Origin of the sequence: Bradyrhizobium sp. BLXBL-01 (assembly GCF_051853025.1) — a bacterium.
Lineage (GTDB): Bacteria > Pseudomonadota > Alphaproteobacteria > Rhizobiales > Xanthobacteraceae > Bradyrhizobium.
This window is the reverse complement of record NZ_CP182471.1, coordinates 6,385,647-6,441,198: the sequence shown is the minus strand read 5'-3', so window position 1 is coordinate 6,441,198 and position 55,552 is coordinate 6,385,647. Positions and strand designations below refer to the sequence as shown.

The window sequence follows — 55,552 nt, the reverse complement described above, 5'->3', positions numbered from 1 at the left end:
TGATCATCTCGATGCAGGACAAGGCCAAGCTGGACAACAAGACCGGCCGTTCGCGCGATTCGCAGGTGAAGTTCGGGCTCGACTGGCTGATGGACGTCGCCGGATGGAAAGACACGGGTTCGGCCAACGCCAATCTCAGCAGCAACACCCAGATCAAGGGCAACGGCCAGATCGACCGCACCGAAGACATCAAGCTGTCGATCGCGGCCATCGTCACCGACGTGCTGCCGAACGGCAACATGATGATCAGCGGTTCGCAGGAATTTCGCGTCAACACGGAGATGCGCGTGCTCAACGTCGGCGGCATCGTGCGTCCGCGCGATATCTCGCGGGCCAATACGATCTCCTACGACAAGATCGCCGAGGCGCGCGTGTCCTATGGCGGGCGTGGAAACCTATCAGACGTGCAGCAGCCTGGATGGGGACACCGGATCTATGATGCCGTGGCACCGTTCTGAGACCGGCACCGCGTCGCGATGGCAGGGGACGCCATGCGCCTGATCGCCGCCATCGTCGTGCTGACCCTGATCGCGATCGGCGCAGGCGCGGTTGCCGGCCTGCATCTGATCGCAACCGCCGAGCGCGTTGCCGACGCGAAGAAGAGCGCCACACCGCCGCCGATCGCCTCGAGCTACGCCGGCAGCGCGCGGCTCAGGAAATTGTCCCCGATCGTGACCAATCTCGCCGCGCCGGCCAACAATTGGGCACGCATCGAAGCCTCGATGGTGACCGACAGCATGAGCGACGAGGATGCCGGCATTCTGGCCGCCCATATCAGCGAGGACATCGTGACCTATCTTCGGTCGGCGACCGTTACCCAGTTCGAGGGATCGCGCGGGCTCCAGCATCTGCGCGACGACCTGACCGAGCGCGCCAATATCCGCTCGTCGGGCAAGGTCCGCGAATTGATCATCGAGACGCTGGTGATCCAGTGAGGGTGAAAGTCCTGCTGCTTGCGTTGGTTCTGGTCGTGCTGCCCGAAGCGGCGCTGGCCCAGATTCCGGACCTGAATTCCCTGCTGCCGCCCGGAAACGGCTCGACCAGCGGCCGGATCATCCAGCTGATGGCGCTGATCACGGTGCTGTCGGTGGCGCCGGGGCTGCTCATCATGGTGACGAGCTTCACGCGATTTGCGGTGGCGTTGTCGTTCCTGCGCGCCGGTCTCGGCCTCCAGACCACACCTGCCAACCTGGTGCTGATCAGTCTCGCGCTGTTCATGACCTTCTACGTGATGGCGCCGACCTTCGACCGGGCCTGGGAGAGCGGCGTCCAGCCGCTGATGAAGAACGAGATATCGGAGGAGGAGGCCTATCTGAAGATCACGGATCCGTTCCGCGAGTTCATGCTGGCCCATGTCCGCGACAAGGATCTCCAGACCTTCGAAGCGCTCGCCGCCGAAAGCTTCCGCAGGAAGTTCGACGACAAGCGGATCGATCTGCGCGTCATCATTCCGGCCTTCATGATCTCCGAGCTCCGCCGCTCGTTCGAGATCGGATTCCTCATCATCCTGCCGTTCCTGGTGATCGACATGATCGTGGCGACGCTGACCATGTCGATGGGCATGATGATGATGCCGCCGACGATCCTCGCGCTGCCGTTCAAGATGCTGTTCTTCGTGCTGATCGACGGCTGGAATCTGCTGGCCTCCGGACTGGTCCGCTCGTTCTCGTGAGCGCCGCGATCGCCGGCCGGCCCTTTATGGTTAAGCGAAACGCACTGGTTATGGTTAGCGGGGCGTAATGTTAACCATATGATTTCACTGCGGAATTCAAGCCCATCTTAATCCGGAAGCAAGATTCGGCGTGCTAGCAATGCGGCACGGCGGGTTGGACCCATACAGATCGGTCCAAAGGCATGATGCCGCCCTTCCGTACCGGTGAAAGCCCGGTATGTCCCCTCGTGAAAATGTAAACGCGTACATAAAGGGACATTCGCAATGTCAAGCCTGCTTACGAACTCGACCGCCATGACCGCACTCCAGACGCTGCGGTCTGTGGGTTCGCAACTCTCCACCACGCAGAACCGGATCTCCACCGGTCAGCGCGTGGCCACCGCTTCGGACAACGCCGCCTATTGGTCGATCGCCACCTCGATGCGCGCCGACAATGCCGCGCTCTCCGCCGTCTCCGACTCGCTCGGTCTGTCGGCTGCGACCGTCGACACCGAATATACCGCTCTGACCACGGTCATCGGTGACAAGGACTCCGGTCTGACCAAGCTCCAGTCGCTGCTAGTGCAAGCCAAGACCGCGGGTATCGACCGCACCAAGATCCAGGCGGACGTCACCCAGATCCAGCAGCAGATGAAGAGCACGGCCAATGCCGCGACCTTCAACGGCATCAACTGGCTGAGCACGACGACCGGCACCACGCCGACGAGCTTCAGCCTGGTGTCGTCGTATTCTCGCGTCGGCGGCACGCCCACCATCGGCTCGATCACCGTGACGACCGCCAACTACACGCTCTACTCGACCACCCAGACCGGCATTCTGGACACCGTGGCCGGCAGCGCCTCGGTCGACACGATCAACATCTCCGCGCTGACGGACTCGGCAGCCGACCAGACCACGCTCGATGGCTACATCGCGCAGGTCACGACCGCCATCAACTCGGTGGCCGCGTCCGCCGCCAATCTCGGTGCCGTCAAGAACCGTATTTCGACCAACACGGAGTTCGTGAAGTCGCTGATGGACTCGGTTGACCGCGGTGTCGGCCAGCTCGTCGACGCGGACATGAATGCGGAATCCACCCGCCTTGCCGCGCTTCAGGTTCAGCAGCAGCTCGGCGTTCAGGCGCTTTCGATCGCCAACAACAGCAGCCAGAGCATCCTGTCGCTGTTCCGCTAAGGCTTGGATCATCGGGGGAGGGCCGCGCTTCTCGCGAAGCGCGGCCCCTTTCGTTTGGCGTCACGCTGCGCACGCCGTCATTTCGGCTGCCAGTTGCAGGCAGAGCACAGAGCCACAAGCCCCGCACAAGCTTCGCTCGTTAACCTCCCCGCTACGACAGATTGGGCCTTGAACCCGCGTTTGCGGCACGCCCAAAGGCATGACGCCGCTCTGTCGTACCGGTGCAAGCCCGGTATGTCCCCTAAGCTCGTTTCAATCTTCAAAGGGACATCAAAATGGGTTCTAGCCTTCTCACCAACTCCTCCGCCATGACCGCGCTCCAGACCCTGCGGTCTGTCAGCGCGCAACTCGCCACCACGCAGAACCGGATCTCCACCGGTCAGCGCGTGTCCACTGCTTCGGACAACGCCGCCTACTGGTCGATCGCGACCTCGATGCGCTCCGACAACGCCGCACTGTCCGCGGTCTCCGACTCGCTCGGTCTGTCGGCTGCGACCGTCGACACCGAATACACCGCTCTGACCTCGGTGATCGGCGACAAGGAATCCGGCCTGACCAAGCTGCAGGCGCTGCTGGTCGAAGCCAAGACCGCGGGTATCGACCGCACCAAGATCCAGGCGGACATCACCCAGATCCAGCAGGACATGAAGCTCAAGGCCAATTCGGCCACCTTCAACGGCATCAACTGGCTGAGCACCACGACGGGTACCACCCCGACGAGCTTCAACCTCGTCTCGTCCTACTCGCGTGTCGGCGGAACCCCGACGATCGGTTCGATCACCATCACGACCGCCAACTACACGCTCTACTCCACCACGCAGACCGGCATTCTCGACACCGTGGCCGCCAGCGCCTCGGTCGACACGATCAACATCTCCGCGCTGACCGACTCGGCGGCCGACCAGACCACGCTCGATGGCTACATCTCGAAGGTCACCGCTGCGATCAACTCGGTGGCCTCGGCCGCTGCCGATCTCGGTGCGGTCAAGAACCGCATCTCGACCAATACGGAATTCGTCAAGACGCTGATGGACTCCGTGGATCGCGGTGTCGGCCAGCTCGTCGACGCCGACATGAACGCGGAATCGACCCGGCTCCAGGCGCTGCAGACCCAGCAGCAGCTCGGCGTTCAGGCGCTCTCGATCGCCAACCAGAACAGCCAGAGCATCCTGTCGCTGTTCCGCGGCTAAGCGGCGCTTTCGAAAACGACCGTGCTCCCTCAGGGAGCACGGTCCCCGCCGTGATGGTGGGCGCCCCGACACGCGATGTGCCGGCAATCGACCTCCCGACGTCATACTTCTGGCGCCACGCTGCAGCCGGTCGGGCTGCCGTGCGCCCGATCGCTCGCTCGTGGCTGCCAAACCGATTGCATCGTCCAGCCTTGTAAAATTGCAACGCCGCGCCAGCGAACCCGCACATTCGCGCCTCGCGCAACCTTCAGACAAGGTTGGCAGCTGAGTGTCCTCACCATTCGCATTGGTACGAGGTCATATGCTCAGTCGTGCGCAGGTACAGCAACTGCTCAACAATCTGCTGGAGCTTGGGCCGCGACGCCTGATGGCCTTGGGACTGATCGGCTTTGCGGTTCTCGTCACCGTCGTCGGCGGCGCCTATTATCTCAGCCGCCCCGAGTTCGAGACGCTCTACACCGGCCTCACCCGCGAAGACGTGACGCGCATCGGCGCGGCGCTGCGCGAGCAGAACATCACCTTCGACGTCAATTCCGCCGGTGATGCGGTCTCGGTGCGTCCGAGCCAGACCATGCAGGCGCGGATGCTGCTCGCCGAGAAGGGGCTGCCGACCAGCGCCAATTCCGGTTACGAGCTGTTCGACAAGATCGGCTCGCTCGGGCTGACCTCGTTCATGCAGGAGGTCACCAAGCTGCGCGCGCTCGAGGGCGAGATCGCCCGCACCGTCCAGCTGATGAAGGGCGTGAAGGCGGCGCGCGTGCATATCGTGCTGCCGGTGCGCGGATCGTTCCGCGCGACGCAGCAGCCGCCTTCGGCCTCGGTCGTGCTGCGCACCGACGGCGCGATCGAGGCACGCACGGCGCAGTCGATCCGGCATCTCGTCGCCGCCGCCATTCCCGGCATGAGCCGCGACAAGGTGACGGTGCTCGACGCCGACGGCTCGATGCTGCTCGCTGAAGAGGACGAGGCCAGCGCCGCGCCGACCAAGATGGCGAGCCTGCAGAAGACGGTCAGCGGCATGGTGCAGGAGAACATCCGCAAGGCGCTGACGCCGTATCTCGGCCTCGACAATTTCGAGGTGAGCGTCGCTCCGCAGCTGTCCACCGACAAGCGGCAGATCAACGAGACGGTCTACGATCCCGAGAGCCGCGCCGAGCGCTCGGTGCGGGCCGTGCGCGAGAAGGAATCTTCCCAGAACGCCGACCGTTCGTCGCCGACCACGGTGCAGCAGAACCTCCCCGACCAGCAGGTGAATGCGGGCGGCGGCAAGAACTCCAGCGAGGACAAGACCCGCCGCGAGGACGTCACCAATTTCGAGGTCTCGTCCAAGACCACGACGACGGTCAGCGACGGCTATTCGGTCAAGAAGCTGTTCATCGCCGTGCTGGTGAACCGCGCGCGGCTGGTCGCCGATCTCGGCGACAAGAGCAACCAGGCCATCATCGACAGCAAGCTCGCCGAGATCAGCCAGCTCGCGGCGACGGCGGGCGGATTGGACAAGGCGCGCGGCGACCAGATCCAGGTGACGGCCGTCGACTTCATCGAAGGATCGCGCGAGCTGGCGCCGGTGCCGCCGATCAGCTTCGTCGAGATGATCAACAAGCAGCTCGGCAGCGTCATCAACGCGATCACGATCCTGGCCGTGGCCTCGATGCTGGTCTGGTTCGGGCTGCGGCCGGCGGTCAACGGCATTCTGACCCATCGCGCGCAGCAGGAGCAGGTCGAGGCGACCGAGGCCGCCCAGCTCGAAGCTTCGGCGGCCCTTGCGCTGGCCGACAGCGAGGAGGCCGAGCTCAACCTCGTCGAAGACCTCGAAGGCAAGATGCAGCGAACGCCGCAGAAGCGGCTGGAGCAGATCGTCCGGCTCGATCAGATGCAGGCGGCGGCGATCCTTAAAGACTGGATGCGACGCGAGGAGGCGGCATGAACGCGGCAATCGGAAAACTCCTGACGCAGTTCGACGCGAATGGCCGGGTCAAGTCGCCGCCGCCTCCGCCGCCGAAAATCCAGGACGTGCTGACCAGGCCGAAGGAGGCGAGGCGCGATCCGCAGCCTCAAGCGCAACCGCAGGCCCAGACGCAGCTTCAGGCGCCGTCTCCGGTGCCTGCGACGGAAGCGCCGCCGGTCAATCTGCTGGACGATGCCTATCGACGCGGCCATGCCGCGGGCGTCGCGGAAGCCGACGCCAAGCTGGCCGAGGAGCGCGTCCGCAGTGCGATCCGGCTCGGCGAGGAGCGGGCCAAATGGTCCGACCAGCAGGCGGTCGCGATCGTCAGCGGCTTCGAGGCGGCGTGCCGCGAGATCGAAACCAACATCGCAAGCTCGGTGGCGCGGATCCTGCTGCCGTTCCTCACCGATGCGGTGCGCGACAAGGCGATCGGATCGCTGGTCGAGCAGATCGCGGCGCTGACCGGCAACTCGTCGGTGCCGGCCTTCAAGGTCACCGGTCCGAGCGAGCTGCTGGATCTCGTGAAGACGCAGCTCGAGGCATCCAGGCGAACGGGCATCGCATACGAGGCCGCCGAGACGCTCGAGGTTCGCGTCGTGGCCGACCAGACCGTGATCGAGACGCAGATCACGGCCTGGAGCGAACGCCTCAAGGAAGCGCGCCGGTAGTCCGTCATGGAGGAGGTCAAGCATGAGATCGTGATCGTCCGCCGCCGCAGCGCCTTCGCCGAGGAGGCGCATCACGGCGGCGTCTGGAAGATCGCCTATGCGGACTTCATGACCGCGATGATGGCGTTCTTCCTGGTCATGTGGCTGCTCAACGCGCTCAACCAGGACCAGAAGCAGGTGGTCGCGAGTTATTTCAACCCGATCCAGCTCGCGGAAAATGCCCCCGCGCCGAAGGGCCTGAAGAATCTCTCCAAGAAGGAGCCGACCTCGTTCGAAGGTCAGGACGGCAAGCGCCAGCCGGCTGGCACGAACGAAGAACGTCGTGGTGACTCTCCGACCGCCGAGAAGCCGGCCTCCTTCGAGGAGAAGGTCCTGTTCCGCGATCCCTATGCAACGCTCGCCGAGATCGCCAATAGCGCGAACCAGTCTAGTGGCCAGCGGCGCGCCGGCGCTCTGACCTCCGCCGAAGAGGACGGCCTCAAGGGGGGCGATGCCTATCGCGATCCCTTCGATCCCGGCTATTGGAAGCTGGCGCCGCAGGCGTCCAAGGACGCCGATCGCTTCATCGAGAACGAGCCGAAGCCGAATGCCTCCGCGCGGGACGGCGCAGCCGGCGCGAATCCGGGCGAGCCGCAGGCGCGCCGGACCAGGACGGATGATGCCGGCGGCAGCGTGGCTCCGAACCCGGAGAGCCCGTCCGCAAGCCTGTCGCCTCTGCTACCGCCGGGCTCCGCACCGACGCAGTCGGCACGCGAGGGCAGCGTCCAAGCCGGCGTTCAGGCCAACGGCGCCCCGCAGGCGCGTCTTAACGATACGGCGAAGGAGTCGGAAACGCGCGAGGTGGCGCAAACGCAGCAGCCGACCATCAAGCAGCTTCAGTCCGCGATCGCAGAGGCGCTGTCGGACATCAAGGCAGGGGCGGGACCGGCGGCCGAGGTGCGTCAAGTCGAGGAGGGGCTCCTGATCAGCCTGACCGACGATGCGAGCTTCGGAATGTTCGCGGTCGGCTCGGCGGAGCCGCGTCCCGAGCTGATCCGCGCGATCGACAAGATCGGGCCGCTGCTGATGAAGCGCCCGGGCATGATCATCGTCCGCGGCCATACCGACAATCGGCCGTATCGGTCGGAGACCTACGACAATTGGCGACTGTCGACCGCGCGTGCGCAGATGGCCTACTACATGCTGGTTCGCTCCGGCGTCGATGTGCGGCGGATCGAGCATATCGAAGGTTACGCCGATCGGCGGCCGAAGCTTCCGAACGACCCGGCGGCCGCCCAGAACCGCCGGATCGAGATCCTGATCCGGGAGAAGCGCCCTTGATCAGGCTGCTGCGCCGCGCCGCTTGGCTGCTGCTGCCCTTCATGGCGGCAAATGCGCTTGCCCAGCCTGCGCCCCAGGGCGGGGAACCCTATGAGCTCGTCCGCGCGCTGCAAGCGGTGCAGGACGGCATCGCCAACGGCGACACTGCTGCACATGGCAGCCATATCGCGCTGATCCGGCAGATCGGCGAGAAGTTTCTCGCGGCCGATCCCGCCGTGTGGAGCAATCCACAGAACGGCCAGGCGGTCGTCATCTACCTGCTCAGCGGCGGTGCGCCGCAAATCGTCCGCAAGCTGCCGCGGGACAAGATGAACGTCGACGAGCGGCTGTTCAATGGTGCGCTCGCCTATGTCGAGGGTCGTCAGGAGGAAGCGCGGGAGCTGCTCAAGGAGATCAAGCCGCGGACCATTCCCTCAGGACTGGGCGGACAGGTCGCGCTGGTTCAGGGCGCGCTGTTCGCGCGCGCCGAGGCCTCGCTCGCGATCGAGCGTCTGGACGATGCGCGCCTGCTGTTGCCGGGCACGCTGGTCGAGGAGGCGGCGCTGCGGCGCGAGATCCTGCTGGTGGGGCAGGCGGAGGATTTCGAGAAGTTCGAGTTCCTGACGCTGGCCTATATCCGCCATTACCGCAATTCGATCTATGCCGGCGATTTCTGGCAGCGCTTCTCCGCGGGGCTGACGCAGTCGAGCCTGGCACTCGACGATCGCCGCTTTGCGCGGATCTCAGCCCTGCTGGAGCAGATCGATCGCGCCAGCCGCCTCAAGCTCTATCTCGTGATCGCGCGCGCCGCGATGGTGCGCGGACGGCTGGCCGTGGCCCGACTTGCGGGCGAGCGGGCATTGACGCTCAGCGCGGACGCATCAGCGGAACGCGAGCGCGCCCATTTCTTCCGCGGCGCCTCGCGGGTGCTCACCGACGAATATGACGGCGGTCTCGCCGAACTCAAGGCGCTCGACCGGTCGAAGCTGCCCGAGCGCGACGTCCCCCTTCTCAATGCCGCCGTGCAGCTCGCGCTCGACGTCCGCAAGCCGTTCGCGGGCGGATCCGCCGCAGCAGCGGACAAGCCTCCGGCAACGCCGGCGCGGCTCGATCTGGCGTCATCGACCGCGACGCTCGCACGCGCGCAGAAGCAGCTCGGCGAACTCGAACTCCTGACCAAGGACCGCCGTCCATGACCAAGCTCAATGGAACCTCCGGACAGCTCTTCTCCGGTCTCGCCGAGAGTCTCAACGTGCGCGGATCGCGCTCGGCAAAGGGCGCCGGAACCAAACCGCAGGCGAATTCGTCGTTCAACGATCTGCTCCACACCGTCTCGAACCTCGCCAAGCAGGCACTGAGCGAAGATGGCAGCGAGACGGCCGCGAAGACCGGAACGTTGCGCACGCGCCTGATCCACCCGACCGAGCAGGAGAAGCCGAAGGAGGCGACGCCGCGCGAACGTGTGGCGACAACTCCACATCCAAAGTCCATGGACGAGGCCTCCGACAACAAGTCCGAAAAGTCGACGGAGAAACCACGTCCGGTCGACGATGTCGCCGGGACGGATCGCCAGGACCAATCCGGCATCGCTGTCATGGTCGGCCAGGAGATCGCTGCCGCGCCTGCCGCGAAGCCGCAGATGCAATTGCCGTCCGCGGACAAGGACGCGCCCGCGCGCGACGAGCGGCCCCCCTCGCTGAAGCACGAGGCGCCAAGCGCCGTGAAGGCGGCGACCGCCGATACCGTCCCATCCGGTGCTGCCCAAGCCGGTGCACGCTCGCAGGCCGCGACGTCGCAAGCGATGGCCGAGTCGCAGCCGACACCGACGCAAGGTGCGGAGTCTTCGAGCGCAATGCCGGCATCACCTGGCTTCGAGGCTGTTACCGCCGATGTCGAGCGCGCTGCCAAGGCCTCAGTGCGCGCGGCGCTGCCCGAGACGACCAAGGTCACCGTGGTCCAGCAGGAAACCCATCTGCCGCCAGCGCAGTTCAACGCCCCGCAGCAGGTCGCCAACGCAGTCGTGGCCGAGCTGAAGGAACCGTCGGCCGCGGCGGCGTCCGCGGCGCCCGATCTCGCGGCAGCCCAGACCAACGCACCGGATCAGCCGCTCAGGATCCTGACCGTCAATCTCGAACCGCCCGCGCTCGGCAACGTCACGGTGCGCCTCCGCCTCGTCGGCACCGAAGTGTCCGTCCAGCTCGCGGCCGAGCGCAAGGACACGAGCCAGATGCTCGACCAGCAGCGCGACCAGATCCGCGATCTCATGCAGTCGGCGGGCTATGTCGCCGACGTCGCGCCGGTCCAGCACGGCTCGCTGGATGGATTTCAGAGCGGCTCGGGCCAGTCGCAGCCGCAGCTCTCGGGCCAGCAACAATCCTCGCCGCAGTCGCAAGACGCGTTCGGCGGTGGAGGCACGTCGTCGGGGCAGTCCGACGGCGGCGCGAAGCAGGCTCGCCAGGAGCGCCCGTTCAGCCAGGAGACGCGTCATGATCAGGATGTGGCGGCGTATCATCGTCGCGGCCCTGTTTATCTCTAGTGCGAGCGCGGCCCAGGCGGCCGCCGAAACTGCGCGCCCCTGCGAGCGCGAGATGGCGCGCGCGGCGCAGCAGCACGGGATTCCGCTCGGCATTCTCTATGCGGTCGGGCTCACCGAGACCGGACGGCGCGGCGCGCTCCATCCCTATGCTCTCGGTGCCGACGGCCAGACCGTGTTCGCCAAGGACATGGATGATGCAATCGCGAATTTCGAGACCATGCGCAGCAAGGGGATCAAATTGATTGACCTCGGATGCATGCAGATCAATCACTATTACCACGGCGACAAGTTCGCTTCGGTGCGGGCGATGTTCGATCCCGCCAGGAACGTCCAATACGCCGCGCACTTCCTCAAGGAGTTGAAGCAGCGCGAAGGCAGCTGGACCATGGCCGTCGCCCGCTACAATGCAGGTCCCAACAATCAGCCGGCGCAGAAGCGCTACGTCTGTCACATCGTCGCGCACCTCGTCTCGAGCGGCTTCGGCGCATGGACCGACAAGGCTCGCTCCTTCTGTCAGCCGAAAACGACCTGACAACATGAAGTTGTGCATCACGCCCAATCATCAGCCCCGCGCAAGCAAGACCCCGCATTGTAGCTGCAACCTGACCAAGGAGTCCAATTCATGAGCCTGTATGGTGTTATGCGCACCGGCGTTTCCGGGATGAACGCGCAGTCCAACAAGCTGTCGACGGTCTCGGACAACATCGCCAACGTCAACACGACGGGCTACAAGCGGGCTTCGACGGAGTTCTCCTCGCTGATCCTGAAGAGCGGCTCCGGCAATTACGATTCCGGCGCGGTCGAAACCACCGTCCGTTATGCCATCTCCGACGCCGGCAACTATCACTTCACGACATCGACGACGGATCTTGCGGTCCAGGGCAACGGATTCTTCGTCGTGCAGGACGCGAACGGAAATAACTTCCTCACCCGTGCGGGCGCGTTCGTGCCCGACGAAACCGGCAACCTCGTCAACACAGCCGGCTTCCAGCTGATGGGCTACAACATCGCGAACGGTGCCGTGCCCAACGTCGCCGCCAACGGTTTCGGCGGCCTTCAGGTCATCAACGTCAATCAGATGGCGCTCCAGGCCGCGCCATCGACCAAGGCGACCGTGGCCGCCAATCTCGATCCGAGCGCAACCGCGATCGCAGCGCCGGCAGGGCCCGCCAACTACACGTCGAAGACGTCGATGGTGACCTACGATAATATCGGCAATGCCGTGACGCTCGACGTCTACGCTGCCAAGACCGGCGCCAATACCTGGGATATCCAGGTCTACAACGGCGCCACTGCGTTGACGACGCCGGGCCCCGCAACCACGTTCACCTTCGACGTCACCGCGACCGGCAAGGGCAAATTGGCCGCGGCGAGCCCGACGGCGCTCTCGGTCGCGATCCCGGGCGGTTCCGCCGCCTTCAATATCGACATGTCGGCCATGACCCAGGTCGCTGCCGCCTTCGACTTCAAGGCGACGGTCGATGGCAACGCTCCGTCCGCCGTGGAGAAAGTGAACATCGACGACAAGGGCATCGTCACCGCCGTCCTCAAGAACGGCACCACGCTACCGAGCTTCCAGATCGCGCTCGCCACGGTGCCGAGCCCGGACCATCTGACGCCCGAAGTCGGCAACGTCTATTCGCCGAACCTGGAGTCCGGAAACGTGCAGGTTGGCCTCGCCGGCCAGGGCGGTCTCGGCACCGTCAAATCCGGCGCGCTGGAAGATTCCAACGTCGATCTCGCGGACGAACTGACCTCGATGATCGAGGCCCAGCGCGGCTTCACGGCGAACTCGAAATCGTTCCAGACCGGCGCGGATCTGCTGGACGTCGTCGTCAACCTGAAGCGCTGAATTCTTCGGCGCTCGTTTCGGGCAAGAGCACGCCATGTCGCTTACCGCCGCTCTCAACTCGGCTCGCTCCTCGCTCATGGCGTCGAGCATCCAGTCGTCGGTCATCTCGCGCAACATCGCCGGTGCCAGCGCCACCGGCTATTCGCGCAAGCTCACCGTGCTGGACAATCTGCCCGGCACCGGCGTCTATGTCGCGGCGATCCAGCGCGCCGCCAGCTCGGGCCTCTACAACAACGTCCTGATCGCGACCTCGTCGTCGGCCAAGCAAACCGCGATCTATGACGGCCTGCAGAAGATCGCCACCGCGACGGTGGACGATCCCGAGCTCGACCAGTCGCCGACGGCGCAGCTCAATGCGCTGAAGCAGGCATTGCAGAAATATGCCAACGCCCCTGATAACACCACGCTGGCACAGGCGGCCGTCGCGTCCGCCAAGGACATGGCGACCGCGCTCAACCAGGCGACCCGGACCGTGCAGTCGGTCCGCGAGAGCGCCGATGCCGACATGAAGACGTCGGTTCAGAACATCAACCAGCTGCTCTCGCAGTTCGAGACCGTGAACACGGCGATCGTGAAGGGCACGATCTCCGGCGACGACATCACCGACTACCTCGACCAGCGCGACAGCATCGTCTCGCAGCTGTCGCAGGAGGTCGGCGTCACCATGTCGATCCGGCCCAACGGCGACGCGGCGCTCTACGCCGACAGCGGCGTCGTGCTGTTCGACAAGACGGCGCGGTCGGTGAGCTTTGCGCCGACGACCGCCTACACCGCCGGCACCACGGGCAATGCCGTCTACATCGACGGCGTCCCCGTGACCGGGGCCAATTCGGTGATGCCGCTGAAGTCGGGCAAGCTCGCAGGGCTGGCTCAGCTGCGCGACCAGGACACCGTCACCTATCAGAGCCAGCTCGACGAAATCGCGCGCGGCCTGATCAATACGTTCAGGGAAAGCGATCAGACCGCTGCGGCACTGCCCGACGTTCCCGGTCTCTTCACCTATCCGGGCGCGCCGGCGATGCCGGCGAGCGCAACCGTCTCGGTGGGCCTCGCCGGCACGATCTCGGTCGCCGCATCGGTCGATCCGGCCCTGGGCGGCAACCCGAATCTGCTGCGCGACGGTGCGATCAGCGGCAACCCCGCCTATCAATACAACACCGCCGGCAACGGCGGCTATTCGACCCGGCTGCAGCAGCTCATCGGCGGCATGGATGCCTCGCAGCCGTTCGATGCAACGACGCAAGGCAAGCCGAGCGGCAGCCTGATCGACTTCGCATCGTCCTCGGCAAGCTGGATCGAAAACCAGCGCAAGGCCGCCAACGACAACTCCGAGTACCAGAGCACGCTGCTCAACCGCAGCATCACGGCGTTGTCCAACGTCAACGGCGTCAACATGGACGACGAGATGGCCTTGATGCTCCAGGTCGAGCGCACCTATTCGGCCTCGTCGAAGATCATCTCGACCGTCGATGAAATGCTGCAGAGCCTGCTCGCTGCCGTAGGGAACTAAGTCATGATGAGCGCGAACTACATTTCCACCCTGATGTTGTCCTCCTCGTTGAGGTATTCGATCACGAACAACCAGGCGGCGCTGAGCAAGGCCTCGACCGAGGCGACCACCGGCCGCTTCGCCGATATCGGCCTCGAGCTCGGTGCAACGACGGGAAGCGACCTCACGCTGCGGGCGGACTTCAGCTTCGCCGATCAGCTCGTCGACACCAACGGGCTCGTCTCGGGGCGCCTGGACGTGACGCAGAACCGGATCACCCAGCTCAGCAAGACCGCGACGGATTTCCTTAAGGACCTGATCGCGGCCCGCAGCACCGACGGCGGCGGGCGGGTCATCCTGCCGCCTGCATCCTCCAATCTCCAGGATCTGATCGGCGCCCTGAACGTCTCCTATAACGGCTCCTATCTGTTCTCGGGCATCAACACGCAGAACGCGCCGATCACGCCTTACGCCGCGGGCTCGGCCAGCAAGAACCAGGTCGATGCGGATTTTCTCGCGGCCTTCGGCTTCTCGCAATCCTCAGCCAGCGTCGCCACCATCACGCCGGCCCAGATGCAGACCTTCCTCGACACCACCTTCGATGCCGAGTTTGCCAGCCCGGCCTGGAACACCAACTGGTCGTCGGCGACCGACCAGACCATGCAAAGCCGGATCTCCACCACCGAGATCGCCGATACGTCCGTGAGCGCCAACCAGACCGGCTTCCGCAAGCTCGCCGAGGCCTACACCATGATGGCCGACCTCGGGAACGTGAAGCTGAGCCAGGAGACGTTCCAGGTCGTGGTGGACAAGGCCATCGGGCTCGTCGGCAACGCCATCAACGACCTCGCTGCGCTCGGCGGCAGCGTCGGCACGGTCCAGCAGCGGATCACCACAGCAACCACCAAGCTCAAGACGCAGCAGGACATCCTGAACAATCAGATCGTCGGCATGGAGAAGGTCGACCCGACCGAAGCCTCGGTCCGGGTCAACACGCTGCAGACACAGATCCAGACGGCGCTGGCGCTCACTTCGCAGCTCCAGAAGATCAGCCTCATCAATTATCTCTGAATAGGGGCTCGTAACCTTTGTCCAGTTGTTCGGTCTCCTGCGAAGAGTGGTCCTGATGACGTTTGAAGCCTATGAAGCGGTCGTCGACGAAAGTGGCTATGAGGCGCGCAGCCGCGAGCGGCAGGCGCTCAGCCTCGGCATCGACCGGCTCGAGCGGATCCAGAAGGGGCGTTTCAGCCTCGAGGACCAGGTCGAGAGCCTGCTCTATGTGCGGCGGCTGTGGACGATCTTCATCGAGGATCTCGCACACCCCGAGAACGGGCTGCCGGACAAGCTGCGCGCCGACATCATCTCGATCGGGCTGTGGGTGGTCAAGGAAGCCGACCGCCTCCGCGAGCAGAGGTCGAGCGACGTGGTGCAGCTCATCGAAATCAACCGCCTGATCCGAGACGCGCTTTAATGAAGATCTCCTTGCGCGCGGGCGAACGGATCTACATCAACGGCGCGGTGCTCCGCGTCGACCGCAAGGTCTCCGTCGAGCTCGTCAACGACGTGATGTTCCTGCTCGAAGGGCAGGTCATGCAGGCGTCCGACGCCACCACGGCGCTGCGACAGCTCTATTTCATCGTCCAGCTCATGCTGATGAACCCGACCGACGTCCGCGACGCCGCCGCGCTCTACGCGCAGCATTACGCGGCCCTGTGTGCCGTTTGCGAGAGCCGCGAGATGCTCGACGGGCTCGGCGCGATCCACGAGCTGGTCGGCGCGACCCGCTATTTCGAGGCGCTCAAGCGGATTCGGGCGCTGTTTCCGGTGGAGCAGGCCATCCTGGCGGGCGCCGCCAATGTTTCCCCAGTCGAAGCTGCCTGACAGCGGAGAGACAAGATGAACGTCAACAGCGCGACCGACACGACCGGCAAGTCGTCCAGCTCGAACGCGACCAACTCGCCGACGTCGAGCAACAGCGTGGACTACAACACGTTTCTCCAGCTCCTCATTGCCGAGATGAAGAATCAGGATCCGACCAATCCAATGGATACCTCGCAATATATGAGCCAGTTCGCCCAGCTCTCGACCGTCGAGCAGGCGATGCAGACGAATTCGAAGCTCGACGCGCTGCTGTCCTCGCAGTCCTTGTCGCAGGCCAACGGGTTGATCGGGAAGACGGTCAGCTTCACCGACTCGACCGGCGCCACCTTCAGCGGCAAGGTCGTCTCGGTCTCCATCAACAGCGACGGCTCCATCGCGACCCTTCAGGACGGCACGAAGGTCGCGGTCGGACCGGGGCTCACGATCAGCCAGTCATGAACGAGCGGGACGCCCTCGATATCGTCCAGGCGGCGATCTGGACCATCATCGTCGCCTCCGGGCCGGCAGTCGGTGCAGCCATGCTGGTCGGCACCGTCATCGCGCTGATCCAGGCGCTGACCCAGATCCAGGAGGTGACGCTGACCTTCGTTCCGAAGATCATCGTCATTCTCCTGGTCGTAGCCGTCTCCGGCTCCTTCATCGGCGCGCATCTGTCGACCTTCACCGAGATGGTCTATTCGCGGATCGAACGCGGCTTCTGATCCGGACGGCCCCGGCACCATCCCCGCGTAAGCTTTGCGCGGCAGATTGCGAACCGGACCCCTCTGCCGGTGACCCATGGCCGATACGTTAGCTGCTAGCCTGCCCAATCCGCGCCGCCTCGGAACGGATGCCTTCTTCGCCGGCGGCATCGTGACCATGCTCACGATCCTGTTCCTGCCGATTCCTCCGATCCTGATCGACCTCGGCCTCGCGTTCTCGATCGCGCTGTCGGCGCTGATCCTGATGGTCGCGCTGTGGATTCAGCGGCCGCTCGACTTCTCGGCCTTCCCGACCGTGCTGCTGATCGCGACGATCCTGCGCCTGGCGCTGAACATCGCGACGACGCGCCTGATCCTGTCGCGGGGTGGGGAGGGCGAACAGGCGGCAGGCCATGTCGTTGCCGGCTTCTCGAAGTTCGTCATGGGCGGCGACTTCGTCATCGGCCTCATCATCTTCGCGATCCTGGTGACGGTGAATTTCGTCGTGATCACCAAGGGCGCGACGCGTATCGCCGAGGTCGGCGCCCGCTTCACCTTGGACGCCATTCCCGGCAAGCAGATGGCGATCGACGCGGACCTGTCCGCCGGCCTGATCGACGACAAGGAGGCCCAGCGCCGGCGCCGCGAGCTCGAAGAGGAGAGCGCGTTCTTCGGCGCCATGGACGGCGCCTCGAAATTCGTCCGCGGCGACGCCATTGCCGCCCTCATCATTACCGCGATCAACATCTTCGGCGGCATCGTCATCGGCGTCACTCATCACGGATTGACTCTGTCCCGCGCCGCCGACGTCTACACCAAGCTTTCCGTCGGCGACGGTCTGGTGTCGCAGATGCCGGCGCTGATCGTCTCGCTGTCGGCGGGCCTCCTGGTCTCCAAGGGCGGTACCAGGGGCTCGGCGGAGCAGGCGGTGCTGCGGCAGCTCGGCGGCTATCCGCGCGCGGTGTCGGCGGCCGCGCTGATGATGTTCGTGCTCGCTCTGATGCCGGGGCTGCCGATGGCGCCGTTCGTGCTGCTCGGGGGCGTCATGGCCTTCGTCGGCTACTCGCTGCCGAAGCGCCAAGCCGCGCGGGAGCGCAAGGAGGCGGCCTCCAAGGCCGACGAGCGCGCCCAGGCCGAGGCCAAGGAATCCGTCAAGGAGCAGCTCAAGACCGCCGAGATCGAGCTCGCGCTCGGCGGCCACCTTTCGGTCCATCTGTTGGGCTCGCGCAACGAGCTTGCCCACCGCGTGGCCAAGATACGCAAGAAATTCGCCAAGCAGTACGGCTTCGTCATTCCCGAGATCAAGCTGACCGACAATCTGTCGATCGATCCCAAGAGCTATCAGATCCGCATTCACGACACGCGCGTTGCCCATGGCGAGCTCAGGCTCGGCGAGGTGCTGGTACTGGTCGACAAGGACGGCAAGCCCGACGTGCCAGGCGACGAGGTGATCGAGCCTGCGTTCGGCATGAAGGCGCTGTGGGTGACGGAAGCCTTCACCGACGAAGTCAAGCGGCAGGGCTGCAAGCCGGTCGACAATCTGTCGGTGCTGCTCACGCATTTGAGCGAAGTGATCAGGGCGAACCTCGCCCAGCTCCTGTCCTACAAGGACATGCGTGCCCTGCTCGACCGGCTCGATCCCGAATACAAGCGCCTGGTCGAGGATCTGTGCCCGTCGCAGATCTCCTATTCGGGCCTGCTGGCGATCCTGAAGATCCTGCTGGCCGAGCGCGTGTCGATCCGAAACCTCCACCTGATCCTCGAGGCGATCGCCGAGATCGCGCCGCATGTGCGGCGCTCCGAGCAGGTCGCAGAGCACGTGCGGACGCGGCTCGCCCAGCAGATCTGCGGCGATCTCTCCGACTATGGCGTGCTCAACGTGGTCCGTCTCGGCAACCGCTGGGACCTCGCCTTCCACCAGAGCCTGAAGCGCGATGCCAAGGGTGACGTCGTCGAGTTCGATGCCGACCCGCGCCTGATCGAGCAGTTCGCGACCGAAGCCAGCGCCGCGATCCGGAAGTTCACCGAAAGCGGCACCAGCGTGGTGCTGGCCGTCACGCCGGAAGCGCGGCCCTATGTCCGGATGATCCTGGAGCGGGTGTTCCCGACATTGCCGATCCTGTCGCATGTCGAAGTCGCGCGCAGCGCCGAGATCAGGGCGCTCGGAGCCATATCGTGATCTCCGGGCTCGCCGACAGCGTGCTGGTGACGTTCATCGTGTTCTGCCGCATCGGTGCCTGCCTGATGCTGGTGCCCGGCTATTCCAGCGTCAACGTGCCGCCCCAGGTGCGCCTGTTCGTCGCGCTGGTCACCACGTTTGCGCTGACGCCGATCCTGATCGCCGTCCTGAAGCCGCTCACGGACAACGCGGCGCCGCTGACGCTGGCGCTCCTGATCTGCTCCGAGCTCGTGGTCGGCAGTGTCATCGGGCTCGGCGGGCGCGTGTTCTTCCTCGCCCTCCAGACCATGGCGACCATGATGGCGGGCGCGATCGGCCTGAGCAACATCCCGGGCACGCCGGTCGCCGACACCGATCCGGCACCGGCCCTGGTGCCGCTGATCATGGCCGCCGTCACCACTTTGTTCTTCATGACCGACCAGCACTGGCAGGTGCTGCGGGGGCTGATGAACTCCTACGACGTCTGGAAGCCCGGCAACAGGCTGGGAGGCGGCGTGGCGCTCGACCTGCTCGTCGGCCGCCTTTCGGAAGCGTTCGTGCTGACGCTGCGGATCTCGAGTCCCTTCATCGTCTATTCGGTCATCGTCAACCTGGCGGTCGGCCTGATCAACAAGCTGACGCCGGCCATTCCGGTCTATTTCATCTCGGTGCCCTTCGTGCTGTTCGGCGGCTTCCTGCTGCTCTACCTCACCAGCGACGAGCTGCTGACGCAGTTCATGCTGGGCGTGTCATCGTGGCTGGCGGAGTGACGTCATGACGTCGCGCGCGGACAAGCTCGGCCGGATGGTCTCGCTGGTGAAGCTTCAGCTCCGGCTCTCCGAATGGCAGCTCGCACAATTGCGGCAGCAGGAGCGCAGCCTGCAAGAAGAGCAGGAATGGTTGGTCGGAGCCTTGAACGATGGAAAGCCGCCGGCGGGATCGTCGAACGAATCGATCGCCCGGCGGCTCAACAGGACGAGCGTCGGCGCCCGCGCGGTGCAGGCGCAGGCCGCGCAGCAGCTCGACCAGGTTCGCCGCGAGACCCGCCGCGTGAAACAGCTCGAGGAGGTCGCCAAGGCCGCGCTCGCCGACAAGCTCCGCGATGCCGAGAAGCGCTCGCTCGAGGACATGACGGGAACGAGCCTTACCGTGCGCGCGTGGACGCCACAGACAGCCAACCGGAACAAGACATGATCGTGACAGCGACGCCCGACCTCGTCCTCGACGTCCTCGAAGCCGCCGACCCCGTGACGCAGCGCGCCGCGACCGCGAAGCTCGATGCGCTGAAATCATCGGACGCCGATTTCGCCGCCACGATGGAGGCGGAAGTCGGCAAGGCCAAAGCGGCGACTGCCGACCAAGTCGCGGCGAAAGTCGCCGAAGCGCAGTCGGGGGCAGTGAACGGTGCACCGGTGCAGGTGATCAAGGCGCCGGCATCCGGCGAGGTTTATCGCAAGTTCGAAGCCTTCATCCTCCAGACCTTCGTCGAGACGATGTTGCCGAAGGACTCGGAGGAGGTCTTCGGCAAGGGCACGGCTGGCGGCGTCTGGAAGTCGATGCTTGCAGAGCAGCTCGGCAATCAGCTGGCAAAGGGCAAGGGCGTCGGCATCGCCCGGCAGCTCGCCGCCGCACATCCGGCCGGACCGGACGCTGCGGGGAAGGCCGGATCGTGATCGGCGAACGGGTGACAGAAGTTGAGAGGTGAATTTCCAATGCAGGCACAAGAAGGCGCGGTGGCCGTGGCGATGGACCAGGCGGTCGCTGACACCGAGATGGTGACGACGGAAGCCGCAGCGAGCGATGCGCTGCTGCCCGTGCTGCTGCCGATCGGAGGTGGCGAGGCGATGGTCGACGCCGCGGATGCGGTGAGATCGGACGAGATGCGTGGCCTGCTGGCTGCAATCCGCCGGCTCGCGAGTATCGTCGAGGAGGAGACGACCGCACTCGCGACGGGCCAGAAGATCGATTTCGACGACTTCAGCGCGCGGAAGAGCCGGAGCATGCTCGAGTTCGTCCGCCTGATGCGGGCGCGGATGCACCTCGGCGGCGAGGTCGAGATCACCGAGGAGATTCAGCGGCTGCGGGAGAAGCTCGAACGCAATCGTTCCATTCTGGAAATGCACTACGACGCGGTCCGCGAGGTCGCGAGCATCATCGTCAAGGCGGTCAAGGACGCCGAGTCGGACGGCACCTATACCGGTCGCACAGCGCAGGACGGAAAATGATCAGACTGGTGCTGGCCGGGCTCTGGGTATGCATCCTCACGGCGGGCACGAGCTATGCCGTCGCCTATTGGAAGGAGAAGGGCAGCCTGCTGCCGGCGAAGGACGAATATCTCGAAGGGCTGCAATATCACAAGACGCGGGCGCTGAGCGTGCCGATGGTCGAGAACGGCAATGTGCAGGGCTACATCGTCGCGCGCTTCGTCTACACCATGGAGGGGCGGACCATGCACCAGCTGAACGTTCCGCCGGAGCCGTTCGTCGTCGACGAGGCCTTCCGCAGGATCTATGCCGACGATCGTCTCGACTTCAGGAAGCTCGCCCGCTACGACCTCGCCGTCCTGACCACGGCCATCAAGCAACGCGTCAACGAACGGATGCAGGGTGACATCGTCCAGGACGTCCTGGTCGAGGACTTCAACTACGTCTCCAAGGAAGAATTCCAGCAGAAGCCGTAGGGCATGTTGTTCGGAATAGCGCGGCGCTTGCGCCGCCACGGCAAGCCCGCGTGCTGCCCTCTCTGCCGCTGAAAGCGCAACGGCCTCTGCTGCTCGCAGAGGCCGTTACCGGTTTGGTGGCGATGTCCTGCCGCGTCAGTTGCTGGTCGGGTACGCGGCCGGGGCGGCCTGCGCCCGGTTCAGGAGGATGCCGACGTCGTCGAGCTCCTGCACCGGCTCGTCGAGGGTTTCGCCCGCCGGGATGTTGAGGCGGTATCCGACGTAACGCCGGGCCACGATCGCGTCGAAGCCGAGGCGGTCGCGGAGCTTCTTGCGCAGCTTGCTGACGTGGCTCTCGATCACGCTCTCGTCGAAGGTGGACTCGAAGATGCCGTAGACCGCGTTGAAGATCTGCGTCTTGGTGATCCACTTGCCGTGGTTGGCCACCATATATTCGAGAATGCGCAGTTCGCGGCGGGGCAGGGTGAGGGCGTGGCCCGCGATTTCGGGGTCACGGCCGTTGAAGAAGACCTGGATCCTGCTCTCGCAGGGCCGCGGCAGCTCGCCCACCCGGCGGCGCGCGATCGCGGCCGTTCGGGCGAGGATCTCGCGCAGGTGTATAGGCACGTGCACGACGTCGTCCACGCCCGATTCGAACAGCTCCAGCGTGTTCTTGAGCATCTTCTGGCCGCTCATGGCGATGATGGGAGCCGATGAGCGCTTGCGCATCGCCCGCGGCAGGCTTCCGCGGGCATCGCAATCCCCGAGGAGAAAGGCGTCCACCGCCGCCAGATCGGATTCGCTCGCAGATTGCAACCAGTCCCAGAATTCTCCGGAGGAGAAGCCGATCGACGATACGCCTTCGCGAACGAGCCCTCCGACGTAGCTGTTCGCGACGCTCTCGCGATCATCAACGATAATATACATCAGTCTTTCGCCCCTGTTTCGCACTTGTTGCGGCCGGTTGGGTTGTTGTGATGCCCCGGCTCGGCAACGATGCTGTTTGACGACATTCCATCCCGCGAACCGTTGTTATGGTTTCGATATTCGCGGGCAGCCCTACGCGTTCAGTGCCTGCGTCTCGCGGGCCTGTTACTTCAACTCGATACTGAAACGCTTACTGCGTGAGGCTCGGCGGGTGTCTTACGGATCACCTCGCGGAGCAGATTGAGAAACGACCTAGAACAGTTGCGCCAAGTTGCTCATCGCGTCCGAACACTGCTGAACTGTGTCGATCTCCTCGCCAACTGGCGAGAATCACTTGAGTAGGACCGTAACAATTGCCGATTCCCGATCAAGCGTGCGTAAGAAAGCGATTGCTACGTGTGCTTGATGCTGTTGATTCGTTTCTGGTTGTTTCTTGATATATCCAATCGTATCAGTTGATTTGAATCCTAAACTAGTTTTGCACCGTCGTGGTTGTATGGTTCCGCATCCCCGTACAATTACAGCCGTTTTGGGTGGTGCTCCGGGTCATGCAAATTGTGGGGTTTTCAACCCCGGATTGACACTGGAACCCGCTTTACCGCGTGCGACAATTCGACTCACGTCTGCGCCGCGACTCCAGCTTGGTGAAATCTTGGCGAGTGTGTGTCTTTCGAGTCGCACTCTCGCCACGTGTATGACGCGATCGACTCATGCGACGCCTCATCGCGCGTGATGAAAAGCTTTCGACACGCACGTTTCAGGCAAGCTTCGGCAAATAGCGTCACCGCTCGACAGACCGAACCGAACGGAGCATTTGCATATGTTGTCCGATGGACAAGCTCGTCCCAACGCGACCGCGGATGTTTTCGCGGCGGCGAAGCCGGCGCCGGAGGCGAGCGATACAATGGACAACGCGGCGCGAACGCCCAAGCCTGCCGCGAGCGCAAAGCGTGTATCGGCCGCGGCGAGCGACGAAGCTCTCGCAAAGGAGGCACTCGAGGGCTTGAAGCGCATTCGTGCCAAGGCACGGCTCGACAAGATGGCAATCCCGAAACCTGCGCCGGTCGCGATCAAGCCGGCCGTGATCGTGGCGAAGCCGCCGCCGCCTCGTCCGACATGGGTCGTGCCGCTCGCAACGCTGGCGGTCGCTGCCATGTTGGTGGTCTGCGCCTGCACCGGCGTGATCGCCTATCTCACCACCCAGCCGGCGCCGAACAACGTTGCGGCCAATGCGGAGATCAGGAATCTGCGCGAGACCGTCGCGCAGCTGCGCAAGCAGGTGTCGGGCGTGTCTGAAAATCTCGACGGCTTGCGCACCGCGGTCGATCAATCCAGCAAGGTCACGAACGATCGCTTCGGCAGGTTTGCGGAGAATCTGGACCGGATCGAGCGGGTGAGCTCGTCCTCGACGGCAAAGCTCGACAAGCTCGCTCAGGTGCAGGCCCAGGCTCCTGCGCCGGCGACGGTGCAAACGCAGCCGGTGTCGCCGCAAGGGCCGATGATGGCCGCAGTCGCCGCGCCCGAATTCACGGGATCGGTGCCTGCACCCGAGCGGGCGTCGGCGCCGCGCAAGGCAATCAAGGGCTGGTCGGTCCGTCAGGCCTATGAGGGGATCGCGATCCTGCAAGGCCCGAACGGCGTCATCGAAGCCGTGCTGGGACAGCAGGTGCCCGGTCTTGGACGCATCGAAGAGATCAGGAACGATAACGGGCGCCTGGTGGTGGAAGCCAGCGGCGGCGTCATCTACTCGTCGCGCAAGGCAACGCCCTGATCGAGCGGCCTACTATTGGCGGTGATGCTCGAAGCTGGTGCACAGCAGATCGACCTCCGCCTCGGCAATCGGCGCGCGAAACAGGCGGCAGCTGAACTCGGCCGCCGTCTTGCTGTCGGTACCGGCGCGATCCTCCCGCAGGAAGATGCACCGCTTGCAGACGTCGGTGTGGTGCCGCTGCTCGGCGGCATCGGAGTGGTCAAGCGCGTGCCGGAACGTGTCGCGGAAGCGGATCTTGACCTCGTCACCGAGAACGGCAATCGCTTCGACGAGGACGTTGACGGGGTCGCGCACCAGAAACTTCTTGCCCTGCTGGGTCACGCTCAACGTCACCGACCGCTTGTCGGTGGCCGAGCGCTTCCGCTCGAGATAGCCGAGCCGCTCGAGCTCGCCGATGATGAACGAGGCGGTGCCGCGCGTGGTGCCGACGTAGCTCGCCAGCGCCGAGGGGGTTCGGGAAAACCGGTTGGCGCGGGAGAGGAAGCGCAGCGCCATCCATTCGCGGTCGCGCAAACCATGCTTGGTGCCTTCGAACCACAGGATGCGTGCGGCCTGCTCCAACAGTTCTATCGATTCGCGCGCCAAATTCATTTCAGTTCCAGGTCGGATAAACTTTATTCAATTGAGCCTTGAGTAGCGCAATCGGGGCGGACGGGAATGAACCCGCTTGCGCTTCGTCGTCCGTTGCCGGCGAGCGTCGCGCGTCGCGGGAAGAAGCCTCTGCGTTTCCGAAGATGGAACTTCCGGCCGTGGAACTAGGGTGTCACAAAGAAAGACCGGGTAAATCGCGCGGCCCAGATCTTCCGAAAATTTCAATCAAATGACGTCGGTTTGCATGTGAATTGGTGATGACGCACGGTGCACGAACAACATGATGTGTCACCATCGTCACCGGGATTGCAATTTGTTGCGGCAGAGCCTCTCGGGTGCGCGAATAGGAGCATTCTCTGCAGCGACGGCAGGCCTGGCGCCAGGGAAAGAACCGCTTCTTTCGGTTAATGGATGTTGCGATGCAGTGCAGCTAGACGGTTAAGTCCGGCACACGATCGGGCTCCGGCGGACGGCGGACACCGGTGCTCGCCAACGAAGGGGTGAGGCGGTGAGCCGTGTCCTCGCAGGCTGGTGAGTTGCCTTTGTCCCGCAATTATTGGCGAATGCGGCGCCCGAGGGGCATCAGCATGGGAATCAGGAATGGGAAGATCGATGAGCTTTGAAAACACCATCACATCCGACGTCATTGGACTGACGAAAGTCGCCCCGCTCTCGCGCCGCGGATTCATGAGCGCCACCGCAGCCGTCGCCGCGGGCTACACACTCGCGGCCGGTCCGGTCCGGGCCGATATCGTCACGACGGATACCAGCGGCCTCCAGGCCGGTGATGCCAAGATCAAGGTCGGCTCCGAGGAAATGCCCGCCTATTTCGCCCGCCCGGCCGGCAATACCAAGGCGCCGGTGATCATCGTGGCGATGGAGATCTTCGGCCTGCACGAATACATCAGGGACGTGACGCGGCGCCTCGCCAAGCTCGGCGCATTCGCGGTCGCGCCCGACTATTATTTCCGCAAGGGCGTCGACCTGACCAAGGTCGCGGACGTCAAGGAGCTGCTGCCGGTGGTGAATGCGAAGCCGGACGCGGAGCTGTTGTCGGATCTGGATGCGACGGTCGCCTGGGCAGGATCGCAAGGCGGTGACGCAACGCGGCTCGGCACCATCGGCTTCTGCCGGGGCGGCCGCGCGGTCTGGGAATATGCCGCCCACAGCGGTGCGCTCAAGGCGGGCGTTGCCTTCTATGGGACCCTGGTCGATCCCGCCAACCCGTTGTGGCCGAGGAGCCCGCTGCAGCTCGCGCCCGAGATGAAGGCGCCGGTGCTCGGCCTCTATGGCGGCGCCGATACCGGCATTCCCGTCGCCCAGGTCGAGCAGATGAAGGCAGCGCTCGAGCAGAGCAAGAAGCCGGCCGACTTCAAGATCTACCCCGAAGCGCCGCACGGCTTCCATGCCGATTATCGCGGCAGCTATCGCAGAGACGCCGCGGAGGATGCCTGGAAGCAGGCAGAGGCCTGGTTCAAGAAATACGGCGTGTTGAGCTGACGCTCAATCAAGAGGGCGGCCAGAGCGGCCGCCCTTTCTCTTTCAGGGCGTGACGATCTCACTTCGTCATCGCGCCGTAGACGATGTCCTGGACCTGCTCGCGATAATATTTCCTGAGCTCACCCGGCGCCGCCGTCCCCACGACGACGACGAGACGTTCCTTGGGATCGCAGAAGAACTGCGTCCCGTAAGCTCCGTTCCAGGTGAATTCGCCGGGATTGCCGGGGACCGACGATAATCCTTCGGCCGTCCGGACCGCGACCGAAAGGCCGAAGCCGAAGCCACCGCGATGCGGCTCGACATTGGCGACGTTGTTCTTGATCTCGGGGCCGAGATGGTTCGTCGTCATGTGACGGACCGTCTTCGGACCGAGGATGCGCTGACCGTCGAGCTCGCCGCCGTTGAGCAGCATCTGTCCGAAGCGGATGTAGTCGCCGACCGTTGCGAACGAGCAGGCGCCGCCGCACTCGAACTTGGTCGGGATGTCCAGGAGCTTGATGGCCTGCGGCTTGCCCGTCAGCGGATCGTTCGCGAAGGGGCGGGCGAGGCGCGGGCGCTGCGCGTCGGTCGGATGGAAGGTCGCATCCTTCATGCCGAGTGGCTGCCAGACATTGGCGGCGAGATAGTCGCTGAGCTTCTGCTCGCTGACCTTCTCGACGACGGCGCCGAGCACGTCGATCGAAAAGCCGTATTCGAACTCGGTCGAGGGCTGGTGCGCCAGCGGCAGCTTGGTGAGGCGATCGATGAAGGCCTGGGTGTCGCCTTCGATCGCCGGCGCTGTGCCATCGGGATATTGCCGCGCCACCGGGCTCGAAGAGTCCGGACGGCCGCCATACATCAACCCCGACGTATGCCGGTAGAGATCGTGGATGAAGATCGGCGAGGCCTGCGGCTCGAGCTTGAGCGAACCGTCGGCCTGGGGAGCGGCGACCTTCATGTCGGCGAAGCCCGGGTAGTAATCGGACAGCTTGGCCTGGAGCGGCAGCCGTCCCTGCTCCATCAGCGTCAGGCCGGCGACCGCTGCCATCGGCTTGGTCATCGACGCCAGCGCGAAGATCGCATCGATCGGCATCGGCGTGCCCTTGGCCGGGTCGAGCTGGCCATAGGCCTTGTAATGGACGAGCTTGCCGTCACGGGCGATGGCGACCACTGCGCCGGGCACGCGCTTGGCCGCGATCTCGCGCGCGAAGAAATCATCGAGGCGTGCAAGGCCCTGTTTCGAAAATCCGACATCGTCGGGATTGGCTTCGGGCAGCGGCGCGGCGCGCGCGGCGCTGAGCGCGACGACGGCAATCGTCGCCGCGATCATGGCGATCGTCTTGTTCATTGCATCCTCCCAAGGGGCGAGCTCGTTGTGTGGTGGCTCGCTCGACGCCTAGATCATGACCGCGCAGGCACGGAGTCAAGCGCGGGTAAGGCATGTCTGGCAGGCATCGGAGCGCAGGAACCCTATCGTCCTTCGCCCGCGCGCCAGAGCGAGTCGAGGCCGTGCCGATAGGTGGGATGGACAAGCGTGACGCCGAGCTCGCGCTTCAATTTCGCATTGGAGACCCGCGCGCTGCTGGCATAGAAGCTGCGGGCCATCGCCGACATCTCGGCGGTGGCGAACGCTTCTTCCGGCGGCGGTGCCACGCCGATCAGTTGCGCGGCATAGGCGATCACGTCCTGCGGCGGCGCGGGCTCGTCGTCGCAGATGTTCCAGGTGCCGCCGCGCTCGTGGTGGATGGCGGCCATGATCGTGCTCGCGATGTCGTCGACGTGGATGCGGTTGAAGACCTGTCCCGGCTTGATGATGCGCCTCGCCGTTCCCGCGCGCAGCGTCGCCAGCGCGTTGCGGCCGGGACCATAGATGCCGGCAAGCCGCAGGATCGCCGCATCGCCGCCCGTCGCATCCGTCCAGGCCTGCTCTGCCGCGATCCGCATCCGTGTGCGGTCGAGGACGGCCTGCGGCGGCGTGCTCTCGTCGACCCAGCTGCCCGCGTGATCGCCATACACGCCGATAGTCGAGAGATAGACGACTTTGCAGCGGTTTCCCTTGAGCACGCCGCCGAACGCCGCGATCGCGGGATCGCCGGTGCTGCCGGGCGGGATCGACACCAGGAGGACGTCGGCATGGCGAACCCGTTCAACCGTCTCGGGCGACGGATCGCTACCGGAAAACGGATGCACCTCGATGCCGGCGAGATCGTTCCGCTGCGCGGGATCGCGCACGGTGCCGGCGACATGCGAGAAGCTGTCGCCGTGCTTGCGGACGAAGTGCCGGGCACTGTAGCCGAGGCCGAGAATGAAGAGCCGCATGCGCCTCCTGTGCAGGTCGAAAGTTCCCGTTTGCGCCGTCATGCGCAGTTCGCTCATAAGAGATTTTTGGGTCCGGCAAAAGATATTGCGATTTGTCTCCCCCACAGGCTCGGTCGATGCTCGCTTCTCGCAGCATCGGAAGGGAGGGATCGATCATGCAGGCCGAAGCGTTGGTTCAGTCGCCAGCAGGCGCCGCCGAATTGATCCGCCGCGCGGCCGCGCTGATCTTCGACGTTGACGGCACCCTGGCCGAAACCGAGGAGCTGCATCGGCAGGCCTTCAACCTTGCCTTCGCCCGCCGCGGTCTCGACTGGCAATGGGACCGCGCCGTCTACAAGGACCTGCTGCGGGTGACGGGCGGCAAGGAACGCATGCGCGCCTACCACAAGAGGCTCAAGACCGCTCCGCCGTTGTCGGATATGGACATCGCAGAGCTTCACCGCATCAAGACCGCGCACTATGCCGAGCTGGTCGAGACTGGTCGTTGCCCCTTGCGGCCGGGCGTGACGGATCTGCTCACGACCGCGAAGGCGCGCGGCCAGCGGCTTGCGATCGCGACCACCACCTCGCACGGCAATATCGATGCGCTGCTGTCGCAGGCGCTGGGCCAACGCTGGGCTGCGGATTTCGACGCGATCGTCGCCGGCGATGACGTCAGGCACAAGAAGCCGGCGCCGGACGTCTATCTCGAGATCCTGGCGCGGCTGAAGCTCGAGGCGTCCGATTGCGTTGCGATCGAGGATTCCGCCAACGGTCTGGTCGCGGCCTCGCGCGCCGGCATCCCGGTTCTGATCACCCGCAGCATGTTCTTTGGGGACGATGACTTCACCGGGGCACATGGCGTGCTGGACGATCTGTCGGAACTTTCGGACCGTCCAACAAAAAACTGAAAAACAACCCCATGCACAGTAGATCACGCTCGCGTGATCGCCGCGCTCAGTGGACGCGGTGACTGGCTCTATCGTCCTCAGCCTGCTCGACAATCTGCGCGATCGGGCTGGACTGATGGTGCACCAGGCGCCAATCGTTGCCGACGCGGCGAAAATGGTTGGCGGCGGCCAGTGCGGTGCCGTCGACGATCTCGATGCAGAGCACGCGGGCGCTGTCGCCGTCGATGATGGCCTGCGGCTCGGCGCAGACGATCTGCGGCCGCTGCGGGTTTTGCAGGATATCGCGCCAGCTTCCGATCACGGTGGCGCGTCCGATGATCGCTGGCCAGCCGGGATGGATGCAGGAGATGCCGTCGTCGTCCGCCCACATCCGTTCCATGCCGGCGAAGTCGCCCGTTGAAAAAGCGGCGTAGAAGGCCGCGTTGGCGGCGATGACCTTGGTGTCGTTTCCCATCGCTCTCGGGTGGGGCAACGACGGCCAAAAATCAAGCGCGACTTCTGTCGATTTTGGCCGCAGTGCAGCATTCAAGATGCTGCCCGCGTCGTGGTCACGCCGAAACGTGCGTCGCCACGGTCCGTCGTGCGCCGTCGGCATAGAGGCGGCCGAGCGCCGCGGTGACGGCCTCGCGCAGGCGCGGTTCGGCGCCGAGCGGTCCGAACACCTTCGCCACCCCAAGCAGTGCCGGCGCGAGGCGCTCGGCAACAGGCCCCGCCTCGCGCGCCAGCGCGGCGAACTCGCCGGCGAGGGGATCGCGCACGTCGATGGCGCGGCCCTGCTCATCGACGGCGCTGACGTAGCGCATCCAGCCGGCCACCGCGAGCGCATGCGTTGCGATCGGCAGGCCCCTGGCAAGGCGATCCTGCATCGCGCCGAGCAGCCGCTGCGGCAGCTTTTGCGAGCCGTCCATGGCGATCTGCCAGGTGCGGTGATGCAGCGCCGGATTGGCGAAGCGCTTGAGCAGCGAGGCGCGGTAGGCGGCGAGATCCGTACCTGCGGGCATCGTCAGCGTCACCGCGGCCTCTTCCATCACCTGTGCGGCGAGGCGCGCGAAGTGGGGATCCTGCATGGTGTCGGCAATGGTCTCGTAGCCGGAGAGATAGCCGAGATAGGCCAGCGCGGAATGGCTGGCGTTGAGCAGCCGCAGCTTCATCAGCTCGAACGGCTTCACGTCGCCGACGAGTTCGACACCCGCTGCGGCAAAGTCCGGCCGGCCCGCGGTGAAGCGGTCCTCGACCACCCATTGCGTGAACGGCTCGGTCATGACAGGCCAGGCGTCGCGCATGCCCAGCACTGACGCGACCGCATCGCGATCGGCATCCGTCGTCTCCGGCACGATGCGGTCGACCATGGTCGAGGGGAAAGCCACCGTCTCGGCGATCCACTTGCCGAGTTCCCTGGAGCGCAGCGCGGCGAATTGCGTCACGATCCGCTGCACGGTATCGCCGTTGGCGGCGAGGTTGTCGCAGCACAGCACGGTGAAGGGCGAAAGACCCTGCGCCCGCCGCCGTGCCAGCGCGGCGACGACGAAGCCGGGCGCCGAGCGCGGCGCGTCGAAACTATTGAGGTCGTGCACGACATCGGGATGGCGCTCGTCGAGGTCGCCGGTCTGCGGCGTGTGGCAATAGCCCTTCTCGGTGACCGTCAGCGAGACGATGCGCGTGGCGGGGTCGGCCATCCGTTCGACCAGGGCTGCCGGCTTCTCGCGCGCGACGACACTGTCGAGCAGGGCGCCGATGACCCGGTGCTCGGTGCCTTCGGCCGCGCGTACGGCAATTGTGTAGAGATGGTCCTGCGGGGCGAGGGCGTCGCGCGTATCCGGGCTGCGCAGGCTGGCGCCGACGATGCCCCACGACGTCGCTCCCGCAGCAAGGCAATCGTCGATGACCACAGCTTGGTGCGCGCGATGAAAAGCCCCCAATCCTAAATGCACGATGCCGGGCGTGAGGCGCGATCGGTCATAGGCCGGACGGCGGATGGCAGTCGCCAGCCGGTCGAGATTGGCGCGACCAAGGCGCATCGAGCTCTGGCGCATGGACGTCTCCCCTTTGCTTTGCCGCTGCTTGACACGGCGCCCCTATCAGGTCAATGCTCTGGTCAATTGGTAAGACCAATTTTCCAAAATTGGCAGGCCGCGGGTCCAAACGACCTCGCGAGACCTTTCGGGAGGACCAGCGTGCCGCTGGAAGCTGTGGAGGCGAGACGGCTCTATCGCCAGGTCGCCGATCAATTGCGAAGCCTGATCGACAGCGGCGAGTACGCGGTCGGCAGCCGCTTGCCGACCGAGCGCGAGCTCGCCGAGCAGCTCAAAGTGTCGAGGCCGACGGTGCGCGAAGCCTTGATTGCGCTCGAGGTCGAGGGCCGGCTGCGCATCCGCGTCGGGTCCGGCATCTATGTGTCCGAGCCCGCCGACGCCGTGCCGGCGCCATCAGCGGTTATCGAAGGCCCGTTCGAGCTGCTGCGTGCCCGCGAATTCCTCGAAAGCGCCATCGCAGAGCAAGCCGCGCGCGTGGCGACCAAAGACGACATCGACCGCATCGACGCCGCGCTCGTCGCGATGGAGAATGTCGACCATCCTGGCGAAGCCTCGATGGTTCATGACCGCGCCTTCCATATCGCCATTGCGGGATGTCTCGGCAACGCCGTGCTGGTGCGGGTTGTCGGCGAGTTGTTCGACCAGCGCCTCAATCCCTATTTCGCGCAGCTAGCGCATTATTTCGAGAACCCCACCACGTGGCGAACCGCGCTCGACGAGCACCGGGCCGTGCGCGACGCGATCGCTGCGCGCCGGCCGCTGACGGCCCATGACGCCATGCGCGATCACCTCGCGCATTCGCAGGAGCGCTTTGCACAGAATTTTGGTGCCGAGACATCAGCAGAAGCAGCGGCTGCACGGAAACGGGCGGCGCCGTCCGCGGTTCAGCCGGCGAAATCAAAACGACCGTCGACGAAACAGGCCAAGAGCGGCAGCTCGCGGCGGCGGTGAGATTGGGCGGCCCGCATCCGTGCCGGGGCGGGTCAACAAGAAGCAGACTTGAACGATGGAGGAAAAGTCGATGTTGAAGAAGATGACGATTACAGCAGTGATTTCCGCCGCCACGCTGTTGGCGGCGACCAGCCCGAGCCTGGCGCAGACCAAGCTCAAATGGGCCCACGTCTACGAGACCTCGGAGCCGTTCCACACGGCGTCGGTCTGGGCCGCCCAGGAGATCGCCAAGCGCACCAACGGGCGCTACCAGATCGAGGTCTATCCGGCCTCCCAGCTCGGCAAGGAAGCCGACATCAACCAGGGCCTGTCGCTCGGCTCGGTCGACATCATCATCTCCGGCTCGAGCTTCGCGGCCAAGAGTTTTGCGCCGATCGGCGTGACCTATTATCCCTACACCTTCCGCGATGCCGATCACCTGCTCGCCTACACCAAGAGCGACATCTTCAAGGAGCTCGCAAAGGGCTATGAGGACAAGAGCGGCCACCACATCGTCGCGGTGACCTATTACGGCGTGCGCCAGACCTCGTCGAACAAGCCGATCAAGACCTGTGCCGACATGAAGGGCCTGAAGATGCGCGTGCCCGATGTACCCGCCTATCTCGCCATGCCGCGCGCCTGCGGCGCCAACACCGCGCCGATCGCGTTCGCCGAAGTCTATCTCGCGCTCCAGAACGGCACCGTCGAGGCGCAGGAAAATCCGCTGACCACGATCGAGGCCAAGAAGTTCTACGAGGTGCAGAAGCACATCGTGCTGACCGGCCACATCGTCGATCACCTCAACACCGTGATCGCCGGCGCGCTGTGGAAGAAGCTCTCGGACGAGGACAAGAAGATCTTCACCGACGTGGCGCAGGAGGCAGCGGCCAAGGCCACAGGAGAGATCAAGCAAAACGAAACCAAGCTGGTCGCCTTCTTCAAGGACAAGGGCCTGACCGTGACCGAGGTCGACAAGAACGAGTTCCGCGACACCGTGCTGAAGAACGTCGCGTTCGAGACCTTCGGTTACCGCAAGGCGGATTGGGAGAAGATCCAGGCGGTGAAATAAGCCAGACCCTCATGGTGAGGAGCGCGAAGCGCGCTCCGGACGATGCTTCGCATCGCCGGGCGAACCATGAAGGCCCCGGTGCCACCTAGGTGTCGCCTGGGGCCATCCTTCGAGACGCTTGCTTCGCAAGCTCCTCAGGATGAGGAGCGGAGCGAGGTTACGCAGCAGAACTCGTTCGAGGTTCCGGGTTCGACGCTGACGCGTCGCCCCGGAACGACGTGAGAGAGGTTTGAGAGGTACCCATGTCCACCGCCGAAATCCACCGGCAGATCACCGCGGACGAGATCGCCCATACCTTCGAGGAGGAGGCGACGCCGAAGGTCGATCTCGGCGTCTACGCGTTCGAGGACTGGGTCGCGCTGGCGATCTTCTGGGTGATGGCGCTTGCCGTCTTCCTGCAATTCTTCACCCGCTACGTCCTCAACGACAGCTATGCCTGGACCGAGGAGATCGCGACCTATTGCCTGATCGGCGTGGTCTTCATCGGCTCGTCGATGTGCGTGCGGCTGTCGCGGCACATCCAGGTCGACCTCGTCTATCGCTACCTGCCGCATGCCGTAGGGCGTGTGCTGTCGACGGCGATCGACCTGATCCGGATCGCCTTCTTCGGCTACGCCATCAAGCTGGTCTGGGTCTACATCAAGATCATCGGCGACGAGCAGATGACCACGATCAATCTTCCCAAGGACTACGTCTATTACGCCGTGCTGCTCGGCTTCGTGCTGATGTTCGCACGCTCCGCGCAGGTGGCACTCCAGAACTGGCGGCAGGGCTACTCGGTCCTCGAACGTCCCGGTGCCTACGACGGATCGGAAGGATAAGACCATGCTGCTGTTGCTCGGAGGCTTTCTCCTTCTGATGCTGCTCGGCGTTCCCGTGGCGATCGCCATGGCCGCGTCGTCGCTGCTCTACATCCTGGTCAGTGGCGTGACGCCCGACGTCACGCTGGCGCAGCGCATGATCGCCGGCGTGGAGAGTTTTCCTTTGCTCGCCGTGCCGTTCTTCATCCTGGCCGGCAATCTCATGAACATCGCCGGCGTGACCGGGCGCATCTACAAATTCGCCGTCGCGCTGGTCGGGTGGATGCGCGGCGGCCTCGGCCACGTCAACATCATCGGCTCGGTGATCTTCTCCGGCATGTCCGGCACCGCGATCGCGGATGCTGCCGGCCTCGGCACCATCGAGATCAAGGCGATGAAGGACCACGGCTACTCCACCGAGTTCTCGGTCGGCGTCACCGCGGCCTCGGCGACGCTCGGGCCGATCATTCCGCCCTCGCTGCCCTTCGTGATCTACGGCATGATGGCGAACGTCTCGATCGGCGCGCTTTTCCTTGGCGGCGTCATCCCCGGCATCGTCATGACGCTGCTGATGATGGCGACCGTCACCTATTTCGCGCACAAGAACAAATGGGGCAGTGATACGCCGTTCTCCTGGCCGCAGCTCGGTTCGGCCGGTCTCGAGATCGCCATCGTACTCGCTTTCCCGCTCGCAATCTGGCTGATGGTCGTTGCCGGCATGTCGGTGAACATGGCGGTCGTCATCGGCCTCGGCACGCTGCTCCTGATCGACTGGTATTTCGACTTCTCCGCGGTGATGGCGCTGATGGCGCCCGTGATCCTGATCGGCGGCATGACGCTCGGCTGGTTCACGCCGACGGAAGCCGCGGTCGCGGCGGTGATCTGGTCGCTGTTCCTCGGCCTCATCCGCTATCGCACCATGACCCTGAAGACGGTGGCGAAGGCGACCTTCGACACCATCGAGACCACGGCTTCGGTGCTGTTCATCGTCACCGCGGCCTCGATCTTCGCCTGGCTGCTCACGGTATCGCAGGCGGCGCAGATGCTCTCGGACTGGATGCTCAGCATCACCCACAACAAATGGGTGTTCCTGGCGCTCGCCAATGTGCTGATCCTGTTCGTGGGATGCTTCATCGACACCACGGCGGCGATCACCATCCTGGTGCCGATCCTGCTGCCGATCGTGCTCAAGCTCGGCATCGACCCGATCCATTTCGGCCTGATCATGACGCTGAACCTGATGATCGGTCTGTTGCATCCGCCGCTCGGCATGGTGCTGTTCGTGCTCGCCCGCGTCGCAAAGCTCTCGGTCGAGCGCACGACGGTGGCGATCCTGCCCTGGCTGGTGCCGTTGCTGCTCGCGCTGATCGCGATCACCTACATTCCCGACCTGACCCTCTGGCTGCCAAAATACATGGGACTCTCCAAATGACCTCGACTGCTCTCGCCGCGACCCTGTTCGGCCCCGAAGACCTGCGCATGATCGAGCATCCGCTCGACAAGCTCGCGGACGGCATGGTGCGCATCCGCTTCGGTGCCGGCGGCATCTGCGGCTCGGACATGCACTATTTCCGCCATGCCCGCACCGGCGACTTCGTGGTGAAGTCGCCGCTGGTGCTGGGACATGAGATCTCGGGCGAGGTCGTGGAGATCTCCGGTACCGCCGCCAATCTGAAGGTCGGCGACCGCGTTGCCGTCAATCCGTCACGCTGGTGCGGCCATTGCGTCGCCTGCCGCGAGGGCCGGCCGAACCTGTGCGAGAACATCTACTTCATGGGCTCGGCCTCGAAGACGCCGCACATGCAGGGCGGCTTCGCCAATTACTTCGACGCGATCCCCGCGCAGTGCGTGAAGATCCCCGATCACGTCTCCTACCAGGCCGCGGCGCTGGCCGAGCCGCTCGCGGTCTGCCTGCACGCGGTCGCGCGCGCCGGCAAGATCGAGGGCAAGCGCGGCATCATCTTCGGCGCCGGCCCGATCGGACTTCTAACCATGCTCGCGGCGCACCGTGCCGGCATGGCTGACATCACGGTCGCCGACATCGCGCCGGCGCCGCTGGCCTTTGCGACCAAGCTCGGCGCCTCGCATGTCGAGAACGTGTCGGGCGGTGAAGAGGGCCTGAAGGCACAGGCTGCCGCGCGTCCTTACGACGTCGCCTTCGAGGTCTCGGGCACGGCCGCGGGCCTTGCCAGCGCGATTCACATCGTCAGGCGCGGCGGCGTCGTGGTGCAGATCGGCAATCTGCCGGGAGGCCAGATCCCGACACCGTCGAATGCCGTGATGGCCAAGGAGATCGACCTGCGCGGCTCGTTCCGCTTCGGCTTCGAGTTCATGAATGCGGTGGAACTGATCGGCAACGGCAGCGTCGATGTGCTGTCGCTGGTCACCGCCGAGCGGCCGCTCTCGACCGCGCCCGATGCGCTGCGGCTGGCGCTCGACCGCTCGCAGAGCGTCAAGGTCGTGCTGACTGCGAACTGATGGGAGGCAGCCTATGATGCTGGAGGGATGGCGCTGGTACGGGCCCGATGATCCGGTCTCGCTCGACGACGTCAGGCAGGCCGGCGCGAGCGATATCGTCTCGGCGCTGCATCAGGTGCCGATCGGGGAGGCCTGGACGCGCAAGGCGGTCGAGGAGCGCAAGAACTTCATTGAGAACGGCCAGCCCGGCCGTTCTCAATTGACTTGGTCGGTGGTGGAATCGATTCCGATCCCCGACGACGTCAAGCGCCTTGGCGGAAAAGCGACGAAGTCGATTGAGGCCTGGATCGCGAGCCTGGAGGCGGTGGCGGCCAGCGGCATCAAGATCATCTGCTACAACTTCATGCCCGTGGTGGACTGGTGCCGCACCGATCTGGAATGGGAGCTGCCGAACGGCGCCCGTGCCATGCGCTTCGACCAGGACCGCTTTGCCGCGTTCGAGCTGCACATCCTGAAGCGCCCGGCCGCCGTACAGGAATATTCGCCGGAACAACAGGCGCGCGCGAAGAAATTGTTCGAGCAGATGAGCCAGGCGGATATCGACTATCTCGTCATGGTCATCGCCAGCGCGCTGCCGGGCTCGACCACCGAGCCGATGACCATCCCGCAATTCCGCGATCGGCTGGACACCTACCGCGACATCACGCCTGAGATCCTGCGGCAGCACCTTGCGGAATTCCTCGCGCGCGTGACGCCGGTGGCCGAGCAGCTCGGCGTGTCGCTGACGCTGCACCCGGACGATCCGCCGCGACCGCTGTTCGGCCTGCCGCGCATTGCTTCCAGCGCCGACGACTATCAGGCGCTGTTCGACGCCGTGCCGTCCAAGGCGAACGGCATCTGCTTCTGCACCGGCTCCCTCGGCGTACGCGCGGAGAACAATCTGCCAGAAATGGCCGAGCGCTTCGGCCCACGCGTCGCGTTCGCCCATCTGCGCGCGACCAAGCGCGAGGCGGACGGGTTGTCGTTCTACGAGTCCGACCATCTCGACGGCGACGTCGACATGATCGCGGTGCTTAAGGCGCTATTGAAGGAGAACGCACGGCGCGCACCGGACAAGAGAATCGTGTTCCGGCCCGACCACGGCCACCGCATGCTCGACGATCTCGCCGCCACCAAGCGCACCAACCCCGGCTACACCGCCATCGGCCGCCTGCGCGGCCTCGCCGAGCTACGTGGTGCGATCAGGGCGATCGAGCATCGGTAGGGGCGGAATTCGAGCGCAGCTCTATCCACATCGTCATTGCGAGCGCAGCGAAGCAATCCAGAATCCCTCCGCGGAAAGACTCTGGATTGCTTCGCTGCGCTCGCAATGACGTGGAGAGAGCGGGGCTTCACCGCGACGCCACCTGCTCAGTAACACGCCGCCATGGCGCCGAGCTTCGGATAGAGCCGGTCGATCGCGGCGATCTCGCTTTTCATCTGCGCAATGATCCAGTCGCGGATCTCGGCGGCGATGGGACGCATGATCCGGTTGCGCGGCGGCAGGAATTCGCAGATGCGGCGCGTGGTGGTCAGCGTGTCGGAGGCCGGCACCAGCGCGCCGGTGAGCAGCCAGTGCGAGGCGACCGTCAGCCAGCCGAGCGCGATGCCCTGGCCGAGCAGCGCGGCCTGCACCACGACTGCATAGTCGGTGAAGCTCAACGCCTTGGCCGCGCCGCGTCGTCCGGTGAGGAGCGATGCGTAATCCGCGGCCCAGTCGCCCGGCGTCTCGGCGAGGCGGATGATGGTGTTGCCCTCGGCGGGATCAGTCTCGCCGAGATAGCCGGGGCTGCACATCGGCAGCATCACTTCCTTCATCACCAGCGTGCCGCCGGATGACGGCTCGTCGCGGTCGCGGAAGCGCATGCCGAGATCGACATTCTCCACCGGCCCGCGCAGCGCGCCGGAGATCAGCTGGAAGCGCAGATCCACTTGCGGAAACTGCTTCTGCAGCTTGTCGATGCGCGGCATCAGCCAATGCGTGGTGAAGGCGGAGGAGACCGACAGCGTCACCGTCTCGGTGCCCTTGCGGCGCCGCTCGATCTCGACGAGCCCGCTCTCGATGCTGCGAAAGCCTTCGAGCACGCGGCGATAGAGCAGCTCGCCTTCCTCGGTGAGCACCGCGCGGCCCGCCTTGCGATCGAACAGGCGGACGCCGAGATGCTCCTCGAACTGGCCGAGCATCCGGCTCACCGCCGGCTGCGTCACGTTCAATTCGGCCGCCGCCGCCGTGAAGCTGCCATTGCGCGCCGCCGCGTCGAACACGAACAGGGCGTTACTGGACGGCAGCATGCGGCGGAGCTCTGGCATAACGTCATGTTATGAGCGCGGTGAGAATTTGGCAATTGCCGAGTTTTGGCAAGTCTGGTGTCATGAGCATGACAGCCTAAACACAGGGGCTTCGGGAGAAGGTTTGGTGCAGCGCACGCTTAGGCCGTGAGTGCTCCAAAGCCCTGTCTATAAAGCAGCCTTATGGCGCGCAGTGAGGCACGCCAGCGCAGGGACATCGCGAGGTCGATCGTTGGACAAGCGAGCGGAAAGCGTCGAGATCAGGTCCGCCAGCAAGGCCTATGGCGCCGTTCGCGCCCTCGACGACGTTTCGCTCAATGTCAGCGCCGGTGAATTCGTCTCGCTGCTGGGCCCCTCCGGCTCCGGCAAGACCACGCTGCTCGGCATTTTGGGCGGCTTCATCCTGCCGACCTCAGGCACGATTCTGTTCGGGGGCCGTGACGTCACCTATATGCCGCCGCACAAGCGCGACATCGGCGTGGTGTTCCAGAACTATGCGCTGTTTCCGCATATGAGCGTCGGCGAGAACGTCGCCTTTCCCTTGCGCGCGCGACGCCTGCCGAAATCCGTCTGGCCGGACAAGGTGCGCGCAGCGCTCAGCATGGTCGGCCTTGCCGGCTATGAAGAGCGCGGCATCGCGCAGCTCTCCGGCGGTCAGCGTCAGCGCGTGGCCCTCGCACGCGCCATGATCTTCGAGCCGCGCCTGATCCTGATGGATGAGCCGCTCTCGGCGCTCGACAAGCAGCTGCGCGAATCCATGCAGATCGAGCTGCGCGCGTTGCACAAGCGCATCCAGGCGACCATCATCTACGTCACCCATGACCAGCGCGAGGCGCTGACCATGAGCGACCGCGTCGCCGTCATGAAGGACGGCCGGCTGGTTCAGATCGACGCGCCGGCGCGGCTGCACGATCATCCCGCCGATTCCTTCGTCGCCAGCTTTATCGGCGAAGCCACGATGCTGCCGGTCCGCCGCGTCGATGCTTGCAGCGTCGCACTCGGCAATGCCCTGCTGCGCAGCGCGCGCGCCATTCCCGATGGCGATGCCCTGATGCTGGCCGTGCACAGCGAGAAGCTGCTGATCGACGACGGCGCGCAGGATGAGGCCTGCAACCGGCTGACCGGAACGGTCACCGACATCGTCTATCAGGGCGAGAGCTTGCGCATTTTCCTCGCGCTCGCCGATGGCATCGCGCTCAGCCTGCGCCAGCCGAGCTATCACCAGGCCTATCACCGCATTCCGCCCCTCGGCGGCAATCTCACCGTCACGCTCCACCCCGAGGACACGATCGTCGTGCCCCGGGCAACCTGAGAGAAGAAGACCATGTCGACCCAAGCCGCGTTCAGCAATTTCAAGGTTCTCACCTTCGATGTCGTCGGCACCTTGATTGATTTCGAAACCGGCGTGCTCGAAGCCGTGCGCAAGATCGGAGGCAGGAAGGCAGCCGAGCTCAGCGACGAGCAGATTTTCGAGCCCTACAAGCGGGGCCGCGACAAGCACTACGAGCGCTCCAGCGAAGTGATGTTCCACGTCTATCGCCATCTTGCCACCGAGCTAGGTTTGCCCTCTGACGACGCATCCTGCGACGTGTTCCAGCTTTCGGTGCTGCGCTGGGGGCCATTCCCGGATTCGGTGGAAGCGCTCAGGCGGCTGCGCACGAAGTTCCGCCTGGTCGCGATGACCAATGCCGACCGCGTCGCGCTGTCGTGCTACGCGCATGCGCTCGGAAATCCCTTCGATGACACGGTCTGTGCCGACGACACCGGTGTTGCCAAGCCCAATCCGGAATTCTTCGCCTACAACAAGGGCCGCCAGTCGGCGTTCGGCTACAAGCAGTCGGATATCCTGCATGTCGCGCAGAGCCAGTATCACGACATCGGGATCGCGCGGAAGCTCGGCTACAAGGTGTGCTGGATCGAGCGCCGCCAGGGCATTGCCGGCTTCGGCGGCACGCCGGCGGTGGAGACGCTGACCAAGCCGGACTTCCATTTCCCGACGCTGAAGGCGCTCGCCGACGCCGCGATCGGCCCGGCGGCGTAACGGAGGGCTGTGGCATGACACGGGACTGGCGCGCGCTGCCATCGGTCAATTCGCTGTGGGAAGCCACGGCGGATCCGGCGCGCGACTATCCCGTGCTGTCGGGCGAGAGCCAAGCCGATGTGGTGATCATCGGTGCCGGCTATACCGGCCTCTCCGCCGCGCACCACATCGCCAAGAGCGGGCTCAGCCCCGTCGTGCTCGAGGCCAACCGTCCCGGCTGGGGCGCGAGCGGGCGCAATGGCGGCGTGATCACGGCAAAGTTCCGCCTCTCGTTCCGCGAAATCGATGCCGTGCATGGCCGCGCCATGGCGCGGCGCATGTACGAGATCGCCCATGAATCGACCGACATGGTCGAGGAGCTCGTCTCCGAATTCGGCATCACCAGCGCGAACCTTGTGCGCACCGGCCAGGTCAAGGCTGCGCACAACGAGACGACGCTCCGGGCCGCGATTGACGAAGCCAACTGGATGACGCGCGAGATGGGCTCGGCCGCGGCTCGCATCCTCGACAAAGGCCAGGTGCGCGAGGAGACCGGCTCCGACATCTTCGTCGGCGGCGTGCTCAATCCCGGCTCGGGCGGCATTCATCCGCTGAACTATTTGCGCGGCCTCGCCGATGGCGTCGCGCGCCGCGGCGTTGCAATCTTCCAGGGATCGCCGGTCACAACGCTTCGAAGGGAAGGCGACGGCATCGTCGCCGAGACCCCGCAAGGCGCGGTGCGCGCCAAGCAGGCGATCATTGCCACCAACAGCTATTCGGACCTGACCAGTGCCACCGCGCATCTGCAGCGCACGCTAATTCCCTTCCGCAGCGCCATAGTCGCAACCGAGCGGCTCCCCGGCAATCTCGCGGGAAAATTGATGCCGACCGGGCGCACCTACACCGAGACCAAGCGCATGATGCGCTGGTTCCGCATGGTCGACAACCGTGTGATCTTCGGCGGCCGCGGCGCCTTCGGCAAGCAGGACTCGCAAGCCGCGTTCGACGCCTTGCGCAAGGCGATGGTCGGCATCTTCCCCGATCTCGCCGATGTCCCGCTCGCATACAAATGGTCGGGGCTGGTCGCGATGACGCTGGACTCGGTGCCGCATATCGGTCGGCTCGACGACCGCACGCTGTTCGCGGTGGGTTACAACGGCGCCGGCGTTGCGATGTCGAGCCTGATGGGCCGCTATCTCGCCGCCTTCGTGCGCGGCGAGACGCCCGACGTCGGCCTGCTCGACATCAGGCGCATGAAGGCGATCCCGTTCTATCCGCTGCGCGAGCCCGCCGTGCGCATGGTCGCCGGTTGGTACCAGTTTCTCGACGCGATCGGTCAGTGAGCTCTATTTGGAGGAGGTGAGGATGACGATGAAGCAGAAATTCGGATTGGGCTGCGCGCTGCTGGGCGCAATCGGGTTGACCAGTGCGGCTGATGCCGCCGAGCAGATCACCTTCGTCTCGCAAGGCGGCGCCTATCAGCAGGCACAGACGGTGGCGATCCTCGATCCCTCCGCCAAGAAGCTCGGCATCACCATCAACCAGGACTCCATTCCCGACGCCTGGCCCGCGATCAAGACGCAAGTCGGCAGCGGCAAGCCGATCTGGGACGTCGTCGACACCCCGACCGGCAACTGCCTGCGCGGCGGCGAGCAGGGGCTGATCGAGAAGCTCGACTTTTCGAAGATTCCAAACGGCGCGGCGATGCCGGAGGCCTATCGCAGTCCCTATTCGGTGTCCTACGAGTTCTATTCCAGCGTGCTGGCCTACAGCCAGAAAGCCTTCCCGAAGGACGCGCCGAACAGCTGGGCCGATTTCTGGGACGTCAAGAAATTCCCCGGCCGCCGCGCGCTGCGCAACCACCCGTTCGCGACGCTCGAGGCGGCGCTGATGGCCGATGGCGTCGCGCCCGACAAGCTCTATCCGCTCGATGTCGACCGCGCCTTCAAGAAGCTGGAAGAGATCAAGCCGCACATCACGGTGTGGTGGACCTCGGGCGCGCAGTCGGCGCAGCTGCTCAATGACGGCGAGGTCGACATGGAGATGGCCTGGAACGGTCGGGTCAGCGCGGTGGCCAAGGAGGGCGCGAAGGTCACCTTCACCTACAATCAGGGCATTTTGCAGAGCACCTCGCTCTGCATCCTCAAGGGCGCGCCGAATCTGGAAACCGCGGTGAAGTTCCTCAACGCGGCGGTCGATCCCGTGCACCAGGCCAATCTGCCGCTGCACATCGATTATGGCCCGGGCAATCCCAAGGCGTTCGAGACGGGCGTGATCAAGGCGGAGCGCGCTGCGCAATTGCCGAGCGAGCCGGCGAATGCGGCCAAGCAGGCGCTGATGTCCTACGCCTGGTGGTCCTCGTCCGCGGGCGAAGCCGCCGAGAAGCGCTGGGCGTCCTTCATGCAAAAGTAGGCGAGGCCAGCGTTGACGACATCCGTGCCAGATCCCTCCCAAAAGCATCAGCGCCGCGAGCACGGCCTGATGCTGGCATTGGTGTCGCCGGCGCTGCTGGTGATCCTTGCCCTGATCGTGCTGCCAGTCGGTTGGCTCGCCTGGCAGTCGATCTATCATGACGGCTTCACGCTGGAGAACTATCGCCGCGTCTTCACCGAAGATGTCTACTGGCGCAGCTTTGCACTGACGTTCGAGATCAGCCTCGCGGTCACGGCAATCGCGCTGCTGCTGGGCTATCCCGTGGCCTACCTCGCCAATTCGGTGCCGAAAGGGTGGAGCATCCTGATCCTGTCGCTGGTCGTGCTGCCGTTCTGGACCAGCGTGCTGGTGCGCGCCTATGCCTGGCTGGCGCTGCTCCAGCGCAGCGGCGTGATCAACCAGTTCCTGCGCTATCTCGATGTGATCTCCGAGCCGCTCGCGCTGGTCCACAACACGTTCGGCACGGTTGTCGCGACCGTGCACATCCTGCTGCCGTTCATGGTGCTGCCGCTCTATGCCACCATGCAGAAGATCCCGAACGATCTCATGCAGGCCGGCGCCAGCCTGGGCGCGAGCCCCTCGCTCACTTTCATGCGCGTGTTCCTGCCGCTGTCGCTGCCGGGTGTGCTTGCCGGCTGCACCATGGTGTTCGTGCTCTGCCTCGGCTTCTACATCACGCCGGAACTGCTCGGCGGCGGCCGCACCGTGATGGTGTCGATGCTGGTGAGCCGCAACGTCGAGCTCTACAACCAATTCGGCGCGGCCAGCGCGGTCGCTGTCGTGCTGCTAATCAGTGTGGTCGCGATCTTCTTCATTGTAAGCCGCTTCGTCTCGCTCGACCGCGTGTTGGGGCAGAAATGATGCGCGCCTCGCCCGCACGGATCGTCCTGTATGTGATCAGTTTGCTGGTGCTGGTCTATCTGATCCTTCCCGTTCTGATCATCGCGCCGATCTCGTTCTCCAGCGCGCGCTTCCTGACCTTTCCGCCGCCGTCCTTCTCGCTGCGCTGGTACCAGCAATATTTCTCAAATCCCGCCTGGATGCAGGCGACGCGGGTGACGCTGACGGTTGCGCTCCTCACCGTCGTGATCGCGACCCCGTTCGGGGTGGCCGCCGCCTATGCCATCAGCCAGTCGAAGCTGCGGATCATGCGTCTCATCCACATGGCGCTGCTGCTGCCGCTCGTGGTTCCGATCATCATCACCGCGGTCGGCATCTTCTTCGTCTATGCCAAGGTCGGCCTGGTCGCGACCATGCCCGGCCTCGTGCTGGCCAACGTGATGCTGGGCCTGCCTTATGTCGTGATTTCGGTGCTTGCGGGTCTGCAGAGCTTCGATCCCGCGCAAGAGATGGTGGCGCGCAGCCTCGGCATGAACCGCCTGCGCAGCTTCTTCGCGGTGACGCTGCCGCAGATCAAGTCCAGCGTGGTCGCCGGCGGAATCTTCGCCTTCATCTCGGCGATGGACGAGACCATCGTCGCGCTGTTCATCTCCGGCGGCCAGTATCAGCCGCTGACCAAGCGCATGTTCACCGCGCTGCGCGACGAGATCGATCCGACCATCGCCGCGATCTCGACCTTGATGACGGCGGCCTCGTTCATGCTGGTGCTGCTGGCGAGCGCGCGGCAGAAGCGGAGCGGGTGAGGATAGCCCACCTTCCAGGGACCTCGATCCCGGAACGGGGCTGAAGAGGGATCAAATTCACCCGATCGCGAAATCGGCGGCCGTTTCCGCGTGAATGGCCGTGGTGTCGAACGTCTCGACAGACGTGTCGTCCGGGCCGACCAGCATGGTGATCTCGGTGCAGCCGAGAATGATGCACTCGGCTCCGCCGGCGACGAGGGCCGCCATCACCTCCTGGTAGCGGCGGCGCGAGGGCGCGGCGACGTTCCCGAGGCACAGCTCGTCGTAGATGATGCGGTTCACCTCCGCGCGCTCGTCCGCGGGAGGGACCATGACGTCGAGATCATGCGCGCGCAATCGATCGATGTAGAAATCTTCCTCCATCGTGAACCTGGTGCCGAGCAACCCGACCCGCCGATATCCCTTGGCCCGGATCCGCTCGGCCGTCGCGTCGCCGATGTGGATGAACGGAACGCTCACGCTGGATATGATCTCGGGCGCCAGTTTGTGCATCGTGTTCGTGCACAGCACGATCGCCCGCGCGCCGGCACTTTCGAGCAGGCGCGCGACCTCAGCGAGGCTGGTCGCCGCCTCCTGCCAGCGGCCGGCATATTGCATCTGCTTGATCTCCTCGAAATCGTAGGAATACATCAAGAGCGGGGCCGAATGCAGCTTGCCGATGCGGTCGCGGACCCGCTCGTTGATGAGCTTGTAGTAAAGTACGGTGCTCTCCCAGCTCATGCCTCCGATCAGGCCGATGGTTTGCATTCCGGTGCTCCCGACGATTTGGATCGCCGGATCGTAGACGAAGATCTCGAAGCTCGCCATCATCGCCGCGCCGGGACCTGTAGTGCAAACGGCAGGGACGGGCATGACGCCTGCGCAGGGTGCGAGAAGCCTTTCGACCTTGCGCACGCTCTCGGCCTGTCCTAGGCCAGTTCCCGCATAAGTGCGCATCGCTGAAGTCTTGAGGGAGCCGACATGACCATTCGCAACACCCGCACCGGGGGCCAGATCCTGATCGATCAGCTCGTCGCCCAGGGCGTCGAGCGCGTCACCTGCGTGCCGGGTGAGAGCTATCTGGCGGCCCTCGATGCGCTGCATGACAGCCCGATCGACGTCGTGATCTGCCGTGCCGAAGGCGGGGCGGCGATGATGGCGGAGGCCTATGGCAAGCTCACGGGCCGGCCCGGAATCTGCTTCGTCACCCGCGGCCCCGGTGCCACCAATGCCAGCCACGGCGTCCACATCGCGATGCAGGATTCGACGCCGATGATCCTGTTCGTCGGCCAGGTCGACACCGGCATGCGCGAGCGCGAGGCGTTCCAGGAGCTCGACTACAAGGCGGTGTTCGGCTCGATGGCGAAATGGGCGGTCGAGATCGATCGTCCCGACCGCATTCCGGAGCTGGTGGCGCGCGCCTTCCGCGTCGCCATGCAGGGCCGCCCCGGTCCCGTCGTGATCGCGCTGCCGGAGAATATGCTGACCGAGACCGCGGCCGTTGCCGATGCCATGCGCATCGAGCCGGCGGTGAGCTGGCCGGCGCCTGCCGATATCGAGAAGCTCGGCGCCATGCTGGCCGGCGCCAAGGCGCCGCTCGTCATTCTCGGCGGCTCGCGCTGGACCGAGGAGGCGACCAAGAGCATCGCGCGCTTCGCCGAGCGGTTCGACCTGCCGGTCGCGACCTCGTTCCGCCGGGCTTCGCTGATCGATGCCGACCATTCGCACTATGCCGGCGACCTCGGCATCGGGCCGAGCCCGGGCCTGAAGGCGCGCATCGACAATGCCGACGTTCTCCTGCTGGTCGGCGGCCGCATGTCGGAGATGCCGTCCTCGTCCTATACGCTGCTCGACATTCCCAATCCGAAGCAGAAGCTGATCCATGTGCATCCGGGCTCCGAAGAGCTCGGCCGCATCTATCAGCCGGCGCTGGCGATCCAGGCCACGCCGGCCGCCTTCGCCGCTGCCGTCGAGACGCTGAAGCCTTCCGGCGCGGTGGCGTGGAAGGGCGAAGCCGCCAAGGCGCATGCCGATTATCTGGCCTGGACCGGGAAGGCGCGCGAGCTGCCGGGCAGGTTCCAGTACGGCGAGGTCATGACCTGGCTGCGCGACCGCCTGCCCAAGGACGCGATCGTCTGCAACGGCGCCGGCAATTATGCCGGCTGGATTCACCGCCATCACCGCTTCCACAGCTTTGCCGCCCAGCTCGCACCGACCTCGGGCTCGATGGGCTATGGCGTGCCGGCTGGCGTGCTCGCCAAGCGGCAATATCCGGATCGGGTCGTCGTCGCGTTTGCGGGCGACGGCTGCTTCCTGATGAACGGCCAGGAATTCGCCACCGCCGTGCAATACGACGCGCCGCTCGTCGTCATCATCGTCGACAATGCGCAATACGGCACCATTCGCATGCATCAGGAGCGCGACTATCCCGGCCGCGTCGTCGGCACCCAGCTGAAGAACCCGGACTTTGCGATGTACGCGAAGGCGTTCGGCGGCCATGGCGAGCGTGTCGAGCGCACCGAAGAGTTCGCGCCCGCCTTCGAGCGCGCGCTCGCTTCGGGCAAGCCGTCGATCCTCCATTGCATCATCGATCCCAGGGCGATCTCGGTTGGCAAGGATTTTACGCCCGCAGTGAAGGCTTAAAGCGATGCCGGCCGGCCGCCACGTCGCCATCATCGGAGCCGGCGCGGTCGGCGTGATCAGCGCGATCGAGGCGCTGCGCGAGGGGCATCGCGTCACGCTGATCGATCCCGGCGACCCGGGCGGCGAACAGGCGGCGAGCTACGGCAATGCCGGCTGGCTGTCGTCGCATTCGGTGATCCCGCCGGCGGAGCCGGGCGTGTGGAAGAAGGTGCCGGGCTATCTGATGGACCCGCTCGGTCCGCTCGCGATCCGCTGGTCCTACTTGCCGAAGGCGCTGCCCTGGCTGATCAAGTACCTGCTCTCGGGCTGGACCGCGGCGCGGGTCGAGACCACGGCGTTCGCGCTGCGCGACCTCTTGAAGGACGCGCCGCTGCTGCACAAGAAGCTCGCGGAAGAAGCCGGCGTCCCCGAATTGATCGAGCGCAACGGCGTGATGCACGTGTTCACCTCGCGCGGCAATTTCGACAACGATCTCGGCTGGCGCCTGCGCAAGAAGGTCGGCGTCGAATGGCTGGAGCTCAATGCCGACGAAATGCGCCAGCGTGAGCCGGACCTGCATCCGCGCTACACCTTTGGCGTGGTGGTGGAGGAAGCCGGCCGCTGCCGCGATCCCGGCGCTTACGTTGGCGCGCTCGCCAATCACGCGATCGCCAGTGGCGCCAAGCACGTGCGCGCCAAGGCGACCGGGCTGAAGCTCAACGGCGGCAAGCTCGTGGCCGTTCTCACCGAGACCGGCGAGATCGCTTGCGATGCCGCTGTGGTCGCGGCCGGTGCCCGCTCGAAGCAGCTCACTGCGTCGATCGGCGATCCCCTCCCGCTCGAAACCGAGCGCGGCTATCATGTCGTGATCGAGAATCCGGAAGTAGGTCCGCGCAGCTCGATGATGGCCTCCGACGCCAAGCTTGTGGTGAACTGGACCAACAAGGGCCTGCGCGCCGCCGGCACGGTCGAGATCGCCGGCTTGGAAGCCGCGCCGAACTGGAAGCGCGCCGAGATCCTGCGCAACCACCTCGTCGGCATGTTCCCGAAGCTGCCGAAGGACATTCCGGCCTCGCGCGTCAAGACCTGGTTCGGCCATCGCCCGAGCATGCCGGACGGACGTCCCTGCATCGGCTACGCGCGCGCCTCGCGCGACATCGTCTATGCGTTCGGCCATGGCCATGTCGGCCTGGTCGGCTCGGCCCGCACCGGTCGTCTCGTCGCCCAGCTCGTGAGCGGCAAGGCGCCGGAAATTCCGCTCGCGCCGTTCGCGCCCGATCGTTTCCTCTGAGAGCAAGGTGAAATCGTCCCAAGTCCTGGAGTGAGACCATGAGACTATCCGGCAAGGTCGCGGCCATCACCGGCGCGGCGCGCGGCATCGGCAAGGCCTGCGCGAAGAGGTTTTTGGACGACGGCGTCAAGGTCGTCATTTCCGACGTCGATGCCGAAGGCCTCGCCGCCACGGCCGCCGAGCTTGGCCGGCCGAATGCGTTGCGCACGATCGTCGGCAACGTCGCCAAGCGCGCGGACGTCGATCAGCTGGTCGCGACCGCGGTGAAGGAGTTCGGCCGGCTCGACATCATGGTCAACAATGCCGGCGTCGCCCGCAACCGCGACATCCTCGACATCACCGAAGAGGAATTCGACGAGATCATCGGCATCAATTTGAAGGGCGCGTTCTTCGGCGTGCAGGCGGCGGCGAGGCAGATGATCGCGCAAGGCGGCGGCGGGGTCATCATCAACATGTCCTCGGTGAATGCGCTGCTGGCGATCCCGGCGCTGGCGACCTACGCGATGTCGAAGGGCGGCATGAAGCAGCTCACCTCCGTCGCGGCCGTCGCACTCGCTCCCCACAACATCCGCGTCGTCGCGGTCGGGCCGGGCACGATTCTGACCGACATGGTGGCGTCGTCCATCTACACCTCGGAGGACGCCCGCAAGACCGTGATGTCACGAACGCCCGCCGGCCGCGGCGGCGAGCCGAGCGAGGTCGCCTCCGTCGTGGCGTTCCTGGCCAGCGACGATGCGTCGTACATCACCGGGCAGACGATCTATCCGGATGGCGGCCGGCTGGTCCTGAACTACACGGTGCCGGTGAAGGAAAAGTAGGGGGCGAGGTCGCTCCACATTCGCTGTCATCGCCCGGCTTGACCGGGCGATCCAGTATTCCAGAGGCGCGCGTTGGAGATCTCGCTCTCGCCACATTCGCCGCGGCGTACTGGATGCCCCGCCTGCGCGGGGCATGACAGCGGTGTTTGTGTTGGGCTGCGAAGCCTCACTCGGCCGCAACGGTGATCCCGTAACCCAGCCGCTTCGAAATGCTCTCCGCGCACTCGCGCAGGGCATGCGCGATCGGGCTGTCCCAGCGGGCATCAAACGTGCCTTCCGGGCCCATCGCGGTGATGACCAGCGCGACGTGGCCGGAATGGTCGAACACCGGCGCGGAGAACGCGTTGACGCCGGGCAGGGGATCGCCGAGCGCACGGGCGAGGCCGTGCTTGCGCACCTCAGCGAGCATCTCGGCCACTTTGGTACCCTTCACGGCGCGCTTCGGGTTGTAGCCGACGCCATGGCGGTCGAGGCCGCTGTCGAGCGCGGCGCTGATCGTCTTCTCCGGCAGGAAGGCCGCGAACGCGCGGCCGGTCGCGGTCTCCAGCAGTGCCATCACCGAGCCGACGCGCATCACGATGTGCACCGGCTGGGCGGGCTCTTCGAGCTGCACCACGGTCGGGCCGTGCGTGCCCCAGACCGCGAGCGAGACGGCGTGGCCGATCTGGCTCGCGAGGCCCGAGATCTTGGGACGCGCGATGCGCACGCCGGAGAGGCGGCGCAGGCTGATCAGGCCGAGCTCCAGCGCAAGTGCGCCGATCTCGTAGCGGCCGGTGGTCTCGTCCTGCTCGATCAGGCCGATGCGCGAGAAGCTGGCGAGATAGGGATGCGCCTTGGCCGGCGTCATGCCGGCTTCGCGGGCGAGATCGCGCAGCATCATCGGCTCGCCGCTCCGGGCGAGCGCGCGAAGCAATTCGCCGCCGACCTCGATCGACTGGATGCCGCGGCTCTCTCTCTTCATGCGCCTCTAAGCCTGGCTTACGCCGCGTCGCGCTTGGCGGCGCTGTCGGCAAGATGTCTGCCGGCAATGTAGCCGAAGGTCAGCGCCGGCCCAAGCGTGATGCCGGCGCCGGGATAATTGCCGCCCATGATGCTCGCCATGTCGTTGCCGGCTGCATAGAGGCCGGGGATCACCCGGCCCTCGGCGTCGAGCGCCCGCGCGTTCTCGTCGGTGACGATGCCGGCATAGGTGCCGAGATCGCCGATCACCATCTTGATGGCGTAGAACGGACCATTCTCGATCGGCGCCACGCAGGGGTTGGGGCCGTGCAGCGCATCGCCCTGGTAGCGGTTATAGGCTTTTGAACCTTTGCCGAAGGCGGCGTCGTGACCTTGCGACGCCGTCGCATTGAATTGCTTGACCGTCTCGGTGAACGCCTTCGCATCGATGCCGGCCTTGGCGGCCAACGCTTCCAGCGTGCCGCCGCGCATGAGATAGCCGGTCCTCAAATGGTGACCCAGCGGCATCGGGAAGGGCGGCACGCATCCGAGGCCGTATTTCCGCAACGTCTTGTGATCGCAGACGAGATAGGCGGCGATCTCCTCGCCGGGCTTGGCCGCCTTGATCATGGCCTGGACGAAGTCGTGATAGGAATTGCCCTCGTTGGCAAAGCGCCTGCCGTCGCGCATCACCGCGATCACGCCGGGTTTGGCGCGATCGATGAAATGCGGCATCACGCCCTTGGAGCCGTCCTTGCGCGTGGTCAGCGACACCGGCACCCACGCCGCCGCGTTTGGCAGGCGATTCTCGACATGTCCGCCGGCGCTCTCGGCAAGCCGCAGGCCGTCGCCCGTGTTGCCGATGGGGCCGGGCGAAAAATGCTCCTTGCCGGTCGGTGCGTGCGGGAACATTTTCTTGCGACGTTCGACATCGTGCGGGAAGCCGCCGCAGGCGAGCACGACGCCCTGCCGTGCGCGGACACGCACCTCGCGTCCCTCGCGCGACACGATCGCACCGGTCACCGCGCCGTTCTCGACCGTCAGCTCGCGCACCGGGGAGGACAGCCACATCGGAATCTTCAGATCCTGCGCGGATTTCGCGAGCCGCCCCGCAAGCGCATTGCCGTTGGTCAAGGTCATGCCGCGGCCGTAGCGCAGCACGTCCATCAGATGCCGCGATAGCCGCTTGGCGACATAGACCGCCGAGGTCAGCGACTTCGTCACGCGCATGAAGTGAATGATCTCCTTGCCGCTTCCGAGCATCATGCCGAACACGGTGAGCTCGGGCAGGGGCATGCCCAACGTCTTGATCTGGTCGCCGAGCTCGCGGCCATCGAACGGGCGCGTCACCATGGAGCGGCCACCCTGCGCGCCGCCGGGCGCTTCGGCGTGGTAGTCCGGGAACACCAGCGGCATGTCGAAGCGCAGTGCCGTCTTGGTGGTGAAGAAATCGACGGCTTCAGGACCGGCGCTCAGGAAGGCATCGACGCGTGCCGCGTCGTAATTGTTGCCGGCCTCGTGCCGCAAGTAGGTGCGGGCCTGCTCCGGCGACTCCTCGATGCCGTAGGCCTTCGCCAGCGAGGTGCCGGGGATCCACAGCCAGCCGCCGGAGCGGGCCGTGGTGCCGCCGAAGCGCGGTTCCTTTTCCACGATCAGCACGTCGAGGCCGCGATAACGCGCGGTGATCGCGGCCGACATGCCGGAGCAACCCGATCCGGCCACGAGCACGTCGCACTCGTAAGTCTCCATGGCGCCATGCTCGTTGCCAGCCATATCGGGCCTCACTTTTTCAGGAGCGGACACTTGGATTCGGAGATCGGGCGGAAGGCGTCCTCGCCCTTCACGGTCTTGACGATGTCCAGATAATCCCACGGCTCCTTGGACTGCTCGGGCGACTTCACCTTGGCGAGATACATGTCGCGGATGACACGGCCGTCCTCGCGCAACTTGCCGCCGTGGACGAAGATATCCTCGATCGGCAGCTCGCGCATCTTCGCCATCACCTTGGCGGAATCGTCGGTGCCGGCCGCCTTGATCGCCTTGAGATAATGCAGCACCGAGCCGTAGACGCCGGTCTGGATCATCGTCGGCATCACCTTGGTGCGCTCGTAGAACTTCTTGGACCAGGCGCGGGTGGCCTCGTCCATGGCCCAGTAGGACGCAGTGGTCATGTAAGTGCCCTGCGCGGCCTTGAGGCCGATGGCGTGCACGTCGGTGTCGAACATCAAGAGGCCGACCAGCTTCTGGCCGCCCTGGACCAGGCCGAACTCGCCGGATTGCTTGATGGCGTTATCGGTGTCCTGGCCGGCATTGGCGAAGGCGACCACGTCGGACTTCGAGCTCTGCGCCTGCAGCGCGAAGGAGGAGAAGTCCGCGGTGTTGGTCGGATGCTTGACGCCGCCGAGCACCTTGCCGCCCATCTCGTTGATGAAGCGGGTTGCGTCCTTCTCGAGCTGCTGGCCGAAAGCGTAGTCCGCGGTGATGAAGTACCAGGACTTGCCGCCTTCCTTGATCACGGCGGACGCGGTCACCTTCGACAGCGCATAGGTGTCGTAGGTGAAGTGCACGGTGTTCGGGCTGCACAGCTCGTCGGTCAGCGAGCTCGCGCCGGGGCCGGAGAGCAGCGCGATCTTGCCGCGCTCGCGCACCATGTTGTGGACGGCGATCGCGATGCCGGAATTGGGGATGTCGACGACGGCGTCGACCTTGCCGTTGTCGAACCAGCCGCGCACGATCTGCACGCCGACGTCGGTCTTCATCTGGTGGTCCGCGCTGATGATCTCGATCGGCTTGCCGAGCACGGTCGGCCCGAATTCCTCCACGGCCATCTTGGCGGCCTCGACCGAGCCCGGCCCGGAGTTGTCGCGGCCCCAGCTCGACAGATCCGTCAGCACGCCGATCCGCACCACGTCGTCGGAGACTTGCGCGGTCGCCGCCGATGTCATGGCTGCTGAAGTCATGGCCGCGAGCATGGTGCAGGCCAGGAGCCCTCTCATTGTCGTTTCCTCTCTCTTATTGGCCGCTTGGTGCGGCAGGGTCGTTTTGTGGAGGTAAATTAGATATTGGCGAATGAGTTTGTCAATGGCGAATAAGGGGGCGGAATGGGTTCCACGATAGTTGGGCAACGTCGCGCAGGGAGCGCTAATGCATCAACACCCGTCATTGCGAGCGAAGCGAAGCAATCCAGAATCTCTCCGCGGAGGCAGTCTGGATTGCTTCGTCGCAAGGGCTCCTCGCAATGACGGGTGTCGGAGCGGCGGCACCGGACGCTCTCGCGTCCCGGACGCGCTGCAGCGCTCTAGCGCTGCTGCGCAGAGCCGGGACCCAGCAGGCCGCGCAACTCGCAGCGACATGGGCCCCGGCTCTGCAGCGCATCACTTCGTGCTGCGCAGCGTCCGGGGCACGCGAGCGACCAAGTGCGCGGGCAGGTTGCAACCCTGACCCTGATTATTCATGATGCCCACCGGAATCGTTGGGGCAGGGCATGACGACAGCAATGGGGGTCTCCGCTTCCGCGGAGAGATCGACGACGGCGCATGTGGTGTGGGCGAGTGCGCTCGGCACCGCCATCGAGTGGTACGATTTCCTGATCTACGGCACGGCGGCGGCTCTCGTTTTCAACAAGCTGTTCTTCCCGAGCTTCGATCCCTTCGTCGGCACGCTCGCGGCATTCTCGACCTATGCGGTCGGCTTCGTCGCGCGGCCGATCGGCGGCGCGATCATCGGGCATTACGGCGACCGGCTCGGCCGCAAGACCATGCTGGTCGCGACCATGATCGCGATGGGGCTCGGCACCTTCCTGATCGGCTGCCTGCCGACCTACGATCAGATCGGCGTCTGGGCCCCGATCCTGCTGATCGCCTTGCGCTTCGTCCAGGGCATCGGGCTCGGGGGCGAGTGGAGCGGCGCGGTCGTGATGGTGATTGAGCACGCCGGCAATCGCCGCGGCTTCTACGGCAGCCTGGTGCAGGTCGGCTTTCCCGTCGGCGTCGCCGCCTCCACCGGCATCTTCGCCCTGATGACGAAGCTGCCCGAGGCGGATTTCCTCAGCTGGGGCTGGCGCGTGCCGTTCCTGATCAGCATTCTGCTGGTCGGCGTCGGCTTCATCGTGCGGCTCAAGCTCGCGGAGACGCCTCACTTCAAGGAGATCGTCGAACGCAAGGAGGTGCTGGCGCAACCGGCCCTCGAAGTGCTGCGCCGCGACTGGCGCAGCTTTCTGCTCGCGATCGGGATCACGGTGTCGGAGGTCGGGCTCGCTTATCTCCTCACCGTGTTCACGGTGGTTTACGCGACGACCAAGCTTGGCCTGCCACGGCAGGTGATCCTGGACGCGGTGGTCTATGCCGCGATCGTCGAGTTCGCGACGCTGCCGCTGGCCGGCTGGCTGTCCGACATCTTCGGACGCAAGGCGCTGTACCTGGCCGGCGGCGTGTTCTCGGTGGCGTTGGCGTTCCCGCTGTTCTGGTTCCTCGACACCAAAGAGCCGGCGCTGATCACGCTTGCGCTCGTCGTCACGATGACGCTCACCCATGCGCTGCTGTTCGGGCCGAAGGCCGCGTTCATGCCGGAGCTGTTTCGCACCCAGGTGCGTTACAGCGGTGCCTCGCTCGGCGCCAACGTCGCGGCGGCGTTGAGCGGCGGCTTCTCGCCGCTGATCGCGGCTGCGCTGCTGGCATGGGCCGGATCGTACTGGGCGGTGTCGGTCTATATCGTTGCGCTGTCGGTCATCACGATCCTCGCAACGCTGATGGCGCCGGAGACGGCGCGAGACTCGCTAAGATCCTGAGCGTCGGGACAGGCAAGCCGGATTTGCAGCGTTCGGAAGCACCAGGAAGGTGATCGTTGTCGGCGCGAGCCGAAACGCGCCCGGTGGCGCTACACGTGCCTGAAGCGGCGGCAGCCGGCCATCGTTGCTCAGTGCGAGCGTCTTGCCGTTCAACTGCACCATCGTGCCCTGCAGCCGCGCCGCGTGCAGGATGTATCGCTCGGTGGAAACCGGCAGCGATAGCGTGCGCGCTGTGTTGCGGGACGTGTTGATTGCGAGCAG

Annotated in this window: 55 protein-coding genes (2 of these 55 only partly in view); 43 read left to right on the top strand and 12 right to left on the bottom strand. The window is 65.1% G+C overall.

Features of this window, described 5'->3' with window-relative positions; translation table 11 throughout:
* The 24 genes from flgH to ACNJYA_RS29830 all read left to right on the top strand — a co-directional run.
* Positions 1-458, top strand: partial view of a flagellar basal body L-ring protein FlgH gene (gene flgH, locus ACNJYA_RS29945; protein ID WP_439401165.1) — the 3' portion only. 244 nt of this gene lie to the left of the window's left edge; 458 of the gene's 702 nt are visible here — the last part of the coding sequence; its start codon lies beyond the left edge, outside the window; its stop codon occupies positions 456-458.
* Positions 459-491: 33 nt separating this feature from the next.
* The gene (locus ACNJYA_RS29940) at positions 492-935 is read left to right on the top strand and encodes a flagellar basal body-associated FliL family protein (protein WP_172786956.1); all 444 of its coding nucleotides are present in this window, start codon (positions 492-494) and stop codon (positions 933-935) included.
* Positions 932-1,672 (top strand): flagellar type III secretion system pore protein FliP, encoded by a 741-nt coding sequence (gene fliP / locus ACNJYA_RS29935; protein WP_128263897.1) that lies wholly within the window; start codon positions 932-934, stop codon positions 1,670-1,672. The genes ACNJYA_RS29940 and fliP overlap by 4 nt, the downstream gene beginning before the upstream one ends.
* Before the next feature lie 264 nt (positions 1,673-1,936).
* The gene (locus ACNJYA_RS29930) at positions 1,937-2,845 is read left to right on the top strand and encodes a flagellin N-terminal helical domain-containing protein (protein ID WP_172786955.1); all 909 of its coding nucleotides are present in this window, start codon (positions 1,937-1,939) and stop codon (positions 2,843-2,845) included.
* Positions 2,846-3,120: 275 nt separating this feature from the next.
* Positions 3,121-4,035 carry a flagellin N-terminal helical domain-containing protein gene (locus tag ACNJYA_RS29925; protein ID WP_172786954.1) on the top strand — a complete coding sequence of 305 codons (915 nt, stop codon included), beginning with the start codon at positions 3,121-3,123 and terminating at the stop codon, positions 4,033-4,035.
* A gap of 301 nt (positions 4,036-4,336) precedes the next feature.
* Complete coding sequence (gene fliF, locus ACNJYA_RS29920; protein ID WP_439401164.1) at positions 4,337-5,962, top strand: flagellar basal-body MS-ring/collar protein FliF; 1,626 nt, start codon at positions 4,337-4,339, stop codon at positions 5,960-5,962.
* The gene (locus ACNJYA_RS29915; RefSeq protein ID WP_212254436.1) at positions 5,959-6,651 is read left to right on the top strand and encodes a hypothetical protein; all 693 of its coding nucleotides are present in this window, start codon (positions 5,959-5,961) and stop codon (positions 6,649-6,651) included. Before fliF ends, ACNJYA_RS29915 begins: the two co-directional genes overlap by 4 nt.
* A 6-nt stretch (positions 6,652-6,657) precedes the next feature.
* Positions 6,658-7,971: a MotB family protein gene (locus ACNJYA_RS29910; RefSeq protein WP_439401163.1), complete on the top strand. Its 1,314-nt coding sequence runs from the start codon at positions 6,658-6,660 to the stop codon at positions 7,969-7,971.
* Entirely contained in the window at positions 7,968-9,146 is a 1,179-nt protein-coding gene (locus ACNJYA_RS29905; protein WP_439401162.1) for a chemotaxis protein, read from the top strand. Before ACNJYA_RS29910 ends, ACNJYA_RS29905 begins: the two co-directional genes overlap by 4 nt.
* Positions 9,143-10,486, top strand: a complete 1,344-nt coding sequence (locus tag ACNJYA_RS29900; RefSeq protein WP_439401161.1) for a flagellar hook-length control protein FliK — start codon at positions 9,143-9,145, stop codon at positions 10,484-10,486. The genes ACNJYA_RS29905 and ACNJYA_RS29900 overlap by 4 nt, the downstream gene beginning before the upstream one ends.
* A complete protein-coding gene (locus tag ACNJYA_RS29895) occupies positions 10,437-11,018 on the top strand; it encodes a transglycosylase SLT domain-containing protein (RefSeq protein ID WP_439364140.1) in 582 nt (193 codons plus the stop codon). Before ACNJYA_RS29900 ends, ACNJYA_RS29895 begins: the two co-directional genes overlap by 50 nt.
* 90 nt (positions 11,019-11,108) lie before the next feature.
* On the top strand, positions 11,109-12,338 hold the full coding sequence (locus ACNJYA_RS29890) for a flagellar hook protein FlgE (RefSeq protein WP_212254441.1): 1,230 nt from the start codon (positions 11,109-11,111) through the stop codon (positions 12,336-12,338).
* A gap of 34 nt (positions 12,339-12,372) precedes the next feature.
* On the top strand, positions 12,373-13,848 hold the full coding sequence (flgK, locus tag ACNJYA_RS29885) for a flagellar hook-associated protein FlgK (protein WP_260382468.1): 1,476 nt from the start codon (positions 12,373-12,375) through the stop codon (positions 13,846-13,848).
* A gap of 3 nt (positions 13,849-13,851) precedes the next feature.
* Positions 13,852-14,898: a flagellar hook-associated family protein gene (locus ACNJYA_RS29880; protein ID WP_212254443.1), complete on the top strand. Its 1,047-nt coding sequence runs from the start codon at positions 13,852-13,854 to the stop codon at positions 14,896-14,898.
* Positions 14,899-14,953: 55 nt separating this feature from the next.
* A complete protein-coding gene (flaF, locus tag ACNJYA_RS29875) occupies positions 14,954-15,298 on the top strand; it encodes a flagellar biosynthesis regulator FlaF (RefSeq protein WP_172786944.1) in 345 nt (114 codons plus the stop codon).
* The gene (flbT, locus tag ACNJYA_RS29870; RefSeq protein WP_172786943.1) at positions 15,298-15,708 is read left to right on the top strand and encodes a flagellar biosynthesis repressor FlbT; all 411 of its coding nucleotides are present in this window, start codon (positions 15,298-15,300) and stop codon (positions 15,706-15,708) included. The genes flaF and flbT overlap by 1 nt, the downstream gene beginning before the upstream one ends.
* Positions 15,709-15,723: 15 nt before the next feature.
* Positions 15,724-16,146 (top strand): flagellar hook assembly protein FlgD, encoded by a 423-nt coding sequence (flgD, locus tag ACNJYA_RS29865; RefSeq protein WP_172786942.1) that lies wholly within the window; start codon positions 15,724-15,726, stop codon positions 16,144-16,146.
* A complete protein-coding gene (fliQ, locus tag ACNJYA_RS29860) occupies positions 16,143-16,409 on the top strand; it encodes a flagellar biosynthesis protein FliQ (RefSeq protein WP_025034323.1) in 267 nt (88 codons plus the stop codon). Before flgD ends, fliQ begins: the two co-directional genes overlap by 4 nt.
* A 76-nt stretch (positions 16,410-16,485) precedes the next feature.
* A complete protein-coding gene (gene flhA, locus ACNJYA_RS29855) occupies positions 16,486-18,567 on the top strand; it encodes a flagellar biosynthesis protein FlhA (RefSeq protein WP_439364139.1) in 2,082 nt (693 codons plus the stop codon).
* Positions 18,564-19,316: a flagellar biosynthesis protein FliR gene (gene fliR / locus ACNJYA_RS29850; protein WP_172786940.1), complete on the top strand. Its 753-nt coding sequence runs from the start codon at positions 18,564-18,566 to the stop codon at positions 19,314-19,316. Before flhA ends, fliR begins: the two co-directional genes overlap by 4 nt.
* A 4-nt stretch (positions 19,317-19,320) precedes the next feature.
* Positions 19,321-19,740 carry a hypothetical protein gene (locus ACNJYA_RS29845; protein ID WP_439364138.1) on the top strand — a complete coding sequence of 140 codons (420 nt, stop codon included), beginning with the start codon at positions 19,321-19,323 and terminating at the stop codon, positions 19,738-19,740.
* Complete coding sequence (locus ACNJYA_RS29840) at positions 19,737-20,219, top strand: rod-binding protein (RefSeq protein ID WP_439364137.1); 483 nt, start codon at positions 19,737-19,739, stop codon at positions 20,217-20,219. Before ACNJYA_RS29845 ends, ACNJYA_RS29840 begins: the two co-directional genes overlap by 4 nt.
* 39 nt (positions 20,220-20,258) lie before the next feature.
* Positions 20,259-20,771 (top strand): flagellar biosynthesis protein FlgN, encoded by a 513-nt coding sequence (locus ACNJYA_RS29835; RefSeq protein ID WP_439364136.1) that lies wholly within the window; start codon positions 20,259-20,261, stop codon positions 20,769-20,771.
* On the top strand, positions 20,768-21,226 hold the full coding sequence (locus ACNJYA_RS29830; protein ID WP_212254451.1) for a hypothetical protein: 459 nt from the start codon (positions 20,768-20,770) through the stop codon (positions 21,224-21,226). The genes ACNJYA_RS29835 and ACNJYA_RS29830 overlap by 4 nt, the downstream gene beginning before the upstream one ends.
* 135 nt (positions 21,227-21,361) lie before the next feature.
* Here ACNJYA_RS29830 and ACNJYA_RS29825 read toward each other — a convergent pair whose 3' ends face one another.
* Entirely contained in the window at positions 21,362-22,132 is a 771-nt protein-coding gene (locus ACNJYA_RS29825; protein WP_439367532.1) for a response regulator transcription factor, read from the bottom strand.
* A gap of 820 nt (positions 22,133-22,952) precedes the next feature.
* Here ACNJYA_RS29825 and ACNJYA_RS29820 point away from each other — a divergent pair.
* Positions 22,953-23,903 carry a hypothetical protein gene (locus tag ACNJYA_RS29820; protein ID WP_439364135.1) on the top strand — a complete coding sequence of 317 codons (951 nt, stop codon included), beginning with the start codon at positions 22,953-22,955 and terminating at the stop codon, positions 23,901-23,903.
* Positions 23,904-23,915: 12 nt separating this feature from the next.
* Here the strand turns inward: ACNJYA_RS29820 and ACNJYA_RS29815 are convergent, their stop codons facing one another.
* Positions 23,916-24,494, bottom strand: a complete 579-nt coding sequence (locus tag ACNJYA_RS29815) for a MarR family winged helix-turn-helix transcriptional regulator (protein WP_439364134.1) — start codon at positions 24,492-24,494, stop codon at positions 23,916-23,918.
* Between the two features lie 612 nt (positions 24,495-25,106).
* Here ACNJYA_RS29815 and ACNJYA_RS29810 point away from each other — a divergent pair.
* Positions 25,107-25,994, top strand: coding sequence for a dienelactone hydrolase family protein (locus ACNJYA_RS29810; RefSeq protein ID WP_439364133.1), 888 nt, complete (start codon positions 25,107-25,109; stop codon positions 25,992-25,994).
* Positions 25,995-26,052: 58 nt separating this feature from the next.
* Here the strand turns inward: ACNJYA_RS29810 and ACNJYA_RS29805 are convergent, their stop codons facing one another.
* Entirely contained in the window at positions 26,053-27,321 is a 1,269-nt protein-coding gene (locus ACNJYA_RS29805) for a serine hydrolase domain-containing protein (RefSeq protein WP_439364132.1), read from the bottom strand.
* Between the two features lie 122 nt (positions 27,322-27,443).
* Positions 27,444-28,292 carry an SDR family oxidoreductase gene (locus tag ACNJYA_RS29800; protein ID WP_439364131.1) on the bottom strand — a complete coding sequence of 283 codons (849 nt, stop codon included), beginning with the start codon at positions 28,290-28,292 and terminating at the stop codon, positions 27,444-27,446.
* 155 nt (positions 28,293-28,447) lie between these two features.
* On the opposite strand from ACNJYA_RS29800, the gene ACNJYA_RS29795 reads away from it, so the two are divergent.
* Positions 28,448-29,182, top strand: coding sequence for an HAD family hydrolase (locus ACNJYA_RS29795; protein WP_439364130.1), 735 nt, complete (start codon positions 28,448-28,450; stop codon positions 29,180-29,182).
* A gap of 46 nt (positions 29,183-29,228) precedes the next feature.
* Here ACNJYA_RS29795 and ACNJYA_RS29790 read toward each other — a convergent pair whose 3' ends face one another.
* Entirely contained in the window at positions 29,229-29,636 is a 408-nt protein-coding gene (locus ACNJYA_RS29790; protein ID WP_212254458.1) for a nuclear transport factor 2 family protein, read from the bottom strand.
* 94 nt (positions 29,637-29,730) lie between these two features.
* The gene (locus ACNJYA_RS29785; RefSeq protein WP_439364129.1) at positions 29,731-31,215 is read right to left on the bottom strand and encodes a mannitol dehydrogenase family protein; all 1,485 of its coding nucleotides are present in this window, start codon (positions 31,213-31,215) and stop codon (positions 29,731-29,733) included.
* Positions 31,216-31,356: 141 nt separating this feature from the next.
* Here ACNJYA_RS29785 and ACNJYA_RS29780 point away from each other — a divergent pair, with 141 nt between their 5' ends.
* The 6 genes from ACNJYA_RS29780 to uxuA all read left to right on the top strand — a co-directional run bounded on the left by ACNJYA_RS29780 (position 31,357) and on the right by uxuA (position 37,696).
* Positions 31,357-32,166, top strand: coding sequence for a FadR/GntR family transcriptional regulator (locus ACNJYA_RS29780; protein ID WP_439364128.1), 810 nt, complete (start codon positions 31,357-31,359; stop codon positions 32,164-32,166).
* A gap of 82 nt (positions 32,167-32,248) precedes the next feature.
* A complete protein-coding gene (locus ACNJYA_RS29775) occupies positions 32,249-33,214 on the top strand; it encodes a sialic acid TRAP transporter substrate-binding protein SiaP (protein WP_439367531.1) in 966 nt (321 codons plus the stop codon).
* Positions 33,215-33,456: 242 nt separating this feature from the next.
* Positions 33,457-34,035: a TRAP transporter small permease gene (locus tag ACNJYA_RS29770; RefSeq protein ID WP_172786925.1), complete on the top strand. Its 579-nt coding sequence runs from the start codon at positions 33,457-33,459 to the stop codon at positions 34,033-34,035.
* A gap of 4 nt (positions 34,036-34,039) precedes the next feature.
* Positions 34,040-35,446: a TRAP transporter large permease gene (locus ACNJYA_RS29765; protein WP_172786924.1), complete on the top strand. Its 1,407-nt coding sequence runs from the start codon at positions 34,040-34,042 to the stop codon at positions 35,444-35,446.
* Complete coding sequence (locus tag ACNJYA_RS29760; protein ID WP_439364127.1) at positions 35,443-36,492, top strand: L-idonate 5-dehydrogenase; 1,050 nt, start codon at positions 35,443-35,445, stop codon at positions 36,490-36,492. Before ACNJYA_RS29765 ends, ACNJYA_RS29760 begins: the two co-directional genes overlap by 4 nt.
* Positions 36,493-36,505: 13 nt before the next feature.
* A complete protein-coding gene (gene uxuA / locus ACNJYA_RS29755) occupies positions 36,506-37,696 on the top strand; it encodes a mannonate dehydratase (RefSeq protein WP_212254464.1) in 1,191 nt (396 codons plus the stop codon).
* A gap of 146 nt (positions 37,697-37,842) precedes the next feature.
* On the opposite strand, the gene ACNJYA_RS29750 is transcribed toward uxuA, so the two are convergent.
* Complete coding sequence (locus ACNJYA_RS29750) at positions 37,843-38,781, bottom strand: LysR family transcriptional regulator (protein ID WP_172786921.1); 939 nt, start codon at positions 38,779-38,781, stop codon at positions 37,843-37,845.
* Positions 38,782-38,992: 211 nt separating this feature from the next.
* On the opposite strand from ACNJYA_RS29750, the gene ACNJYA_RS29745 reads away from it, so the two are divergent.
* From ACNJYA_RS29745 to ACNJYA_RS29720, 6 genes are all read left to right on the top strand, one after another.
* Positions 38,993-40,072 (top strand): ABC transporter ATP-binding protein, encoded by a 1,080-nt coding sequence (locus ACNJYA_RS29745; protein ID WP_172786920.1) that lies wholly within the window; start codon positions 38,993-38,995, stop codon positions 40,070-40,072.
* A 12-nt stretch (positions 40,073-40,084) separates the two neighbouring features.
* Positions 40,085-40,801 carry an HAD family hydrolase gene (locus ACNJYA_RS29740; protein WP_439364126.1) on the top strand — a complete coding sequence of 239 codons (717 nt, stop codon included), beginning with the start codon at positions 40,085-40,087 and terminating at the stop codon, positions 40,799-40,801.
* A 14-nt stretch (positions 40,802-40,815) separates the two neighbouring features.
* Complete coding sequence (locus tag ACNJYA_RS29735) at positions 40,816-42,123, top strand: NAD(P)/FAD-dependent oxidoreductase (RefSeq protein WP_439364125.1); 1,308 nt, start codon at positions 40,816-40,818, stop codon at positions 42,121-42,123.
* Positions 42,124-42,145: 22 nt separating this feature from the next.
* On the top strand, positions 42,146-43,192 hold the full coding sequence (locus ACNJYA_RS29730; RefSeq protein ID WP_172786917.1) for an ABC transporter substrate-binding protein: 1,047 nt from the start codon (positions 42,146-42,148) through the stop codon (positions 43,190-43,192).
* Between the two features lie 69 nt (positions 43,193-43,261).
* Positions 43,262-44,074: an ABC transporter permease gene (locus ACNJYA_RS29725; RefSeq protein WP_172786997.1), complete on the top strand. Its 813-nt coding sequence runs from the start codon at positions 43,262-43,264 to the stop codon at positions 44,072-44,074.
* The gene (locus ACNJYA_RS29720) at positions 44,071-44,856 is read left to right on the top strand and encodes an ABC transporter permease (RefSeq protein ID WP_172786916.1); all 786 of its coding nucleotides are present in this window, start codon (positions 44,071-44,073) and stop codon (positions 44,854-44,856) included. Before ACNJYA_RS29725 ends, ACNJYA_RS29720 begins: the two co-directional genes overlap by 4 nt.
* Before the next feature lie 57 nt (positions 44,857-44,913).
* Here the strand turns inward: ACNJYA_RS29720 and ACNJYA_RS29715 are convergent, their stop codons facing one another.
* Positions 44,914-45,603 (bottom strand): aspartate/glutamate racemase family protein, encoded by a 690-nt coding sequence (locus ACNJYA_RS29715; RefSeq protein ID WP_439367530.1) that lies wholly within the window; start codon positions 45,601-45,603, stop codon positions 44,914-44,916.
* Positions 45,604-45,816: 213 nt separating this feature from the next.
* Here ACNJYA_RS29715 and ACNJYA_RS29710 point away from each other — a divergent pair, with 213 nt between their 5' ends.
* From ACNJYA_RS29710 to ACNJYA_RS29700, 3 genes are read left to right on the top strand one after another with little or no spacing between them, the layout of a single operon-like run.
* Entirely contained in the window at positions 45,817-47,478 is a 1,662-nt protein-coding gene (locus tag ACNJYA_RS29710; protein ID WP_212254470.1) for a thiamine pyrophosphate-binding protein, read from the top strand.
* A 4-nt stretch (positions 47,479-47,482) separates the two neighbouring features.
* A complete protein-coding gene (locus ACNJYA_RS29705) occupies positions 47,483-48,748 on the top strand; it encodes an NAD(P)/FAD-dependent oxidoreductase (RefSeq protein ID WP_212254471.1) in 1,266 nt (421 codons plus the stop codon).
* A 38-nt stretch (positions 48,749-48,786) separates the two neighbouring features.
* Positions 48,787-49,566, top strand: coding sequence for an SDR family NAD(P)-dependent oxidoreductase (locus ACNJYA_RS29700; protein ID WP_439364123.1), 780 nt, complete (start codon positions 48,787-48,789; stop codon positions 49,564-49,566).
* A gap of 166 nt (positions 49,567-49,732) precedes the next feature.
* On the opposite strand, the gene ACNJYA_RS29695 is transcribed toward ACNJYA_RS29700, so the two are convergent.
* From ACNJYA_RS29695 to ACNJYA_RS29685, 3 genes are read right to left on the bottom strand one after another with little or no spacing between them, the layout of a single operon-like run.
* Positions 49,733-50,527, bottom strand: coding sequence for an IclR family transcriptional regulator (locus ACNJYA_RS29695; RefSeq protein WP_212254473.1), 795 nt, complete (start codon positions 50,525-50,527; stop codon positions 49,733-49,735).
* Positions 50,528-50,544: 17 nt separating this feature from the next.
* On the bottom strand, positions 50,545-52,278 hold the full coding sequence (locus ACNJYA_RS29690; protein WP_439364122.1) for an FAD-dependent oxidoreductase: 1,734 nt from the start codon (positions 52,276-52,278) through the stop codon (positions 50,545-50,547).
* A gap of 8 nt (positions 52,279-52,286) precedes the next feature.
* A complete protein-coding gene (locus ACNJYA_RS29685; protein ID WP_212254475.1) occupies positions 52,287-53,501 on the bottom strand; it encodes an ABC transporter substrate-binding protein in 1,215 nt (404 codons plus the stop codon).
* A 488-nt stretch (positions 53,502-53,989) separates the two neighbouring features.
* On the opposite strand from ACNJYA_RS29685, the gene ACNJYA_RS29680 reads away from it, so the two are divergent.
* Complete coding sequence (locus ACNJYA_RS29680; RefSeq protein WP_212254476.1) at positions 53,990-55,291, top strand: MFS transporter; 1,302 nt, start codon at positions 53,990-53,992, stop codon at positions 55,289-55,291.
* Here ACNJYA_RS29680 and ACNJYA_RS29675 read toward each other — a convergent pair.
* A protein-coding gene (locus ACNJYA_RS29675) for a hypothetical protein (protein WP_439364121.1) crosses the window boundary here: on the bottom strand, positions 55,280-55,552 show its final stretch. 1,290 nt of this gene lie beyond the right edge of the window; the window shows 273 of its 1,563 coding nt (coding positions 1,291-1,563); its start codon lies off the right edge, out of view; its stop codon occupies positions 55,280-55,282. The genes ACNJYA_RS29680 and ACNJYA_RS29675 overlap by 12 nt on opposite strands.

Excerpts from the sequence above, each read along its gene's own strand:
- ACNJYA_RS29725 (WP_172786997.1), top strand. The coding sequence starts at position 43,262 with ATGCTGGCATTGGTGTCGCCGGCGCTGCTGGTGATCCTTGCCCTGATC.
- ACNJYA_RS29750 (WP_172786921.1), bottom strand. The coding sequence starts at position 38,781 with ATGCCAGAGCTCCGCCGCATGCTGCCGTCCAGTAACGCCCTGTTCGTG.
- ACNJYA_RS29715 (WP_439367530.1), bottom strand. The coding sequence starts at position 45,603 with ATGCAAACCATCGGCCTGATCGGAGGCATGAGCTGGGAGAGCACCGTA.
- ACNJYA_RS29705 (WP_212254471.1), top strand. The coding sequence starts at position 47,483 with ATGCCGGCCGGCCGCCACGTCGCCATCATCGGAGCCGGCGCGGTCGGC.
- fliQ (WP_025034323.1), top strand. The coding sequence starts at position 16,143 with ATGAACGAGCGGGACGCCCTCGATATCGTCCAGGCGGCGATCTGGACC.
- ACNJYA_RS29690 (WP_439364122.1), bottom strand. The coding sequence starts at position 52,278 with ATGGCTGGCAACGAGCATGGCGCCATGGAGACTTACGAGTGCGACGTG.
- flaF (WP_172786944.1), top strand. The coding sequence starts at position 14,954 with ATGACGTTTGAAGCCTATGAAGCGGTCGTCGACGAAAGTGGCTATGAG.
- ACNJYA_RS29835 (WP_439364136.1), top strand. The coding sequence starts at position 20,259 with ATGCAGGCACAAGAAGGCGCGGTGGCCGTGGCGATGGACCAGGCGGTC.
- ACNJYA_RS29910 (WP_439401163.1), top strand. The coding sequence starts at position 6,658 with ATGGAGGAGGTCAAGCATGAGATCGTGATCGTCCGCCGCCGCAGCGCC.
- flgD (WP_172786942.1), top strand. The coding sequence starts at position 15,724 with ATGAACGTCAACAGCGCGACCGACACGACCGGCAAGTCGTCCAGCTCG.
- flhA (WP_439364139.1), top strand. The coding sequence starts at position 16,486 with ATGGCCGATACGTTAGCTGCTAGCCTGCCCAATCCGCGCCGCCTCGGA.
- ACNJYA_RS29880 (WP_212254443.1), top strand. The coding sequence starts at position 13,852 with ATGATGAGCGCGAACTACATTTCCACCCTGATGTTGTCCTCCTCGTTG.
- ACNJYA_RS29735 (WP_439364125.1), top strand. The coding sequence starts at position 40,816 with ATGACACGGGACTGGCGCGCGCTGCCATCGGTCAATTCGCTGTGGGAA.
- ACNJYA_RS29825 (WP_439367532.1), bottom strand. The coding sequence starts at position 22,132 with ATGTATATTATCGTTGATGATCGCGAGAGCGTCGCGAACAGCTACGTC.
- ACNJYA_RS29815 (WP_439364134.1), bottom strand. The coding sequence starts at position 24,494 with ATGAATTTGGCGCGCGAATCGATAGAACTGTTGGAGCAGGCCGCACGC.
- ACNJYA_RS29810 (WP_439364133.1), top strand. The coding sequence starts at position 25,107 with ATGAGCTTTGAAAACACCATCACATCCGACGTCATTGGACTGACGAAA.
- ACNJYA_RS29695 (WP_212254473.1), bottom strand. The coding sequence starts at position 50,527 with ATGAAGAGAGAGAGCCGCGGCATCCAGTCGATCGAGGTCGGCGGCGAA.
- ACNJYA_RS29790 (WP_212254458.1), bottom strand. The coding sequence starts at position 29,636 with ATGGGAAACGACACCAAGGTCATCGCCGCCAACGCGGCCTTCTACGCC.
- ACNJYA_RS29925 (WP_172786954.1), top strand. The coding sequence starts at position 3,121 with ATGGGTTCTAGCCTTCTCACCAACTCCTCCGCCATGACCGCGCTCCAG.
- ACNJYA_RS29805 (WP_439364132.1), bottom strand. The coding sequence starts at position 27,321 with ATGAACAAGACGATCGCCATGATCGCGGCGACGATTGCCGTCGTCGCG.
- flgK (WP_260382468.1), top strand. The coding sequence starts at position 12,373 with ATGTCGCTTACCGCCGCTCTCAACTCGGCTCGCTCCTCGCTCATGGCG.
- ACNJYA_RS29700 (WP_439364123.1), top strand. The coding sequence starts at position 48,787 with ATGAGACTATCCGGCAAGGTCGCGGCCATCACCGGCGCGGCGCGCGGC.
- ACNJYA_RS29900 (WP_439401161.1), top strand. The coding sequence starts at position 9,143 with ATGACCAAGCTCAATGGAACCTCCGGACAGCTCTTCTCCGGTCTCGCC.
- ACNJYA_RS29840 (WP_439364137.1), top strand. The coding sequence starts at position 19,737 with ATGATCGTGACAGCGACGCCCGACCTCGTCCTCGACGTCCTCGAAGCC.
- ACNJYA_RS29680 (WP_212254476.1), top strand. The coding sequence starts at position 53,990 with ATGACGACAGCAATGGGGGTCTCCGCTTCCGCGGAGAGATCGACGACG.
- ACNJYA_RS29730 (WP_172786917.1), top strand. The coding sequence starts at position 42,146 with ATGACGATGAAGCAGAAATTCGGATTGGGCTGCGCGCTGCTGGGCGCA.
- ACNJYA_RS29890 (WP_212254441.1), top strand. The coding sequence starts at position 11,109 with ATGAGCCTGTATGGTGTTATGCGCACCGGCGTTTCCGGGATGAACGCG.
- ACNJYA_RS29775 (WP_439367531.1), top strand. The coding sequence starts at position 32,249 with ATGACGATTACAGCAGTGATTTCCGCCGCCACGCTGTTGGCGGCGACC.
- ACNJYA_RS29800 (WP_439364131.1), bottom strand. The coding sequence starts at position 28,292 with ATGCGGCTCTTCATTCTCGGCCTCGGCTACAGTGCCCGGCACTTCGTC.
- uxuA (WP_212254464.1), top strand. The coding sequence starts at position 36,506 with ATGATGCTGGAGGGATGGCGCTGGTACGGGCCCGATGATCCGGTCTCG.
- ACNJYA_RS29895 (WP_439364140.1), top strand. The coding sequence starts at position 10,437 with ATGATCAGGATGTGGCGGCGTATCATCGTCGCGGCCCTGTTTATCTCT.
- ACNJYA_RS29765 (WP_172786924.1), top strand. The coding sequence starts at position 34,040 with ATGCTGCTGTTGCTCGGAGGCTTTCTCCTTCTGATGCTGCTCGGCGTT.
- ACNJYA_RS29785 (WP_439364129.1), bottom strand. The coding sequence starts at position 31,215 with ATGCGCCAGAGCTCGATGCGCCTTGGTCGCGCCAATCTCGACCGGCTG.
- ACNJYA_RS29930 (WP_172786955.1), top strand. The coding sequence starts at position 1,937 with ATGTCAAGCCTGCTTACGAACTCGACCGCCATGACCGCACTCCAGACG.
- ACNJYA_RS29685 (WP_212254475.1), bottom strand. The coding sequence starts at position 53,501 with ATGAGAGGGCTCCTGGCCTGCACCATGCTCGCGGCCATGACTTCAGCA.
- ACNJYA_RS29795 (WP_439364130.1), top strand. The coding sequence starts at position 28,448 with ATGCAGGCCGAAGCGTTGGTTCAGTCGCCAGCAGGCGCCGCCGAATTG.
- ACNJYA_RS29760 (WP_439364127.1), top strand. The coding sequence starts at position 35,443 with ATGACCTCGACTGCTCTCGCCGCGACCCTGTTCGGCCCCGAAGACCTG.
- ACNJYA_RS29940 (WP_172786956.1), top strand. The coding sequence starts at position 492 with ATGCGCCTGATCGCCGCCATCGTCGTGCTGACCCTGATCGCGATCGGC.
- ACNJYA_RS29820 (WP_439364135.1), top strand. The coding sequence starts at position 22,953 with ATGTTGTCCGATGGACAAGCTCGTCCCAACGCGACCGCGGATGTTTTC.
- flbT (WP_172786943.1), top strand. The coding sequence starts at position 15,298 with ATGAAGATCTCCTTGCGCGCGGGCGAACGGATCTACATCAACGGCGCG.
- ACNJYA_RS29720 (WP_172786916.1), top strand. The coding sequence starts at position 44,071 with ATGATGCGCGCCTCGCCCGCACGGATCGTCCTGTATGTGATCAGTTTG.
- fliF (WP_439401164.1), top strand. The coding sequence starts at position 4,337 with ATGCTCAGTCGTGCGCAGGTACAGCAACTGCTCAACAATCTGCTGGAG.
- ACNJYA_RS29915 (WP_212254436.1), top strand. The coding sequence starts at position 5,959 with ATGAACGCGGCAATCGGAAAACTCCTGACGCAGTTCGACGCGAATGGC.
- ACNJYA_RS29710 (WP_212254470.1), top strand. The coding sequence starts at position 45,817 with ATGACCATTCGCAACACCCGCACCGGGGGCCAGATCCTGATCGATCAG.
- ACNJYA_RS29740 (WP_439364126.1), top strand. The coding sequence starts at position 40,085 with ATGTCGACCCAAGCCGCGTTCAGCAATTTCAAGGTTCTCACCTTCGAT.
- ACNJYA_RS29845 (WP_439364138.1), top strand. The coding sequence starts at position 19,321 with ATGACGTCGCGCGCGGACAAGCTCGGCCGGATGGTCTCGCTGGTGAAG.
- ACNJYA_RS29770 (WP_172786925.1), top strand. The coding sequence starts at position 33,457 with ATGTCCACCGCCGAAATCCACCGGCAGATCACCGCGGACGAGATCGCC.
- ACNJYA_RS29830 (WP_212254451.1), top strand. The coding sequence starts at position 20,768 with ATGATCAGACTGGTGCTGGCCGGGCTCTGGGTATGCATCCTCACGGCG.